We start from the raw sequence: 56998 nt of genomic DNA on the forward strand, positions 1-56998 counted from the left end.
CCATGGAGATTGCTATTTGGCAATTAGGTTTCCCTGCCGCGTTCATGGTAGTCACGCTGTTCTGCTTTAACTATGTCGGCGATGGTCTGCGCGATGCGTTAGATCCAAAAGACCGTTAATTGCTGCCTAAGCCAAATAGAATTTAAGGAAAGATAATGAGTAATTTATTAGATGTACAAGATTTAAGGGTTGAGTTTAAAACCCAAGACGGCATGGTGACTGCGGTTAACGATTTAAGTTTTTCAATCAAGCAAGGTGAAACCCTTGGCATTGTAGGTGAGTCTGGTTCTGGTAAATCCCAAACCGTCTTTGCCATCATGGGCTTGTTAGCGAAAAACGGTGTGATCAGCGGTAGTGCCAAATTTGAAGGCAAAGAAATTTTAAACTTGCCAGAACAAGAGCTTAATAAGATCCGCGCAGAACAAATTGCGATGATTTTCCAAGATCCTATGACCTCATTGAACCCATATATGAAGGTTAGCGATCAGTTAATGGAAGTATTAATGTTGCACAAAGGCATGGGAAAAACCGAAGCGTTTGAAGAATCGGTACGTATGCTTGAAGCGGTGAAAATTCCAGAAGCTCGTAAGCGTATTAATATGTACCCACATGAGTTCTCTGGTGGTATGCGTCAGCGTGTGATGATTGCAATGGCATTGCTTTGCCGCCCGAAACTCCTGATTGCCGATGAACCGACTACCGCACTAGATGTAACGGTTCAAGCGCAAATCATGGACTTGTTGAATGAGCTAAAAGACGAATTTAACACCGCGATTATTATGATCACTCATGACCTAGGTGTTGTTGCCGGCTCTTGTGACAAAGTACTGGTAATGTATGCTGGACGTACTATGGAATACGGTACGGTCGATGAAATTTTCTATAAACCAAGCCACCCTTACAGCGAAGGCTTACTACGTGCTATTCCTCGTCTTGATACTGAAGGCGAAGAATTGCCAACCATTCCAGGTAACCCACCGAATTTGCTACGTTTGCCAACGGGCTGTCCGTATCAAGAACGTTGTCACCGCGTTACCGATCGTTGTCGTCAAGAAGCACCACAACTTCTACCATTTGGTGAAGACCGTTTCCGTGCTTGTTTTTCTGAATGGGAGACTTGGAAGTCATGAGTATTACAAATGAAGTAAAAACAGAACAACCAAGTACGGTTGAACCTACAACAAAAATTAAAAAAGTAGCATTAACGGATAAAAATTTACTACTGGATATCAAAGACTTAAAAGTTCACTTTAATATTGCCTCGAAATCCGCTTGGCCATGGTCAAAACCAGCTAAATTAAAAGCAGTTGATGGCGTTAATGTTCGCTTATATGAAGGCGAGACTTTGGGTGTGGTAGGCGAGTCTGGTTGTGGTAAATCAACTTTTGCTCGCGCAATTATTGGCTTAGTCGAAGCCACCGAAGGTGAAGTGCTGTGGTTAGGCCAAGATTTAACGCGTATGCAAGCGGTACAAAAACGTGAGAAGCGCAAAGAAATTCAGATGATTTTCCAAGATCCGTTGGCGTCGCTTAATCCTCGTATGACCGTTGGTGATATTATTGCTGAGCCCCTAGTGACGTTTTATCCAAAGCTATCGAAGGCAGAAGTGAAAGCCAAAGTAAAAGCCATGATGGATAAAGTTGGTTTGTTACCGAACGTGATTAACCGTTACCCACATGAGTTTTCAGGTGGTCAATGTCAGCGTATTGGTATTGCTCGTGCGTTGATTTTAAATCCTAAGATGATCATTTGTGATGAGCCAGTATCAGCCTTGGATGTATCAATTCAGGCGCAGGTAGTGAATCTATTAAAAGAACTACAGCGTGAACTAGGCTTGAGTTTAGTGTTTATTGCTCACGATTTGTCAGTGGTAAAACACATCTCAGATCGCGTATTGGTCATGTACTTAGGTAATGCGGTAGAACTCGGTGAGGCAGATGCACTATTTGCTAACCCAAAACATCCATACACCAAAGCCTTGATGTCAGCGGTGCCGATTCCCGATCCTAAAAAAGAACGTGCCAAAGTGATTCAAATGTTGGAAGGGGATTTACCTTCACCTATCAGCCCACCATCAGGCTGTGTGTTTAGAACCCGTTGTCCAATTGCCACTGCGCAATGTGCGGAACAAAAACCTCAGATTAAAGGCACCGATGTTCACGCAGTATCGTGTTTGCTAGTGGATTAATCCGACCTGAAAATTAAGTGAATCAAAGCAGTGCTGAAAGGTGCTGCTTTTTTATTGCCTATTTCTTTTTATTACCAAGGTTTTAGGCGGTGAGCGTTAAACGATAGGTTTCTTTTCTATGCAACGGCGGCATAAACAGACATCGTAATTTTCAGTTATTTCACGCTCTTCTATTTCAAAACACCAGCAAATGTCTTTCCCAGCAGCTATATCACAAAAAGTATTGTCACCACATTCAGGGCAGGCATGCGTGCTTTTTTCACCACTGAGTTTGGCCATTACTTGCGAGTGGGCCTCATCATCCATTTTGCTCCATTGCAGAATTTCACCCATGGTGCGATGGCATCCAGAGCAGATCCCCGCGTTATTTTTACAAGCTGCAATACATGGTGTTTTCATAATGGGAAGTCAGTAATGAATGAGTCGAGGCTTTATTGTAACAGAGATTTTATCATGGCTCACTCCTTCAAATCTTTCGAACAAAACCGTCAAGTCGTTGTGGTGTGACTGAGCGCTAGGCTACTTATACTAAACAGAATACAGAACAGGAGAGTACGATGGGTAAGTTAGTCGAAGGTGTATGGCAAGATGTTTGGTACGACACTAAATCGAGCGGTGGTAAATTTGTTCGTGAAGATGCCGGTTTCCGAAATTGGATTGAAAATAAGCCAGGTGCGACGTTTCAACCAGAATCAGGTCGCTATCACTTGTATGTGTCTCTTGCTTGTCCGTGGGCGCACCGCACCTTAATTATGCGCGAGTTAAAAGGATTAACCGACCATATTGATGTCACAGTGGTTAGCCCAGATATGTTGGAAAATGGCTGGGAGTTCAGCCAGCCCGAGCCACTATTTGGCTTTACGAAGCTTCATCAAATTTATACCCAGGCTAAAAGTGATTATTCAGGCCGTGTGACGGTTCCTACGCTGTGGGATAAGAAAACCAACACCATAGTCAGTAATGAATCATCAGAAATTCTGCGCATGTTTAATTCGGAGTTTAATGATGTAACGGGTAATACTGATGACTACTACCCGCAAGAACTGAGATCTGAAATCGATCAATGGAATGAGTTTATTTATCCCAACATTAATAATGGGGTATATAAAACCGGGTTCGCTACCTCCCAACAAGCGTATGAAGAAGCGTTTGATCGTTTGTTTGAAGGGTTAGATAAAGTGGAGCAGCACCTGTCTCAGAGTAAGTATCTGGTTGGTGAGCAAATCACAGAAGCGGATTGGCGTTTGTTTACCACTTTAATTCGCTTTGATGCGGTTTACGTTGGTCATTTCAAATGCAATTTAAAACGCATTGTTGAATATCCCAACCTTTATCGCTATATGAAAGCACTGTATCAAGTGCCTGGAATCAAAAGTACTGTGAGTTTTGAACATATTAAGCGTCATTATTACTTTAGCCAGAAGAGTATAAACCCAACTCAAGTCGTGCCTAAAGGACCAGAATTAGATTTAGATAGTTAATTATTATGTGAATAATAAGTATGTGAACGATCGTTCAAAATAAACTTGAACGACTGTTCAGGTTTGTGTATGGTGAATGGGTAGTACAGAGTCACCCTATAGAACAGCTTAAATTTTGTATTAATAAGGAAGCTATAATGTCTAATTTCAAAATCCATACACTTGAATCTGCACCAGAAAAAAGTAAGGCCATATTAGAAGGTGCTGAAAAGCAAATGGGTCGTATTCCTGGATTATTTGGAGTGATGGCTGAGTCTCCAAATCTGCTACAAGCTTATACTCAACTGCATCAATTGTTCGCAGATAGCTCGTTTGATGCTGAGGAATTAACGGTTGTGTGGCAAACCATCAATGTAGAGCATGAGTGTCACTACTGTGTACCCGCGCATACTGGCATTGCCCATTCAATGAAAGTCGATCCGGCAATCACGGAAGCTTTACGCAATCAGCAACCAATGCCAACAGAGAAACTTCAAGCTCTGCATTTGTTCACATTAAGCATGGTTCGAAATCGAGGCAATGTCTCTGAGCAAGAGCTGCAAGACTTTTTTGCCGCTGGCTACACTCAACAACATGTTTTAGATGTGATCCTCGGTTTATCACAAAAAGTGATCAGTAATTATGTAAACCATGTAGCAGAAACACCAATTGATCCAATATTTGAACAATTTAAATGGACGAAGAAATAACGCTTTCAAAGATATGGCTTAAGATGTGAGTACTCATTGAAAGTCTGTACAATCATAAGAAAGTAAATAAAACCAAGTGATGTGCTGTTGCTTGGTTTTTTAGGTATAGTAATGACTAAACAAGCTAAATTTAATCGTGATCAAGTAATTGAAAAAGCGAAAAATCTTTATTGGGAAAAAGGCTATCACGCAACCTCTATGAGAAACCTACAAGAGGTTATTGATATGCGTCCGGGCAGTATTTACGCTGCATTTGGTAGTAAAGATAATCTTTTTAAAGAATCGTTATCACTTTATGCCAAACAAAATATGGCGCTACTGACGGATTGCTTGTCACAAGAAACAACTATTCTACTTGGCTTAAAACGCTTTATTACTCACATTATTATTGCAGATAAAGATCGGGCCCCTAATGGCATGTGCATGATAGTGAAAAGCATTGCGGAATTAACAGAAAGTGACTCTCCCGAGCTATTGCATGAAGCAACGACCATTTTATCGCAAATAGAAGCGACATTTTCCGAGCTTTTCCAGCAATCAATCAATAATGGTGAGTTCTCAACGGATAAAACCGCAAATGAATTAGCCCGCTTTTTTCAGGTTCAAATTATTGGCCTAAGAACTTATGCACGAACCGTCAAGCAACAAGCCGTTATAGAGAAGCTTCTTGATGATTTGTTTACTGATTTACAGACTAGTCGATGAAAATAAATACATGAAACGTTATTAATTCACTTGATATCTATAGGGTTTATTGACTAAATTAGAGACTTAAAGCAATCAAAGGTATTTGACTATGTTAAAGAGTAAACAAAAAATCATTACATTAACGATGTTAGCATCGGCTTTGGCTCTTTTTGGTTGTGCTTCAAACGATGAATTGATTGAACAGCAGAATCAACAAGCTGAGCAGCTAAGTTCTCTACGAGCTGACCTGCAAGCTCAAAAAGAGTCGAATCAGCAATTGGCAGATAAAGTTGATCAATTGTCGATGGATCAAGATGAAATCAAACAAATTATGCAAGATAAGTCTAGCATCTATGTGATCAAAGAAAATGATACCTTGTATCACATTGCCAATGAACACGATATGACGGTCGATGAGTTACAGCAACTAAACTCAGAAATTAAGAATCCAAAATCGTTATTAATTGGTCAAACGATCAGATTGAAATAATCGATTTAAACTTAAGTAGACAGTAAAGTTTAGATATATAACAAAACTCTAATAAAAAATGGCTGATTAATTGATCAGCCATTTTTGTATCTAATGTATGTGATGTTTATACCCGAAGTCATTGGGGTGAATGAACGCCGTCAACAAAGCTTCAGCTTTAGGTACATTAGGCATGTCGTACTACTAGCCTAGTAAGGTAGTCGAAATAAAGTAACCAATCACAGTCGCAGTTGATACGCCGATAATACCTGGAATAAAGAAGCTGTGGTTCAATACATACTTACCAATCGATGTCGTGCCTGAGCGGTCAAAGGTGATCGCCGCTAGGTCTGATGGGTAGAATGGGAAGAAGAAATAAGCATAACAAGCTGGAATAACCCCGATTAATATTTCCGGTGGAATACCCAGTGAGAAGCCTAATGGGAACATAATTGTCAGTACTGCGGCTTGGCTTTTCAAGAAAATCGAAGTAGCAAACATGGCAAAAGCAAAGGTCCAGGGATGAACACTAACAATATCGCTTACCATTTCAATTAGGTAAGGTTTGTGGTGTTCAATGATGGTGTCACTCATCCAGGCAATACCAAAGATGATGATCACTGCCGACATCCCCGCCGTAAACACATTACTTTTGGCAATTTCTTTTGGATCGACCTTAGTGCATAACAGAATAATCGCGCCGACGGCCAACATTAAGAATTGAATGGCAACCGACATGCCCACACCTTGAGGTAATAGGTTCAGATCCTTACCGAACATTGCGACAAAAACCACGACTGCAATACCGGCTAAGAACACACTTAAACCTGTTTTGGCCTTTTTGGCATTGGCAATATCATTATCGCCTTCGACACTTTCATCAATTAACGCAGCTTTAAAATCGGGATTTTTGCAGCGTTCGATAAAGGCTTCGTCTTGATCGAGTTCTTGACCGCGAAATAAGCTCCAAGTACAACCAGCAAGTAAGCCACAAAATGTTGCTGGAATAGTAACCATTAACACATGAACTAATGAAATATCTAAATCATTTTTGGCGGCGGTTGCCATTACAACGGCAGCGGCAGCGGCGATTGGACTCGCGGTGATCCCCATTTGTGAAGCAACTGAAGCCATCGCCATTGGACGCTCTGGACGAATACCTTTTTTAATTGAAACATCGTAGATAACGGGTAGAAGAGGATAAACACTGTGGCCAGTACCAACAAGAACGGTCAAAAGGTAAGTACAAAATGGCCCTAGGAAGACGATTTGATTCGGGTGTTTACGCAGCAATTTTTCTGCAAATTTAACCAGTAATTTTAAACCACCCGTCGCTTCTAATGTTGCAGAAGCCGCAACTACTGCAAGAATAATCAACATCACGCTGATCGGCGGAGACCCCGGTGCAATACCAAAGACAAACGCTAAAACGGAAACGCCTAAGCCACCTAGTAAGCCAAAGGCAATACCGCCAAACCGAATTCCTGTGAAAATGACTGCTAACAACAGCAACATATGAATATAAAACATACCTGTTACCTCTAAAGTATTATGAATATAGAGAAGCTAACATTGTCGGTAGTGATTCATCTTGATCTAGTGCAACTTCAATTGGGTCTAGTGAAATACAGAAGAGATATTGTGATGTTGATAAAAGTAGTGTGATATTGACAAAAAATAGTGTGATGTCGGTAAGATAAATAAGCGGTATAAGAGAAGAGCCCTGATTTGCCTAAGGTAAGGATATTCAGGGCTCAATGATAAAGCTATTTATATCTATTAACGTATTACATCTATCAACGAAGCTTCATGGCTTTTTCAGCAAGGCGTTTCGCTGCGGCTTGATGTTGAGTTAACAAGTTTTCCAAGTCATGTCCAATAACATGGCCATCGTGAACTCGCCATTCACCGTTAATCATCACGCGGTCAGCTTGTTGTGCGCCACACATAATTAGTGCCGCTAGTGGGTCATGTGAGCCAGAGAAACGAATCTCATCTAGAGTAAACATGGAAATATCCGCTTGCTTACCGGCTTCCAAAGTACCGATGTCAGTGCGTCCCATTGCTGTCGCTGATCCTTTGGTCGCCCAACGTAGTGCATCAAGGTGCGACACATTGGCTGAGCCATAGCGCAAGCGTTGCAAGTACATCGCCATGCGCACTTCACCAATCATGTTAGAACCATCGTTAGACGCTGAACCATCTACGCCTAGGCCGACTTTTACACCTGCTGCTTCTAATTCGTTATTACGACAAATACCAGAAGCGAGCATCATATTCGATGTTGGGCAATGGCTGATACCTACACCAGCATTACCAAGGCGTTTGATCTCTTCATCATTAAAGTGAATGCCATGCGCCAGCCAAGTTTTATCATTTAGCCAACCGACGCTCTCAAGGTAATCTACCGGACGATGACCAAAGCGTTGCAAGCAGAATTCTTCTTCATCAATGGTTTCACACAGGTGAGTATGCATCATCACATTTTCTTGATGGGCAATACGTGAGGTTTCTTTCATTAAATCGGTAGTGACAGAAAATGGCGAGCAAGGTGCTAAGGCAATTTGCATCATCGCACCGTCTTCACGCTGGTGGTATTGATTAATTAACCTTAAGCTATCATCAATGATGGTTTGTTCGGTTTGAATAGTATGACGAGGAGGTAGGCCTCCATCATCTTCACCTAAGCTCATCGAACCGCGAGTCAGGATAGCGCGAACGCCGAGTTTTTTGGCCGTTTCAACTTGAATATCAATCGCATGTTCTAAGCCAACTGGAATTAAGTAGTGGTGATCTGAAGCGGTTGTACAACCAGACATCATCATTTCAACTAGCGCAACTTCAGTTGAAAGGGCATGCATTTCTTCATCAAGGCCGGCCCATACCGGGTAGAGGGTTTTAAGCCAATTGAATAGTTCTTTGTCTAACGCATCTGGGTAGGCACGAGTAAGCGTTTGATAAAAGTGGTGATGAGCATTGATTAAGCCCGGTGTGACAACATGATTTTTAGCATCAATCACAATGTCAATCTTGTGGCTTGGTTCAGTATTTAGAGCGACCAGCTCAAGAATGGTGTTTCCACGAACTACCACCCCGCCACGTGCATCTTGCGAGACGCCAGTATAGATATCGAGTGGATTTTTAATCCAAGTGGTGGTTAGGTTTTGATTCTCTAAATGTAGAGTATTAAGCGTTTGAGACATTCATAATTTTCCTTAGCCATCTCAGCCATTTCAGGGGAGAGGGTCTTATTTTTAGGTTTGTTAATGATTATTGGTGTGACTACTTTTAGTTGTAAAAGACAAAACACAAAAGGCAAAAGCCGAACATGCCGACTTTTACCTTGGTATAGATTTTATTTCATCGCGGTACTCGGGGTGAACCGAGATTGTGATTCGGATGAGGAAGCCTGTTGATCCGATAAATTATCATCTTCAGATTGTGCCTCAAGTAGGGTTTGGTTCCGTACCATTTCACGTTCAGCAGCTATAGTGGCGATTGCTTTTGAAATAGTTGCTTTTGATTCCATGACTTTAAATGCAGGTGAATGACATTCTTCATCTTTCGCCATTTCAACCACTTCTTGTTTTTTCATGGCTAATTCTTCTCGGCGGTTTTGCGGTAAAACCTGATGCAAGATAATCGCAACCAAAGTCCCGGTAGTAATGCCAGAGTGGAAGAATTCCGCCATCGCATGAGGTAAATGCTGTATTAAGCGAGGTTCAACCGTCACCGCTAAACCTGAAGCTAGGCTGACACAAATGATTAAAGCATTACGTTTGGTATCGGCCGCTTTGATTAGCATACGAATACCAGCATAAGCAATCATGCCGAACATAATGAACCCCACACCGCCTAGAACGGGTTTTGGAATGGTGACTGCAATTGCTGCCAATTTTGGAAATAAACCGCCAAGAATTAAGAGGCCACCTGTTGTGGCAACAACATAACGACTTGCTACACCAGTAATCCCTACAATACCCACATTTTGACTAAATGAAGCTAATGGCATACCTGTCATCAATGCAGAAAGCGTGCTACCTAGGCCATCACCTAAAACACCACGTTTTAAATCTTTACCCGTTACTTCTTTTTGGCAGTTCGCCCCTAATGCCATAAAGTCACCAGTAGCTTCTGCAACAACGATGATATAAGCCAAGCTCATACTTAAAATCGATCCCCAAGAAAAAGTCATACCATATTTAAGAGGGGTCGGGCTGCCTACCCAAGAAGCTTCAGTGACTTGGTTTAAGTCGACCATGCCCATAGTTAAAGCGGCAATGTAGCCACCGACCAATCCAATTACAATGGCAGAGGCTGCGATCATACCTTTGCAATATACTGAGACTAAGATAACGATGCCCAGTGAGATTAAAGCAAGAAATAATTTTGGTAAGGTCGCGAATTCTTCACTACCTTTTGGCGCATCGCCAATCCAGCTCATCGCTACCGGTAGAATAGTTAAGCCGATTAATGTGATCACAACGCCACTCACCACATCAGGGAAGAGTTTTTTAATTTGCGTCATAAAGAAGCTGGCAAAAATCACTAAGAATGAGCCAACAAAAGCAGCACCCATAATGCCACTCATGCCATCTGCTTTACCGATAGAAATTGCCACGCCGAGAAAAGCAAAGCTTGAGCCCATTACAACTGGCAATCGGATCCCCACAGGGCCAAGGCCGACACATTGAATAATAGTGGCAATACCACCAACGAGTAACGCAGCGTTAATCAGGTCTGCAATTTCAGCAGCGGGTAATCCGACAGATGCCCCAACAATAAGAGGTACCGCAACGATTCCCCCTATCGATGCCAGCATGTGTTGTAAGGCCAGTAGTAATGTTGTTCCAACAGGTGGGCGTTGGTTAAGCGTATATGTAAGCTTCATGACATTTCCTTAGTGTCTATTCCACTAGATTCTTATAGGTAGTATGGGTCTACCTTCCTAAGTTCGAATTAGCAGTTTTTGTTATATACCCAAATCATGTGGGTAGTTATATTTCTGCATCCATGTATGTATAGGTGTGCTTTAACATTAATGCAACAATATTGAATACAATCTATTTTGTAAATTAGCGTTGTTAATTTCTGCAAGCTAGGTCTAACTGGCAAGTTTTGTGCCAAAAAAGAAGTGAAATGTATTAAGAGAGGTTTCAGTTGATTTTGGTGAATAAGTAATTGTAATTAAAGGAAGGGTGGATCATGAAAGTGCAGGTTCCGTTATAAGGTGGTGCAAATTTGTTTGAGGAAAATTGCATACAATATGTGTGTAATATTGTTTTCAATATGGTGATTTTTGTGTTTTTTCTATGGCTAGAATGTGAAGTGAGGCAGATTTTAGGCGAAAAAAAACCAACTGCGAGAGTTGGTTTTTTATGTCTTTTTATAATAAAAAGAAAAATAATGGTGGAGGGGGACGGATTCGAACCATCGAAGGCGGAGCCGGCAGATTTACAGTCTGCTCCCTTTGGCCACTCGGGAACCCCTCCACAAGTGTGGAGCGCATAATAGCAAACTGTTTTAGGCTGTAAAGAAGTTTTTTTAAATAATTGATTAAGTGTTGAGTTTTCGAACTGTTCAGGCTTTGAGTGGTATTTTATTGAGCAAGTTGAGTAAGATTTAGTTGAAATTAGCTAACTTGAGAGCAAGCATTGTCTTTTTAAAAGATAAGTATATTTACATTGTTTTACGTTCAACCTATCTTTCTGCTGATAGAATAAAGCTTGTATCTTGAGCCTATTTAGGCATTTAAATGGAACTACTCATGGATAAAAAGTCACTTTCTTCATTTGGTATCGCCTGTTCTTTATTGATTGCCACTCCTTATATTGCGAATGCTAATGATAAACCAACAAGGATCCCTGTTGGCGCTCAAATTGTTCAAGAACACGATGTTCAACAAACACTCACCTTAGTTGCCAAATTATCGGCGCAAGAATCGGTCACCATTAGGCCGGAAGTCTCGGGCAAGGTAGAGAAGATCTTGGTGAATTCAAACCAAGAAGTAAAAGTGAATCAGCCACTTCTTATACTCGATGAGAAAAAAGCGCGCGCAACACTTAATGAAGCACGAGCTTATTATAATGATGAAAAACGTAAAGAAAGAGAGTTCGCCAGTTTGGTGAAGAAGAATGCCATTACTCAAACTGAATTAGATGCTCAACGTGCCAGTGTTGATATCGCCAAAGCTCGTATGGATGTCGCGTTAGCTGAATTGTCTTATCTTAATATCAATGCACCGTTTTCCGGTACCGTTGGCTTTATTGATTTCAGTAAAGGTAAAACCGTTAGCGCTAATGAAGAGTTATTTACATTAGATAATTTAGACAACATGCGTTTGGATTTGCAGGTGCCAGAAAAGTACCTTTCAAAAATCTCTTTGGGTATGCAGGTGAATACCGAAAGCCGAGCGTGGAGTGACCAAATTTTTCCTGGCAAGGTCACGCATATCAACACCCGTGTAAATAGCGCCACTTTGAGTGTGCCGGTGCGTGTTGATATTGCAAACCCTAATCATAAATTAAAGCCGGGTATGCTGATGTCTGCTACCTTAACTTTCCCTAAAATTCATAAACCTATCATTCCGGTACAGGCGCTCGAATACTCGGGGACTAAGCGTTACGTGTATGTAATTGAAAATGACAAAGTCACCCGTACCGAAATTATTTTAGGTGCGCGTATAGAAGATAAAATTGTAGTGGAATCTGGCCTTGAGGTTGGTAAGAAAATCGTCACCAAAGGTCTGGTTAATATGAGAGATGGCTTAAATGTCAAAGTCGTCGAGCAAGATTCACTCACAATGCCAAAGTCAGATAACCAAGGAGCGGAATAATGTGGTTATCTGATGTGTCGGTAAAGCGGCCAACGGTTGCAATTGTTTTAAGTCTATTGTTGTGCGTGTTTGGTTATGTGTCTTTTACCAAGCTAGCCGTTCGTGAAATGCCTGATATTTCGAATCCTGTCGTCACGGTATCGACCAGTTATGACGGTGCTTCTGCTAGCATAATGGAAAGCCAGATTACTACCATATTAGAAGATCAGCTTTCTGGTATCAGTGGCGTCGATGACATCCAGTCAGTTTCTCGAAATGGCAGTTCACGTATTACTATTACCTTTGATTTAGGTTATGACCTTACGACAGGGGTGAGTGATGTCCGTGATGCGATTGCTCGCGCGCAACGTTCTTTGCCAGATGAATCTGACGATCCTATTGTGTCAAAAGATAATGGTTCTGGTGATGCGGCGGTGCATATCAATCTTACCTCTACCAAGATGGATCGTACTCAATTAACCGACTACATCAACCGAGTTCTGATTGATCGTTTTAGTTTGATATCTGGCGTCAGTTCAATTGATATCAGTGGTGGCCTAGACAAAGTTATGTACGTAAAACTTGATCCCACTGCGATGGCTGGACTAGGGGTCACGACGACCGATATTCGCGATGCGCTAGAACGTGAAAACGTCGAGAATCCAAGTGGTGAAGTGCGTAATGACACCACATCGATGACGGTTCGCACGACCCGAAATTACTTAACCGAAGAGGACTTTAAATATCTAGTCGTTAGTAAAAGTCGTGATGGACATCCTCTTTATCTACAAGATGTTGCGAAGATTTACTTAGGTGCAAAAAACGAAAGTTCGATGTACAAGAGCGATGGTGAAGTCGGTGTGAGTATGGGAATTATTACTCAAACTGATGCCAATCCACTTGACGTTGCTCAGCGAGTACGAACAGAAGTCGATAACGTACAGAAGTTTTTACCAGATGGTACCTCATTAAAAATAGAGTATGACGCAACGATTTTTATCGATCAGTCGATTAATGAGGTCTATAACACGCTATTTATCACTGGTGGTTTAGTGGTGTTAGTGCTGTATATTTTCCTTGGTCAAATGCGTGCAACGTTAATTCCTGCGGTGACGGTTCCAGTGTCACTGATTTCTGCCTTTATGGCGGCCTATTATTTTGGTTTCTCGGTTAACCTAATCACCTTGTTGGCACTGATCCTTGCGATTGGTTTAGTGGTCGATGATGCGATTGTGGTCGTTGAAAATATCTTCCATCACCTTGAACGAGGTGAACCACCATTACTTGCCGCGTATAAAGGAACACGAGAAGTAGGTTTTGCCGTTATGGCGACCACTTTGGTACTGGTGATGGTTTTTCTACCTATTTCCTTTATGGATGGCATGGTAGGGCTGCTATTTACCGAGTTCTCCGTATTACTTGCCATGTCGGTGCTTTTCTCATCGTTAGTCGCGTTAACTTTAACGCCAGTATTAGGCAGCAAATTACTCAAAGCTAACGTACAGCCAAATCGTTTTAATCTTTGTATTGATAAATTCTTTGCCCGTATTGAAACGGCTTATCGCAATGGGCTCGTACGTGCGATTCGTTTTCGTTGGTCAGCACCGGTGAGCATTATTGCTTGTATTGCGGTGAGTGGATGGTTAATGACCATGATCCCTAGTCAATTAGCACCCAAAGAAGATAAAGGTGTGCTATTTGCGTTTGTAAAAGGGGCGGATGCCACTAGTTTTAACCGTATGAGTGCCAATATGGATGAAGTGGAAAAGCGACTTATTCCATTGCTTGGTAAAGGTGTATTAAAATCGTTTAGCGTGGACGCACCAGCCTTTGGTGGCCGAGCAGGTGATGAAACCGGCTTTGTGATCATGGTGCTAGAAGATTGGGATAAGCGTAGCGTAAACGCACAGCAAGCCTTGGGTATGATCAGCAAAATGCTATCTGGCATTCCTGATGTTCGAGTACGCGCGATGATGCCGGGTTTCCGTGGCGGCTCTGATAACCCCGTGCAATTTGTGCTCGCTGGTTCAGACTACCAAGAGCTTTCGAAATGGGCTGAATTCTTGCAACACAGAGGCGAAGCTGATGGTGTGATCACTGGTGGGGATTTAGATTATTCTGAAAAAACACCAGAGCTTGTCGTGACGGTTGATAAGCAACGCGCAGCCGATTTAGGCATCAGTGTCAGTGATATTTCCGACACATTAGAAGCTATGCTTGGTGGCGTGACGGAAACGACCTATTTAGAGCGCGGTGAAGAATACGATGTGTATTTACGTGGTGATGAAAATAGCTTTAATAATGCTGCCGATCTTAGCAAAATTTATTTACGTACTGATGGCGGAGAGCTAATCACACTCGACACAGTAACCCAGCTAGAAGAGATTGCTTCAGCCAACCGTTTGTCACATACCAATAAACAAAAATCGATTACCTTGAGTGCGAACTTAACGCCTGATTACACATTAGGTGAAGTGCTCGACTATCTTGACCAACAAGCGGTTGATAACTTGCCGAGTGATATTAGCATTTCATACAGCGGTGAATCGAAAGACTTTAAAGAAAACCAATCAAGTGTGATGGTGGTTTTTGCCTTGGCGTTATTGGTGGCTTATCTTGTTTTGGCTGCGCAATTTGAAAGCTTTATTAACCCACTCGTTGTGATGTTTACCGTGCCAATGGGGGTGTTAGGGGGCTTTATCGGCCTATATTTGATGGGGCAAGGACTCAACATCTATAGCCAAATCGGAATGATCTTGCTGATTGGTATGGTAACTAAAAACGGTATATTGATTGTTGAGTTTGCGAACCAACTACGTGATCGTGGCATTGAATTTGAAAAAGCGATTATTGATGCTGCAGTACGTCGTCTTCGTCCAATCTTAATGACAGCATTTACTACCATTGCTGGATCATTACCACTAATGTTATCTACCGGTGCTGGTTATGAAAGCCGAGTAGCAGTCGGTACAGTCGTGTTATTTGGGATGAGTTTTGCCACATTGGTGACCTTATTTGTAATTCCACAAATGTATCGTTTAATTTCGTTGAAGACACATTCTCCTGGGCATATAGAAACCTTGTTAGAAAAAGAATTGGAGAGGGATGCAACCACTCGTCCGGGGCATGGTTAAAACGTTACTCGTATACGCTTCGCTACGTATCTCGTGACTTAGATCTGTTGCTGTAACCTATCCGAGCCACGAGACGTGAAACGCCCGAGCTCCCGATAAACGTGAAATCCCATAATCTTCGCCTGAAAATATGTTGGAATGTTTATAAGTGGGTGATGGCTTTTAACGTTTCTTTAAACGGGGTGAGATCGGAAATATTTTTTTCCAACCACTCAGAATTATAGTGGCAGTTTAAATAACGATCACCACTGTCGCAAATTAAGGTGACAATTGAACCCGTTTCGCCTCGCTGAATCATTTCATGGGCGATATTTAATGCGCCATATAAATTGGTCCCCGTCGATGGACCCACTTTGCGCCCAAGAATGTTCTCTAACCATTGAATCGTAGCAACACTGGCAGCATCTGGAACAGTGCGCATTTCATCGATCACACCAGGAATAAAGCTCGGCTCTACGCGTGGGCGGCCAATCCCTTCAATCTTACTGCTTGAATCAATCGTTATAGAGGAATCACCATGTTTGAAATAATCATGGAAAACGGAATTTTCGGGGTCAACCACACACAGTTGAGTTGGGTGCTTTTTATAACGTAAAAAGCGGCCAATGGTTGCTGATGTACCACCTGTTCCTGCACTCATGACGATCCAAGAAGGAATTGGGTGAACTTCACGACTCATTTGGCAAAAGATGCTGTCGGCAATATTGTTGTTTCCACGCCAGTCGGTCGCACGCTCAGCGTAGGTAAATTGATCCATGTAATGGCCATTTAATTCTTCTGCTAAACGACGAGATTCTGCATAGATTTGATCTGAACGTTCCACTAGGTGAGCTTCACCACCATAAAATTGGATTTGTTCGATTTTTTTAGTCGCGGTTGATTTTGGCATCACGGCAATAAAACGTAAGCCTAGCAGACGAGCAAAGTAGGCTTCAGATACCGCAGTACTACCAGAAGACGATTCAATCACAGTCGTTTCAGGGCCAATCCAACCATTCGATAAAGCATATAAGAATAATGAACGTGCCAAACGATGCTTGAGAGAGCCTGTCGGGTGGGTACTTTCATCTTTAAGATAAATATCAATGCCGGATAAATACGGCAGATCCAATTTAATTAAATGCGTATCGGCTGAGCGTTGAAAGTCCGCTTCGATTTTATTGATCGCTTGGTTAATCCATTGTCTGTCTATGCACATAATATTAATCCTAATTCTTACTCGGTATCTAATGTAGGTAATTTACCTCTTAAATAAGGGAAAAAGATTGCTTTATTGGTTGTTAATTTCTTATATTGGAGAAATAAATTCCCCTATAGGTAGGTTTTAGAAAATGAAACAGTTGATGTTGGATAAAGTGGATAAAACATTACTTAATATGTTGCAACAGGACACCACAACATCTCTACAAGAATTGGCTGATACGGTCAATTTGACTACAACGCCTTGCTGGAAGCGCCTCAAGCGATTAGAAGAACAGGGCATGATTGATAAAAAGGTCGCGCTACTCAACCCTGAGAGACTAGGCTTATCTTTTGTCGCCTTTGCCCTAATCAAAACCAATAACCATTCGAATGAGTGGTATCAAGCTTTTGTCGATACGGTCAGTGAGTTTCCTGAAGTAATGGAGTTTTATCGCATGGCAGGGGAGTTTGACTATATGATGAAAGTCCTGGTCTCGGATATGAAAGCGTATGATGAATTTTATAAGAAGTTAGTCAATAGTGTTGAAGGGATTTCGAATGTGACTTCCACTTTTGCAATGGAGTCAATTAAATATACAACGGCATTACCAATTCGATAATCATGATGTTAATGAGCCACTTAATCTGATTTAGTATAAATTTAAGTCGCTCATTAAGTTTGTGGCTTTATATGTGCTGAGAAAGTGTGCTAGAAACTATTTTTGAGTAAAGCGCATCACACCTTCTTGTATCGCGCTTGCCACTAGATTTCCTTGTCGGTCAAAAATCTCACCACGTACTAAGCCTCGGCCATTACTGCTGGTTGGACTATCTATCACATATAACAACCATTCATCCATTTTAAATGGACGATGAAACCACATTGAATGATCAATAGTGGCGACTTGGAAGTTAGGTGTAAACAGCGAAACTTTATGTGGGAATAGCGCCGTGACTAGGAACCCCCAATCGGAAGCGTAACCGAGCAAGTATTGATGCAATATAGGATCATAAGGTAGTTCGCCATTGGCTTTAATCCATAAATATTGTTTAGCGGGTAGAGCGTCTGGTTTGAATGGGTTGTTGACGACGACAGGACGTACTTCAATTGGCTTCTCATGACAAAATGCACGTTGCATCGCAGGAGATAGTGCCTCTTTCATCGATTGAGAGATTTCTGTTTCTGAAGGAATCCCTTCAGGCCCTTGAATATTCGGCATTTTCGATTCTTGATGACCTAACCCTTCAAATTGGCCCTGGTAAGACGCTGTTAGATAGAAAATAGGTCGACCATGTTGAATTGCTTTGACGCGACGCGTGGATAAACTTTTACCATCCCGCAGTTTTTCGACATCATAAATAATAGGTTGATTGATATCGCCCGGGTGTAAAAAGTAGCTATGAAAAGAATGGACCGTTCTATCTGATTCAACGGTATAACCTGCGGCAGATAAAGCTTGTCCAATTACTTGCCCACCATAAACTTGCGGTAAGCCTAAATGCTCACATTCCCCACGGAATAAGCCAACTTCTAAACGTTCGAGTTGGTGTAAATTGAGTAATTCTTGTAATTGTTTGCTCATCAGACCTCCATATTGTATTGTCTAATTATTAACATGCGAGTTTGATATTACAAGACTGCATGATATTCACATCACAATAATTTATTAAGGAAACGCATGAAAAAGTCATTATTGTTAATTTCATCAATAATTATGGGAGTGGCAATGACAGGTTGCACAACAAATACCGATAAGACTTCACCAGTATCACAAAGCTCTAGCGAAGCGGTTAGCCTTGCAAGTGTTACGGGTAGCGTGTTCTATCTTGAACGTATTGCACTACCTGACAATGCGGTAGTGACTGTGACATTAGAAGATGTCTCTCTAGCGGATAAAGCGGCTGAAATCTTAGCGACAGATTCATTTGTTACAGGTGGCAAGCAAATGCCATTTAAATTCAAACTTGATTATGATACGAATAAAATTGTACCGAACCATCGTTACAATGTTCGTGCTAAAATTGAGCTCGATGGCAAACTACGCTTCGCAACAGATACTGTTACTCCAGTGATTACTGATGAGAATAAAACTCAAATGGTTCAACTGCGTGTGATCGGCAGTCGTTAATTCGTATATTAATTGTTGTAATATCTGTGTGTAGCCTAGCCGTTTAATAGTTATGAATCAGCTAAATAGCTTAAGGTTGCCACAGGTATTTTTTTAAATTGACCTTTCCGGTTGCACTAACCTCAATACCATCTTGTTCCAAACAGCATTTCTGCCTCTCTAAATCTGCTCCTTTTAATGATATTTGTCCTTGACTATTGAGAACCCTAAACCAAGGTAACTGACTCTCTTTTGGAAGTTTAGCCAATAACTTACCAACATGACGTGAATAACCAGGATAGCCTGCGTATTCAGCGATACGTCCGTAACTACTGACTTTCCCAATTGGGATCTGTCTTAATATATAAAAGACTTGTTGATTAAATTGGATCATTTTTTGATCGTTTTTCGCGGAATTCTCGATAGACATATCATTAAACCAGTGTAGAATGCAAGGCCAAATTATTGCTCGAAAAACACTCACAATACAAATGGGGTTTGCGATTTTTTGTGTTCTTATTATGTATTGGAGTTTGTGTTGTTCCTTCTATTATTTATTGCCCTTTCTCTGCTTACTATCTCACTTCCTACTTATGCAGAAGAAGTGCCAACCACGTCAATACCAATGCCGACCTATACTGTCGCCACACGTCTGGATGATATCGGTAATATTATTATCTTTGATGAACTATCTCAGCATTTCAACTTTAAGGTTCAATATCTCTATTTTGATCAGTTTGCACCGGTTCTAAAGGCAGTGAAAAATAAAACAGCTGACTTTTCTGCTAATGTGACCTACTCAGAAGAAAGAGCAAAATATATCGATATCTCTGAACCGACGAATGTCGAGTATACCTACTTGTTTACTAATTATAACAGTCATAGCCCGCATTCCATTAAGGAGATACATACTATTGCGGCTGCGAATGACTTAATTTTTAAAGATTTATTTCAACGTATTTATCCAAATATTAAAGTGGTTGAGTTAGATGATTTCGAACACGCCAAACAAATGATCCGTAGTGGAGAAGTGGATGGTGTTGTCGATAATATTTCTAAATTAAAGCTCTTTTTGAGTTATGGCTTTGATGCTCATGCACTAAATGGCAAAGTGCCAATTCAATCAGTAGGAATCGCAACCGCAAAAGGTTACCACACTAAATTAGTGAAAGAGATGGTGGCGTATTTACATAGCCCAGAAATGCAGAAAAAACTTCGCCAACGTATGGATAATTATCAATATGAAGTACGTAAAAAAGCATTGAGAAAACGCGTAGTAGAAGCCGGGTTTGATAACAGCAAACCACTTAAAGTGAAATTTGAGAATGTCATTTTATTATCTGAATATGATAAAAATCACAATGTCTTTGGTTTAATTGCCGACATATTTAATCAAAGCTGTGAAGTGTTAGGTCTAACCTGCGATGTGGTAAGTGACCCAGATGAATCATGGACAGGTATGTATAACGACTTACTCGATAATAAGATCGACATTCTTGGTCCGGTGACAATGTCGAGCCGTCGATTAGATAAGATGTATTTCAGTCGAGCCTACTTTACGTCAGAAGCCATTATTGTAAAACGATCGGGTTACAAAGAGGACGTTTATAAAACCATTTCTGAAATGATCATAGAGCGAATCAGTGTCGTAAAAGGAGATTACTACGATACTTTGCTGACCAATATGCTACCCGGACAAAAATTGTTCCGATATGCCGACCGTGTACAACAGATGCAAGCACTGGTCAATGGCGATGTAGACTACGTGGTACTGAACCGACAAAACTATTATAAAATGCTACAAGACAATGTTGCTGATTTCTCAACAGAAGAAGATTTGAGTATTGGCGTGTTTCATAAATCATCGATGACAGTGGCATTCCCCAAAACCGATCGAGGCTATAAGTTAGCCCAATTGTTTAGTTCCGCCCATCAGTTGATAGATACTCAATCGATTATTAGTCAATATGATATCAAACCCGACTGGCAAGTAATCTTAAAAAAAGAGAAGGCTGCATCGCGTTATATCTATACGATTTTCACATTTTGTACCTTATTTATGGTGCTAGCCATTTGGTTTATGTATAAGCAGGCTATTACCGATAACCTGACAAAACTAAAAAATCGCCGAGCTTTATACCAAAAATATTCTCGAGGTATTCCGCCTCGAACAACCTTAGTCTATATCGATGTTAACAAATTTAAAGCTATTAATGATACCTACGGACACAGCGTAGGTGATGCCGCGTTAAAGCGCTTAGCTTATCTCATTTTACGCCATTGGCCTGAAGGAGCATTTCGTCTCGGTGGTGATGAATTTGTATTAGTTGGTAATGTATCTAAAGAGAAGCTAGAGTCGGTATTAGAACAAATACAAAGCTTCACCATTGATATTGATGCTGAGCACTCAATCGATGTTCATACTTCATGCGGTATCTCTCATTATCGAGAAAACCTAATGGAAATTGATGCGGTATTACACTTGGCCGATGAAAAAATGTACGCCGCGAAAGCTTATTCAAGAACGCAAAGTGACGAAATGTTAGTCAAACGATCATAGAATAAAACATTCACCTTGCATTGCTTCTCATCATTCGACATAATCACTGCACTCTTGAGTTGCACAGCAAACAAGATACAAAATCTATGGAGGCCCTGGTCCTCCCGCAATACTAGTTCGTGAACTTGGTCAGGCCTGGAAGGGAGCAGCCACAGCGAATGACGTGTGTGCCGGGATGTGGCTGGGGCTTCCACCTACCTAGCGTTTGAAAAAATCCTGAAAAATTTCAAAACCTAAATCTTCCACATCAAAATCACTTCGTTCGATCTAACTACTTCACCTAATAATAGTTGTCATATTCCAAAAAAGAAAATGCTTATCCAATTTGGTAAGTGTGGCTTATTATGCCTTAAAGTAGTTTGGTGTAACCAACGCCATCTCCGCTTCCCCTTATATTGCTTCTGCCAAGTGACATCATCTCCCAAGGGGAAAAGCTAGTCTTTGTCGCTTGTAGTTGCAGTATCTACCCGAGATTCACCGCACATTATTAGCGCGTCATTCCAGCCGAGCCTAAGCGAGAGCAGGAATCTACTTATCACGCGCTGAATATTTGAAATGTATTTCTTCAGGCGAATACCATTATGCAACAAGCGTTCGCAAATAACTTCCTCCCTTTACCAATGAAAAATACTTGGCATCAAGATATACAGCTAAGGGAGGGTTGATGCGAATAATGTGTGTTTGCCTATGAAACAATAGTGTCAATTAAATAGAGACTAGTGCTTATATTTAAAGGTATTACTATCATCAATAATCTCAATTTTGACCGGTATGGTTCCTTTTTTAACGTTGCTGATTTGTGTAAATGCTTGGTAAGAAAGGTCGATAACACGGCCTTTTACATAGGGGCCTCTGTCGTTAATTTTCACATCGACGAACTTGTTATTGGTGGTATTTGTTACCCTCACGATAGTTCCAAATGGCAGGGTTTTATGAGCCGAAGTGTAAGCATTCATATTATATGCCTCACCACTTGCGGTCAGTTTTCCATGAAACCTGTTGCCATACCAAGAGGCTTGGCCAATAAGAGCATGGGAGTTGGCTGAATTCTTTGTTTTTGAGCCGCCGATTGCTGCGGTTGAGGTACACCCGGCTATCAACATAAGAAGAAGAGAGGGAAAAATCATATTTAGCTTTTTCAAGTGATTTAGATAATCTATTCCCTTCCACTTTCTCGGTTTTTGTCGTGGTTGACTCGGCAATATCGAGCTAAGCATAGTAAGTCCTTAGTCAAAGTTATCCTCTAGCATGATGTCTCAATGTTTTATTCTTACTGAAACTCACACCTTGAAGTTACTTGTGTATCTATGAGTCACATAGATTATAAAAATTGAGCAATTTCAGCTTCATTAGGTACAGAGCCGGTATGAACGACTTGACCATCGACTGAAACTCCGGGTGTACTCATTACACCTGCATTCATAATTTCCATTAAATTCGTTTCTTTTTTCACGTTAATACTGATGCCTTGAGCCGCAGCAAACGCTTTGATTTTCTCTTCAGTAACAGTACAGTTTTTACAACCAGAGCCATAAACAATAACTTGTTTCATCATTCTTATCCTATAAAGTTAAACGCATTAAAGAACCAACCGAGAAGCGACATTGCAATCAGAAGGTAACCAAAAATCAGTCCAAGTAAGCGATAGGTCATTACTTGTTTCAACATAGTGAATTCAGGAATGCTTGCAGCAACTGAACTCATGCAGAAAGTGAGGGTAGTGCCTAATGGTAATCCTTTCACTAATAGACTACCCATGATCGGAATAATAGCCGTAGCATTGGTGTACATAGGAATGCCAACCAAAGCTGCAATCGGTACTGTCCACCATTGGCCTTCACTTAAATATTGAGCGAACCATTCTGCTGGGATCATTCCATGAATCAACGCGCCAATGCCCACACCAATAAAAATCCACTTCCAAATACGTTCTAAAATATTCAGTACTTCTTCTTTAGCAAACTCATGTCTTTGTTTTAAGTTGAGTTTCGCCTGTGGTTCTGATGAGTTATTGCGAGGTTTGCTATCTTCAGCATACATTTTAGCCAATTGTGGGATAAGCCAACGATCCGCTTTAAATAGGTCAATCACAATGCCGCCAACAATTCCTAGCGTCATCCCTAAAATGATATAGATAATGGTAAACTTCAGCCCAAGTAGACTACCTAACATTACAATGGCAACTTCATTAATTAGTGGTGAAGTTAATAAAAATGCCATCGTAATACCAAGCGGAATACGAGCAGAAACAAAACCTAAAAATAAAGGGATGGAGCTACAAGAGCAAAAAGGTGTTACTGCACCGAAGATCGAGCCAAACACATAACCAATGCCTTTATTTTTTCCTTGGAGGTAATCTCTAACGTATTCAGCATTTAAGCCGGCACGAATAATGGCAATAAAGTAAATCAGGATAAATAATAGGGCAAAAATTTTGCTGGTATCTTCGATAAAAAAGTGAATACTTTCTGCAATATGCGTCTGTGGATCTAAACCAAGTATTTGATAAGTTAGCCAATCGGCTAAATAAGTAAATATAACAAACATCATCAACCTACCTTATTTGATTATCAATGCAATGAAGGAAGGACAACACACAGCCCATTTCTAATTTATAAAAGACTCGTTTTCCTTCTCTACGTGAAGAAACAATGTTGCTGTCATTTAATAGTTTTAAATGTCGAGAAATCACTGACATATCCAAATTTAATTCATGCTCAAAATCACAAACACATCGCTCACCATCTTCTAACAACAACAAGATTTTTAATCTCATCGGGTTAGAGATTGCTTTAAATACGGTTGTGTATTTTTCTAAGTTTTGATCATTCATTGATTCTCTCACTTTTATTTTCATCAATACTTGCATGTTATAACAATTGTTTTTTATTGCAAGTGTTGTTGTGGGAATATTTATAAAGATAAAAGGTAAGGAGGCTCTACTTTTGATTAAGTGATTTAACTCACTAACACAACTTGACATTCGAAGTTTCATATATATGATAATTCATATGTTTGTTGGTTGGGAAAATACCGATGTTTGAACCCCTATATTTTTATAAAGCCCTTTCAGAAGAAACTCGCTTGAAATCTTTGTTACTTATGCAAAGTAAAGGTGAGTTATGTGTGTGTGATTTAATGAGCGCACTCAACTTAAGTCAGCCTAAAGTCTCTCGTCATCTTGCTGAGCTAAGAAAGCATAATCTGGTGATTGATGACCGTCGTGGTAAATGGGTGCATTACAGAGTCAATCCAGAGCTACCGACATGGGCTTTACAAGTACTAGAGCTAACATTAAATAATAATCAAGCAATGATTGAACAAGAATTACAGGTTATTGAAGCCGAAAAAGCTTAATAACAGCTTAGAATCAATCAGCTAAGTAATTTATTCCCAAAGACAAAACTCACCGAAATAAATCTCAGATAAATCTGCATAGTAAGGATTTGAAATGACAAACGTAACAGCTTGTAGTGACGAAAGTGCTGCAAAGAAAATGAGTTTCCTTGATCGTTATTTAACGATTTGGATTTTCCTAGCGATGGCGATTGGTGTGGCGATCGGGGTGGTTTATCCTGAGGTTGCACAGTGGAATGAAAATATGTCGGCAGGTTCAACCAATATCCCATTGGCGATTGGTCTTATCTTAATGATGTACCCACCGCTAGCAAAAGTGGATTACAGTCTACTTGGTGAAGTAACACGTGATAAAAAAGCCATTACGTTGTCATTAGTGATGAACTGGATTGTCGGTCCAATCTTAATGTTTGCCTTAGCCATTATCTTTTTACGTGACTACCCAGGTTACATGGCAGGCTTGATCTTAATTGGTCTCGCGCGTTGTATTGCGATGGTTCTGGTATGGAATGACATTAGTGGTGGTAACAAAGAATACGGCGCAACACTTGTGGCATTAAACAGTGCTTTCCAAATCGTGACTTATAGCTTCATGGCTTGGTTATTCATTACAATACTGCCTCCTTACTTTGGTTTAGAAAGCTTTGCTATTCATATCACTATCGCGGACATTGCAGAAAGTGTTCTGATCTACCTTGGTATTCCGTTTTTAGCGGGCTACTTAAGCCGTAAAATCTTAGTCGCGTTGAAAGGGTTGCAATGGTACAACGAAGTCTTTATTCCTCGTATTTCTCCAATCACTCTAGTTGCATTACTGGCGACTATTGTTCTTATGTTTAGCCTAAAAGGTGAAATGATTGTCGAACTGCCAATGGATGTATTACGCGTTGCCGTACCGCTTATCATCTACTTCTTAGTGATGTTCTTTGTGAGCTTCTACCTCGGTAAAAAGTTAGGTATTCCTTACGATCGTAATGCTTCCATTGCTTTTACTTCTTCAGGTAATAATTTCGAATTAGCGATTGCCGTGGCGATTGCCGTATTTGGCATTAATTCAGACCAAGCCTTTGTTGGCGTAATCGGGCCTTTAGTTGAAGTGCCAGTATTGATTGCGCTAGTTAATGTCGCATTGAGAATGAAGAAGAATTACTAAATCTCTCGCCACACCTTAAACCGTGTGGCGTTTTACTATCGAATTTTTTCTTTTCATTTAACCTCTTCCCTGATCAATTACTATCCTACTAACTCAGATTCTTACTTTCATTATTTCGATGTTTATGGAAATAGTGCTTGATTAATATCTTCCCAATTACTATATTTCTAGAATGTTAGAAATATTAAAGGGTAAGACTGTGAATAATGAATTTATTGACATGGCGCATGATGCTTTAGATATGTTTGTCTTTTTAGCCGCTGAGCTAATCGTGCTCTTTTTAGCTATCAGCTATTTGGTTGGTGTGCTGCAAGCGTTTCTGACGCCTGAAAAAATTCAAGCGATATTGAGCTCTCGTAAAGGGAAGGGGTATTTCATTGCAGCATTGCTTGGTTCTATTACGCCATTTTGTTCTTGTTCGACGATCCCATTTTTAAAAGGTTTGCTACGTGCTCGTGCTGGTTTTGGGCCAATGATGGTATTTCTATTTGCTAGCCCATTGCTAAACCCTGTGATTATCGGGTTGTTTTTTATTACCTTTGGTTGGCAAGTGGCCGTATTTTATTTTGCTGTTGCGATGACGGTATCGATAGCTTCGGGTTACTTATTGGAAAAATTGGGCTTTGAGCGTTATATCAAACCAGAGGCGTATCAACCCCATGAAACGTCAGGATGTGCGACTAACACAAATAATCAACAAAGCAGCTGTTCATCTGTTGAAGCAAGTTCGAAAACATCATGTTGCTCACAGCCTGAGCCAGTTACCAAGGTAGAAGAAGCGAGCTGTTGCAGTAAAGTTGAAACAGCAAATATTGAAGAAGCAAGTATTAAGCCTCAACCCAAAGTTGCAGTTGCATCGAATAGTAGCTCTTGTTGTTCTGCCAATAATGCAGAAACCTTACCCGAGGCTAAGCCGCTTAGCCGTTGGATGAGAATATGGTTATCAACCTGGAAAGATTTTAAGCAAGTGTTGCCATATTTAATTTTGGGGATCGCGATTGGTTCATTTATCTATGGCTTTATTCCAACTGAATTTATCGTGGAGTATGCGGGTGCCAATAAATGGTATGCCATTCCTGTTGCGGCTGTGATAGGCATTCCTCTGTATATTCGTGCGGAAGCAGTGATTCCATTAAGTGCGGCATTAGTGAAAAAGGGAATGGCGTTAGGTTCTGTGATGGCCTTGATTATTGGTAGTGCAGGCGCGAGTCTAACGGAAGTTATTTTGCTTAAATCTATCTTTAAAAATCAGATGATAGCGGCATTTTTAACAGTAATATTAAGCATGGCGATTGGTGCTGGGTTACTTTATAACTTTATTTTTGGTTAATATACCCTTCGTATGTGCGTATATAGATTTTGACTATTTAAACATTTAATTTATGGCGAAGAAGTGATGGAAATTGAAGCGATTGCAAAAACGTTGAAAGAACTCGGGCATGCCACACGGTTAATGATTTATAACACGGTAGTAAAGGCGGGTTATCAAGGCATTGCGGTAGGGAAAATTCAAGAAAAGTTAGAGGTTCCAAACTCAACGCTTTCTCATCATATCTCTGCGCTAATTTCAGCCGGCTTAATTACTCAAAGACGTGAAGGCACCGTTTTATATTGTGTCGCGGAATATGAAGTTCTACAAAGTGTGATTGGTTATTTGCAAGATGAATGTTGTGTCGATGAACGAGGGTCGGCAGATTAAACTTTTCAATATCTAAGTTTCGTCATCGCCTGATTTAATTAGTAGATAGAATAAGGGGTCACTTTGATGAGTAACCCCTTAATATTTAGAGCTTTGGCACTTGAAGTGACCACTCCAATTACTTTGTTTATTTACCTTTTACCATAAACTGGACATCTTTTGCGATATCACTAATATGGTCACCAGCACGTTCTAAGCCTTTGGCGATAAATAACAATTCAACTTGTTGTTTTGGTGCGGTATTGCTATTGCCAAGCTCTTCTAATAAAGATGTATAAAGCGCTTTATATTGGCTATCTAACTCATCATCACCTTTCCAAACAACGTCGGCTTGTGAATAATTTTTATCATTGTAGGCTTGAATAACGTTGTTCAACATATCCATGAGTTGAGTATGCATGTTATGAAATTCTTCATTACGTTGAGAGCTGATGGCATGTTTAAAACGGCTCGATTTGATTGCCATTGATTTGGCATAATCACCGATACGCTCTAAACGAGGTGCCATGCGCATAGAGCACAGAATAAAACGCAAATCATCTGCGACAACATGCTGACGAGACAGTACTTTCTCACCGTAAAATTCAATAGAAGCTAAGCACTGGTTGGCAAATTTATCTTGCTCTATCACTTCATTCGCAAGATCTTTATCAGGAATGTCAAAGACCTGAAGTGCTTGCTCGAACTCTTGAAGAACACTATTCGCCAATTGATTGACGGTTTCTTGTATTTCAGCTAAATCTTGATCAAACTTTTTAAATATATGGGCACTCATAATGTATTCCTAACCAAATCGTCCTGTAATGTAATCGCGTGTTTTCTCTTTTTGTGGTGAGCGGAATAAATTGTCGGTTGGAGCAAACTCAACCATTTCACCCATATGCATATAAGCAGTGTAATGAGAAATACGTGCGGCCTGTTGCATGTTATGTGTCACGATAACGACCGTGGTTTCTTTGTGTAAATCGCTGAGCAAATCTTCAATTTTTGCTGTCGCGATTGGATCCAGTGCCGAGGTCGGTTCATCAAGTAATAACAAATCAGGCTTAGGGGCTAGGGCACGGGCAATACATAAGCGTTGTTGTTGTCCACCTGATAAGCCATAAGCCGAAGTATGTAAGCGATCTTTCACTTCATCCCAAAGCGCTGCACCACGTAAAGAGGACTCCACTCGTTCATCCAGTTCCGATTTTTTAGTGATGCCTCGAATGCGAAGACCTGCGACAACATTTTCGTAAATACTTTTCGGGAATGGGTTAGGTTTTTGGAAAACCATACCAACGGTTAAGCGCACTAAACCGGGATCCATTTCAATTAAGTTTTTACCGCTTGGATGCAGCAAGATTTCACCTTGATACTTATGACCTGGGTATAAGTCATGCATACGGTTAAAGCTGCGCAATAACGTACTTTTACCACAACCAGAAGGGCCGATAAGTGCAGTGATCTTTTTATCGGCAACCGGTAGGTTGATGCTGTTTAACGCTTGAACTTTACCGCCATACCAGAAGTTTAAGTCTTTTACTTCAGCGCGTAATGTGTCTGAAAGAGTGTGTGTTGATTTGGTTTTACTCTCTACAGTGGCTTCTTTGGGTTGAACTAAGTCGCCTGTTGGCGCTGTCATCGTTTGTGTGGTCATAATATTTTTCCTATCACTTCAAGTTACGACGTAGTCGATAGCGGATATAAATAGCAATTCCGTTCATTGCGACGGTCATTGCAATCAGTACCACACCTGTGGTGGCTGCATTGACATGGAATTCTGCTTGCGGGCGAGATAGCCAGTTGAATAGCTGAATCGGCATTAAGGTAAATGGGCTCGATAACCAATCAAAATTAATGAAAGGGAATTGGCTTTGCACTGGAGGGGTCGGTAAGAAAGCAATAAAGGTTAATGCACCAATGGTAATAACCGGTGCAGCTTCACCAATCGCACGCGCTAAGCCAACAATCGTACCAGTTAATATGCCTGGGCGAGCAGCAGGAATGATGTACATTCTTACTGTCTGCCATTGATCGGCACCTAAGCCATAAGCGGCTTCACGTAGTTCTTGTGGGATACTGCGAATAGATTCACGAGTCGAAACGATAATTACTGGCAAAATCAATAAAGCCAACACTAGGCCCGCCGTTAAAATACTTTCACCTAAGCCAAAGCCATAAATGAACAAACCTAAAGCGAGTAGGCCGTAAATGATAGACGGCACGCCAGCCAAGTTACTGACATTGATTTCGATAATATTGGTTAGCCAGTTTTTAGGTGCATATTCTTCCAAATAGATACCAGCAGAAACCCCTAAAGGAATCGAGATGCAAGCGGTGACTAACATGACTAAGCTAGTACCGACCCATGCCGATAAAATACCTGCACGCTCTGGATGACGTGAAGGAAAGTTGGTGTAAAAACTTGGATCAAACAAACGCGGGAAACCAGTGTGGAGTAGGTCAATAAAAACACTGAGCAACAAAGACATGGCGACAACGAGGATAAATATTCCAATGGATGCGATGACTAAATCGTCTCGTTTGTTTTTACTGACAATTGTCTCAAGTGGAAGCGATGAAGTGGCCATTAGTAAACCTCTCTAAATCTGCGACGCAGATAGAAACCAATGATGTTGAAGATTAAGGTGATGAGAAATAGCACCAAACCAGCAGCGAATACGGATTGGTAGGCGATCGTGCCATGAGGTAAATCACCCATTGCCATCTGTACAATGAAAGAGGTAATGGTTGCCGCCCCTTCTGTTGGGTCGAAACCAAATCTTGGGTTTTGTCCGGCAGCAATTGCGACCACCATGGTTTCACCTACTGCGCGAGACATACCAAGAATACAAGCGGCGGTAATACCTGATAATGCGGCTGGAATTACGATGTGCATCGCGACTTTAAAGCGAGAATAGCCCAGCGCGTAGCCAGCCTCTCTTAAATGCATAGGAACGGAGCGCATCGCATCTTCACTTACTGAGGCGGTGTAAGGCAGGATCATAATTCCCATGACAATCCCCGGTGCTAGTAAGTTAAAACCTGATAATCCAGGAATGATGGCTTGTAAAAGAGGCGTCACAAATAGCAAAGCAAAGAAGCCGTAAACAACCGTTGGAATGCCTTCAAGCAACTCTAAAAAGGGTTTAACCGTTTCTCTTACTTGGTTACTAGCGTATTCACTTAAGTAAATGGCTAAACCAATGCCAGCTGGAATTGCCACTAATAATGCAATACCTGCGACGGTTAAGGTTGCAGAAACTAATGTCATCACACCAAAGTGAGCATTAGCAAACATTGGGGTCCATTGGGTGTCGGTTAAGAAATCAGAAAGTGCGACGTGTTCAAAAAAAGGTAAGGATTCTGAGATCAATACATAGACAATGCCGACTGTGACTAGGATAGAAGTCAACGCCGCTACCATTAATAAATATCGGCTGACGATATTCCAAAAAGCACGACGCTTCAGAAACGCTTCTGAAATCATCATGCTATCTGGGCTTAAGTTTGTTTTATTCATATAGATAGTACCTAATCGATACAACAAAGAGGGCAGAAAACTGCCCTTATACCCAAGTGACCTTCAAGATGCAGAATTCAGAGCTATCATCCAGACCTTTAGGCAAGGAAGATTGGCGAAGGAATGTAAGCCACCTTTCAAACCAATCTGACGCAGTATAAAGGTCTGGATGAAGCTCCCTATGGGCAAGTTAAAACAAGCTTTATCCTGCGTTAAATTGAATAGAGATAGAATAACTATGATCGTATTCAATTTGCCTTGCCTAAAGCTTGTTTTATTCTTGCTGAAACTCACATCTTGAAGTTACTTGGGTATATACGATTTTTATTACGAATTATTTTGGTGTGCGAGCTAGCAACTCTTCGATACCAACTCCAACCTCTGCACCGTGAAATACACTACCCGTGCGGCGTTTTTTGAAGTTCTCTTGAGCTAGTTTGTAAGCTTTTTCTGGAAGTGGGACATAACCTACTTCGCTTACTAGCTTAGACGCTTCTTTTTCATCCATGTAGAACTCAACAAAACGCTCGACGTGCTTTTTCTCATCAGCCGATTTTTTGCTTACGTAGATGAAGATTGGGCGAGATAGTGGTTGGTAAGTGGCATTTTTTGCATTCTCAACACTTGGTTCAACTGCTGCGCCACCTTTCCAGCTAATAGGAGCAGCTTTTAGCTTGTCTTTGTTTTCTTCAAAGTAAGCTAAACCAAAGAAACCTAATGCTTCTACATCGTTAGCGACACCTTGAACAATGATGTTGTCATCTTCAGTCGCAGTGAAATCACCACGGCTTGATTTGCCTTCCACAACCGCTTCAAGGAAGTAGTCATAAGTACCTGAGTCAGTACCTGGACCAAAAAGTTTTAATGGGCGGTCTGGGAAGTTTGGATTCATTTGTTTCCAAGAAGTAATCTTACCTTGAGCAGCGGGTTCCCATGCTTTTTTAAGGTCTTCAACATTCAGTTGTTTTACCCAGTCATTTTCAGGGTTAATCACAACAGTTAACGCATCAAGAGCGGCTGGAAGTTCGATAAATTCAACGCCATTTTCTTCACAAAGTTTACGTTCAGAATCTTTAATTGGGCGTGAAGCATTAGAAATATCCGTTTCACCACGACAAAACTTTTTAAAACCACCGCCAGTACCAGAGATACCGACAGTCACCATTGTTTTACCTTTTTCAGCAACTTGGAATTCTTCTGCCATTGCTTCAGTGATAGGGAAAACGGTACTTGAACCATCGATTTTAACTAGGTCACGAGCATTGACAGTATGGCTTACTGTTAATAGTGAGGATAAAACTAAAGTTGTTGATAACGTGTGTTTCATGACTGTCTCCATTTGTTAGTCATTTATGTTTCGATTGTTACCCTACCGATTATTTATGACAGTTTTATGTCATTTCATTTAAATATCTGCATGTGCATATGTATGGATGATTTTTTGTGCTATATATCTTTACGGATAGATATTCACAAAGAGGGAAGTATGGATAAGCGAAGTGTGCATTTTATTAGTTACCCAGATTCAAGCTTGGCCCGAATTGCTGCACATCTTTTACATCAACAATCGGCGAGTTTGTATGATATTTCGTTTGAAGTGTCAGACGATGAATTGGAATCTGAAGGGGGGGAATTAGAGCGCTTCGGTTACTTCGGTTACTCATTTCTTGATCCAATTAGCGAACTTGAACCGGCTTATGATTATGTGGTTGATATTAATTATGCAATGTACCGCTGCCAGAAAAGGCGGGAAGCTTATTTTAAGAATATTTACTGGGAAGTCAGTTGCAATAAAAGTGCAACAAAAGCACTGCAAGATAATGTCAATTTTTTTGTCTCTCGTTTTAACATTGTTGCATGACTTTTCAATGTGTTTGAATTAGTTGTTGACTTCTATATCATATTTAATAGTATATACGCATATTCATATATAAGGGTGTAACAATGTTGCCTCATCAGTTTTTTAAATTACTTTCAGACGAAACTCGTGTGAGATGTTTATTGATTATTGCTCGTGAAAAACAAGTGTGCGTAGGGGAATTAACGCTCGCTCTTAATGAAAGCCAGCCGAAAATATCTCGTCACTTAGCATTATTACGTTCAAGTGGAGTGGTGATTGATGTTCGCCAAGGCCAATGGGTTTTTTACCGATTGTCGAACGAGTTACCAGGTTGGATGAGAAAACAAATTCAAGGATTAACAGAATCTAACTGTCTAAAAAAAGCATACCAACAAGATATTTTGCGCTTATCTGAGATGGAATCACGTCCAGAGTGCTGTGTTTAGAGGAAAATAAGATGTCTATAAAAGTAGGAATAAATGGATTTGGTCGTATTGGACGTTTAGCGTTAAGAGCATCGTTTGATTGGCCTGAAATTGAATTTGTACAAATTAATGATGTGGCAGGAGATGCAGCAACACTTGCGCATTTACTGGAATTTGATTCAGTTCAAGGCCGTTGGCACCATGAAGTAACTAGCGAAGGCAATACGATTGTCATCAATGGTAAGACAATTCAAACTACAAAAGAAAAAGCTATTGATTCGGTTGATTGGTCTGGCTGTGATGTGGTGATTGAAGCGACTGGTGTTCACCGTAAAACAGAATTTCTTAATCAATATTTAGCTCAAGGTGTTAAGCGTGTTGTGGTTTCAGCTCCTGTAAAAGAAGACGGTATTGCGAATATTGTTGTTGGTGTGAATGATCATATTTTTGATCCAGCAACCCATAAAATCGTAACGGCAGCGTCTTGTACCACTAACTGTATCGCGCCTGTAGTAAAAGTGATCCATGAAAAACTGGGCATCGCTCAATCCTCTTTCACGACGATTCATGATTTAACCAATACTCAAACTATTTTGGACGCACCACATAAAGACCTTCGTCGTGCTCGCGCCTGTGGTATGAGCTTGATCCCAACCACTACTGGCTCGGCAAAAGCCATCGTTGAAATCTTCCCTGATTTAGCAGGAAAAATTGACGGCCATGCGGTTCGCGTTCCATTGGCTAACGCATCACTAACCGACATTATTTTTGATGTTGAGCGTGATACCACAGTTGAAGAAGTCAATGAACTACTGAAACAAGCCTCTGAAAATGAACTAGAAGGTATTCTAGGTTTTGAAGCGCGTCCACTGGTTTCTATTGATTATAAAGGCGACCAACGTTCAACGATTGTTGATGCCTTGTCTACTATGGTTGTCGGCAAACGCATGGTAAAAATCTACGCTTGGTATGACAATGAAATGGGGTACGCAACACGTACTGCAGAATTGGTTCGTAAAGTCGGCCTAGCATAAGGAAAAGTTTGTTATGACACATCCAACATGGTTACTACCACTTGAAGTGGATAATGCGGGACTAGTATTAACGCCTTGCCCAGGAACAAAAGGTGTTGAGCTTGCTGAGAGTATTGCGCAGCTTAAATCTCAAGGAGTTAGCGTTGTGGTTACCGCTTTAAATATCAAAGAGATGCAAGAAGCGGGCGTTGAACCGTTACCGGAAGAAGTCGAAAAAGCCGGCCTGCAATGGTTTAACGCGCCAATTGAAGATGATCGCGCACCAGATGAAGCCTTTCATGCTCGTTGGAAGCACCTTGCTCCTTCTTTGCATAAAGCGATAAATAACGGCGAAAAAGTCGCGCTTCATTGCATGGGTGGTTCGGGCCGTACTGGCTTATTAGCGGCTCACCTGCTATTAGAAAAAGATTGGGAATTACCTGAAATTATTTCTCAAGTTCAAGCATTAAGACCGGGCGCTTTTACCAAACAAATTCAAATTGACTATATCAATCAGTTTGCAAAATCTGTTGCTTAATTTAACGCTGGTTTGATCAATTAATTTTTATAATTAATAAAACCAAAAGAGCTGCCTTCTTTAGGGGCTCTTTTTTTTAAAGAGAATGATTATGCTGTCTCAAATTAATCAAAATATCCGTCAGTATATGTTGGTGACCTTTAATTACTGGAACTTCACCATTACCGATGGCGCATTGCGTATGTTGGTTGTGTTGTATTTCTATAATTTAGGGTATTCCACATTAGAGATTGCTTCTTTATTTTTGTTTTATGAATTCTTTGGTGTTATCACTAACCTTATCGGTGGTTGGTTAGGGGCAAGACTGGGTTTAAATCGAACCATGAATATTGGTCTCGGCATGCAGATAGTCGCCTTGGCTATGTTGGCGGTACCGAGTGTATGGCTAACTATTCCTTGGGTGATGGCCGCGCAAGCCTTATCGGGTATTGCCAAAGACTTGAACAAAATGAGTGCCAAAAGTTCTATCAAGACCTTAGTGCCTGAAAATGCACAGGGGGCGTTATATAAGTGGATCGCTATTCTTACTGGTTCTAAAAATGCCTTAAAAGGTGTCGGTTTTTTTATCGGTGGTGCCTTACTGTCTTTGATCGGTTTCCAATATGCAGTTGCCGCTATGGCCGGCGTGTTGCTTTTCGTTTTTATTATGAGCTTGATCTTTTTAAAAGCCGATTTAGGTAAAGCGAAAACCAAACCTAAATTTTCGGAAATTTTTTCTAAATCTAACAGCGTTAACGTATTGTCCGCAGCACGTATGTTTTTATTCGGTGCACGTGACGTTTGGTTTGTTATCGCGCTGCCGATTTACTTAGGAAGTGTGTTTGGCTGGGATTATAGTTCTGTTGGCGGATTTCTAGCGCTGTGGGTGATAGGTTATGGTTTTGTTCAAGGCTTCGCACCTAAGATCACTGGAGCAAAATCAGGCCAAGTTCCAGATGGAAAATCAGCGATTGTATGGGCTTTGGTCCTTTCCGCAATAACAGGCGTGATTGCTTATAGTGTACAAATGCAATGGAACCCTGAGCTGGTGATTGTGATTGGTTTGATGATATTTGGCACAGTATTCGCCATAAACTCGTCGCTACATTCTTATTTAATTGTCAGTTATGCCAAAGGAGATGGCGTTTCTTTAGACGTTGGTTTCTACTACATGGCCAATGCGATGGGGCGCTTAATCGGGACCATCCTATCTGGCTGGGTATTCCAAACTTGGGGGTTTGCCGCTTGCTTGTGGGTATCATTCACTTTCTTAGCGTTAACGACTCTCATTTCATTTTGGTTGCCGAGTAGTGCCAATCAAAGACTCACACAGTAAGAATGTTATAATAAGGCAGGTTTTTTGAGCCTGTTTCATTCTTTTGACTAAAAGCTATTCATTAAATCGTTATTGTCTAACAAATATCCGTTCTATTTTTTGCTTAGTTGTCGTTGTGCTAGCACAATACACAAGCCTACTTGAGTGGGCTTGTGTATGTAATGGGAATCTCTTAGCGAATGAGTTAAGGGAGGATATCAACAATGTTAATGCGATACTTATAAGATAAGAAAAAATTATATTCTTCGAATCGTGAATGACCACTTTGAGTGACAGGGCTAAAGTTGTAAATCGAGAGAATATGATTTTTTTTACTTGCTTCTAGGTAGACACCGACTGAAAGCCCTATCTTATCCATACTTGCTTCTTTTTTCTGTCCGTAATCGGGATGTTTTATATCCGTGATCTGGTAATCCCCTTTGAGCTTTAAGTACCCAAGCCCCAACCCTGTCCCTAGCTTTACATTCCATTCATTACGGTTGTGTCGGTTAAAGTGGTAAAAGATAAGTGGTACACTCGATAGGGCGTAGCCCGATATCGATGTTCCTAAATCAAGATCGGTATCATTTCCGCTAACTTCTTGCTTATCAGCTTTGAATATACTCCAATCAAATTGTAATTGAATGCCAACGTTCGAGTCTTTGTAAAAGTAGTACGCGTCCGACAAGATCGATACTGTTGGATAATACATTATGTCGCTGGTCATGCGGGCAATGGTTTTTTCACTATCTGTTGGATTTTGAATATCAATACTATTTATTGTGGCTTGTATGCCGATAGCAATTTCAGTGGCCAAGAGTTTGGGAGACGATAAGGTGATGACAATGAAAATAATTGACAGAACTGCTTTCAAAAGGAAAAACCGTATTCAAGAATAATGGAAAGAAAGTAACAGCTAGAACTGTAGTGTTCAAGCGACTTTTCACCCTCTTTATCGAGTGATAGGTTTACAGCGAAATTGTTATAAATAAGTCGTTATTTTACATGCTACTTTCCGGTACATTATTGTTCTTAGCCTTATATCCCATTATTCAAAAAAACTGCGTGAGAAGTTTCACGGTGACAGTACCAAGTTGGAAGCGTTAGAGGATTAGCTTTTCTTAACTGACGAAGAGGAACCGGTAGTGTTGAGCTCAGATTTTTTATTTTTATACTCAAGTTACTTAGTTATGAATTTCGCGTACAATCCCCACATTGCCTCCAATTAAGATCTGAATGACTATTCCAATCAAAGATATCACTACTCCTGAAGTCACCTGTTCAAACTGCCAAGCTTGTTGTTGTCGCTTAGAAGTGATGATCATTAGTGAAACCGGTGTTCCAGACGAGTATATTTCGTATGATCAGTGGGGCGGAGAAACTATGCTCCGTTTGGATGATGGTTGGTGTTCGGCACTAGATCGCGAAACCTATATGTGTACCATTTATGAAAACCGCCCGTGGATTTGTCGAGAGTTTGAAATGGCATCGTATGAATGCAAAGATCAACGAATCGCAGTGATGGGGGAATAAGGGACTATTGGTTCCTGGTTCCTAGGTTTAGTCATTTTTGTATTTATGTAATAAGTTCCACGGTATATGGCATAAGTGATGATCTTCTGGATGTAGGCTGAGCCTATGTTGGTGCTCTTCATCACTGGCGACGTAGTTAGTTAAAGGCAATACTTCGACTACGATTTTGTCGCTGTCAGCACGCTGTTGGATATATTCAATCGTTGCATCTAAATGATGAGATTCCTTGCTATAAATGCCGGTGCGATACTTTTCTCCCACATCTTGGCCTTGCTTATTTAAGCTGTACGGGTCAATGATTTCAAATAACCCCTCTAAGATCTGTTCAATGCTCACTACACTAGGATCAAAAGTTGTGCGAACGCATTCTGCATAGCCATCGTAGTCTGATTGAGTCGTGTTGCTACTGCCATTGGCACGGCCTGCTTCGGTTGCGATCACACCTGGCAAGTATTGAATAAACTCTTGTACTCCCCATAGGCAACCGCCTGCGAGATAAATGTCTTCCTGATAGATATTGTTCGACATATTGATTTCTATTCTTCCATGCTTGATTAAAGCCAGTTTAATATTACCTATTATTTCAATTCGAGGTTATTTCAGCGTCTCAAGCGGTACCTATTAAGCTTGATGGGTGACAATCTCTTGGTGAGAGTCTCTTGTTGAGAATAACTTAATGACTGTAGTAACTAAAAAGCGATGATGGGTTCATCGCTTTTTGGTTTTTTGTGCGTTAATTAATGCGATATAACCAACTTAGTTAATCGACTAAATGCGGTTATTCGTTAATTGCCTCAACCCACATAATACCGACTTCCATTTTTACCACTTTAACCTTCTGTCCTTCCATCAAAGGTTGCTCGCTGCGAACTTTCCATTGAATGCCAGAATAAGCGTGAGTGACATCATCGGTATTAGCATCGACATTACCTTTTAGTACAAAAGTTTGTTGAGCAAAATCAGATTGGTAGTTTTGCTTGGTTTGCCTATTTTGCAATTGCTTAAATGGCTTCCATAACACAACGGCAAATACGATGGTTAAGATTATATTGGTCCAAATTGCATAATGAATGGTGGCATCAATCCAGCCGATATACATGCAAAAACCGCTAATAACCAACGAGAGACCAATAAAGAAAAAGATGAAAGTGGCAAAGCCTAACACTACCACTTCAACAATCAGCGCAATCACGCCAACCGCCATTAATACTTGTGGTAAGTAGCTCACAATCCAATCCATAGTTAAGCCTTATTTTGTTTGTTCAGTGAATGAATAATAGACATTCCTTGCGCAACCAGTGAACTTGCATCGGTGCCGCTGTCTGGGAGTAGTACAACCGAAGACTCTTTGGCAATTGCATGTTTTGCTTCAATCGCTTTCGTTGCCAAATCTAGCTGAATGGCTTTTTGACCTTCTTCGGTATTAGCGGCATCACCTACGGTTTTCAGCGCTTCGGCTTGCGCGTTTGCCACGGCAATAATGGCTTTGGCTTCACCTTCGGCTTTTAAAATTTGTTCAGTTTTATCTGCTTCTGCTGCCAGTACTTGCGCTTGTTTTTTACCTTCTGCAACGTTGATTGCCGCTTGGCGATCGCCTTCCGATTCTAGAATTTGTGCACGTTTAACACGTTCGGCTTTCATCTGAGCTTCCATCGATTCCATGATAGATTGTGGCGGCACAATATCTTTAATTTCATAACGTAGAACTTGAATACCCCAAGGTTCTGCTGCAACGTTAATTGCCGAAACAATGTTGGTATTGAGTACGTCACGCTCTTCAAAGGTTTTGTCTAATTCCATTTTACCGAGTTCAGAGCGCATCGTCGTTTGAGCTAGCTGAGTTACCGCAAAAGCATAGTCATCCACACCATAAGTGGCTTTATAAGCATCAAGCACACGGAAATACAGTACGCCATCAACCACTAACGAAATGTTATCGCGAGTAATGGCTGATTGAGAAGGCACGTCTTGAGCTTGTTCTTTCAAGCTGCGAACTGCTGAGATACGATCAATAAAAGGGATAATGAAGTTAATACCGGCGACTTTTGTGGATTGGAATTTACCAAATCGCTCAACCACCCAAGCCTGGTTTTGTGGCACAAATTTAATGCTGCTTTTTAATATGACAACAACAAGAATAAACAGGACAACAGGGACGATGTTATCGAATATCAGATCAAGAGGATAGTTCATGGCATATTCCTTTAATAATTATGCGTATATCTAAGTAATTTGGATATAAATCTAGTCTACGGTTATTTACGGTAATTAGCTTGTTTGTTTTGAAATTTTGAGTGAGAAAAGGGAGGTTTTTCGAAATTAGAATGTAAGGATGTAATATATACCCAAGTAAAAATGATATCAGGGTAACTGATGCTACCCTGTAAAAATTATAATGGTCGTTAGACTTAACGCAGGTTTTCCAATTGCTGAATGGTCGCTAAAATTTCTGGTGTTAAATTGACTTTTTGATTGGTTTTAAAATCAAACATCATTATGGTAGCGCTGCCTAGAGTGGTCACTTTATTGAACTTCTTACTGACTATCTGATATTTCATGGTGAAACGGTCATCTTGTAAATCCGTGATTTTTGTTCCGACTAATAGAGTATCTGGAAAAGTAACGGGTATTTTATAGCGACAATTGGTCTCTGCTACCACGGGACCGACTTGAGTAATGGCGATATTTTCCATTAAATCGATGTGCTTAAAATAATCAATTCGCGCAGTTTCAAAATAGCGAAAATACGTCACATTATTAACGTGTTGTAGTGCATCCATTTCTCCCCAAGCCACAGTGATTTCGGTTACTACTGGGAAGCCATCAAGTAAGTGATTCATTACTCTTATCCTTAAAAGTCAAACATGTGTTTAAGATAAGTTCACGCTTTTATTTATGCAATCTTATTGTATTAAAAGCGTGAAATCATACTTTCATTTGTGCTTTGGCTGCTTGAATACCCATTTGATAACCACTATCCAGCTTTGCTTTCTTTTTAGTTAAGCGACCAACTGGGAAATCATCTGGTGGCGCAAGGACATGAATGGTGCAATCTTTTGGTGGAAACTGAATAAATTTGATGCTTTTATTGTAGTTTTCGGCACGTTTTAATGCCGCTTCAGCAAGTTTTGGGTTTTGAGCTAAAAATTTACGGGTTAACCAAGGCATTTGGGATGGCTTTTTTTGATATCCAAGTGGCCGAGATAAAATCACTGTGATTTCTTTTGCGCCCATCTTGTAAGCTTGTTCAACGGGAATGGAATCGGCAACCCCACCATCGGTCATTGGAATACCATTTATTACGGGATAGTTGCGATAAGCAACCGGGACGGAACAAGAGGCTTTCAATAGCTCGATAACATTGTCTGGCGTTGATTGAATGTAGTGTGCTTGACCAGTATAAATATCGGTCGTGACGACATACAATGGAGTTGGTTGCTGGTGGAGCAGATCAATATCAATGGGAATTTCATTAATCGTGATGTCCCATAACCAATCAAGATCAAGCCAATGCCCACCACGAACAAAACGTTTAAAATTAATGAATTCTGGGCGACAAGAATAATCAGTAATGACTTTATAGGTTCGATTTTTTTGTTGCGCAAGCCATGAAGCTAAACTAGTTGAACCAGCAGATACCCCAATACAAAAATCAAAGGGGTTATAATTATCATCAATATATTGATCTAAAATTCCAGCGGAAAAGATACCACGCATCGCGCCACCTTCAACCACTAATGCCTTCTGCATAAAATGTTCCTCAAAGCTCAATCGCTATCAATGTAACCAAATATCCCCCTAATATAAACTTTATAAAGAATAATGATATGTTGTTTTTGATTGTAGAATGTAGAAAATTTCTCATGTCTTTGGGTAACAATGATGCGACTTTACTCAAGGAAGAAAAAACTTGGATGAAACCACTAGCAATGGAGGTTGTTCGCCCGTTTTATATTTCATTATTATAACTTTCAGTTGAGCCAGTAAATGTTCAACTAGAGGAATATGATTTTCGTTTAGGCGATCAAGTTATAGAAAGAACACGGAACTGACAGCGTTATCATGAAACAAGAAGCATATACAACAGGTCAACATCAAGTAAGAATTGAAGTTACTAAAACTATAGAAACAATATAAATCTTCTAGTGTTATTAATTCGAAGCCAGAGTAAGTGAGTTACTCTGGCTTTTTTCGATTTAGTACGAACGTTTATTGCGATTAGTGTTATCTATCTTGAACTTTTAATATGGTTACAAAAGCGAGAGCAGTGAGGATCAGAGATGCCCAAAATACGGCTTGGAAACTGTAAAGGTCAGCAATTGTTCCGGCAAAAACACCCCCTAATACCCCTCCTGTTTTAATCGCATTTGAATAAAGTGTTGTGATTTGTCCCATTTTCTTTGGTTTCAAATCTTGGAAATATGAAATGCCCAATGCTGCGGTAACACCAATAAAAATTCCGTTTAGAAGTTGCAAGAAAACAAAACCGATAAAGCTAGTGTTCAAAATAATTCCAATATAAAACAAGCTACCTGCTAATACGGCTACGGAAATGATTCGCTTCTTACCAAAGCGCAGGGCATAACGACCAGATAACAGCATGATTGGGATTTCAATGAATGCAGCCGTTCCCATCATAATGCCGGCAGCCGATGAGTCTAAGTTCATTTCATGAGTGATATATAGCGGCATACTAATGATGTACATATTGTTAGCACAGTACATAAACACGAATGACAGAGCCAATAGCAAAATATTTTTATCACGCCAAATTGAATCATTAGGATCAAATTGGTTCTGTTTCGGTGTCGGTTCAATTTGTGGCAGCGTAAAATGCGTAACTAAACATAAAACGATAAACATACTAGCGGCAAGCAAGAACAATTGGGTAAAACCGATGCCCGTTGCAATGAAAAATGCAATCGGTGGGCCTATTACCCAACCAAGAGAGATTTGCGCCCTGAGCAGTGAGCTAAAGGTTTCGGACGTGTGCGTTCTTCGATCTAGAATTTCTCTAGCAAGTGCAAAAACTTGAGGGATAGAAGCCGATGTTGTGCTGATAAAAATAGCCGATGTAGCGAGTAAAACCCAGTAGTTACGGTTAAATGCAAAAACGATAAAACCTATCGCTCCCATCATATTACAAATTAGAATGAGCTTTTTACGATCTACCCCTTGATCGGACCACCAACCAATTACTTGGCTTACCAATACTCCTGAAACCGTCATCACCATAAAAAACACCCCAATGAGAAAAGGGCGAGCGCCAACTTCTTCGGAGATAAACAAACTCATAGTAGGCATGGTAAATGCCCCTGCAATACCTACAAAAAAGCAGGTAAACAACAAAGATACTGACGTTTGATCAGGTTGATTCCCCGGAAAAAGGGAATAGAGCATTTTTTTCATAAGGTTTTAAAGGAAGGCTTGGGAAATTAGATAAGTGCATGATAGCAAAGCAATGATTGAATAATAACCATAATTTGCAAGATTGTTGAAAATTAATGCTGTTTGGTGTGCCTATCGTAACGAACGTGAATAACACGACTAGAATAGTATTAATATATACCCAAGTAACTTCAAGATGCAGTATAGGGCTTGTTTTATTCTTGCTGAAACTCGCATCTTGAAGTTACTTGGGTATAAGTCGCATAATGGAATTAATAATTTGATTGGAGAAAAAAATTTATGGATGAAAATAATACACCGTTGTTAAATTTACGAACTCTTACTCCTGACGATTATCAAGAACTGGCAGCCTTGATGGATCTCGTCTTCCCTGATGTGGGTGGGGCTTGGCCAGAGTCGACCATTATGGATTTGGTGACTCAATTTCCAGATGGGCAAATCTGTATTGAAGACAGCGGAAAAATGATTGGCGCGGCGTTGACGATGAAGGTGGATTATAGTCGCTTTAGTTTGCCACATAAGAATAGCGATTTGGTTAATGCCAATGATGTTGTTCAGCATAACCCGAAAGGGGATGCGATATACGGGTTAGATGTCTTTGTGCATCCTGATTATCGAGGCTTACGTTTAGGTCGTCGTTTATATGAAGCGCGTAAAGAAATGTGCCGAGCGAATAACTTAAAAGCGATTTTGACCGGTGGCCGAATTCCAGGTTTTAAGCAATATTCCGATCAAATGAGAGTTAGTGAATATATCGATAAGGTCAAGCGCCAAGAAATTCATGATCCAATCTTGTCTTTCCAGCTTTCTAATGATTTTGATATTAAGCGTCTAATGCGTGGCTACTTACCCGAAGACGACAAATCACAAGGTTATGGTACGTTACTTGAGTGGGATAATATTTTTTATGAAGAAGAGGTTGACTCGATTCATGGAACAGAAAAAAGCATTGTCCGTATTGGGGTTGTGCAGTGGCAAATGCGCCATGTGATGTCGCTAGATGATCTGGTCAATCAAGCGGAATTCTTTATTACTTCTCTTGCAAACTACCAGTCTGACTTTGCGTTATTCCCAGAATTTTTCAGTGCTCCGCTAATGGGCCTTGCTTCCGATCTACGTTCTGTAGAAGCGATGCGTTACTTGAGCGAATACTCGGATGAAATTATTCAGCGTTTTTCTCACTTAGCGGTGACGTATAACATCAATATCATTGCTGGTAGTCTGCCTATTCAGCAAAACGGAAAGATGTACAATGTTGCATACATGTTACACCGTGACGGAAGCATCGAAGAGCAATACAAAATACACATTACCCCACATGAAGAATGGGATTGGGTTATTGAAGGCGGCAATACAGTTAAAGTGATTGAAACCGATGCCGGTAAAGTGGGTATTTTGATTTGTTATGATGTGGAGTTCCCAGAACTAGGTCGTATGCTCGCTGAGCAAGGCGTACAAATTCTGTTTGTTCCATTCTGGACTGATACTAAAAATGGTTATTTACGAGTGCGTATTTGTGCTCAGGCGCGAGCGATTGAAAATGAATGTTATGTCGCGATCAGTGGTAGCGTCGGTAACTTACCTCGTGTGGATAACGTGGACATTCAATATGCCCAATCTGCAGTATTTTCACCATCCGACGTTTATTTTCCACATGATGCAATCATTGCAGAAGCCGATCCAAATACCGAGATGATGATCTATGCCGATGTCGATTTATCGAAACTGAAACTTTTGCATAGTGAAGGTTCTGTGACTAACCTGAAGCATCGTCGCCCAGAGCTTTATCAATTCTCACCAGTAAATGAGACGAGAAAAAAGTAAATGAGCAGTAAATGAATAGGGTTTATGCCAAAGGAATCCGAGAGCCGGATCACCGATTGGCATAATCTATTAATAAAATTGTTTAAATCCATTTAGTAAAATCAAGAAATTAGGCGACACTTAGAGGTATATTATAACAATCTCAAGGAGTACTTTATGCCATCATTAAAAGTTCGAGATTACATGCGCCCTAGAGCGGTAACCTTTACTATTGATATGTCGTTGTCTACAGCATTGGATAAAGTATTGAATGCGATTAATATCGGCGGCCCAGTTGTTAACGATAGAAATGAAGTGGTAGGCTTTTTGTCTGAACAAGACTTGCTTAACCGATTAGTTCAAGTCAGTTACCATTGCCAAGATACTCATGTGGTTGGTGATTGTATGCGGACCGAACCTTTGACTATTAGCCCTGAGATGTCAGTGATTGAATTGGCTAATATGATGCAAGAAGGCAAGCCCAAAGTGTATCCTGTCGTAGAAAATAAAAAACTGGTGGGTATTATTTCTCGTCGTGAAGTACTAAAAGCAGTGAGTGATAATTTAGATAATTGCTTTAAGCATCCAGTCTGATTTTCAAAATCATAGATAGTTTGAGTGGATAGAATAGTTAACGAGGTCGCATGTAAAGTGCGGCCTTTTTCATCGTTACACCTTGATTTTTTGTGATGCCAATCGTTTTTCTGTGATTAATTAAATTTATGTTTCATTATTGGTGTGATTGGCGTCACTTATTTGTAAGATGTTCTCGATTAGAGTGGCGACAATGATTTTTTAGAGAAGAATGACTATTCTTATTCGGTTGTTCGTCTCCCAGTTATTCACTTTCTAGTAAAAGTAAGGAGCACATCGTGGCACCAACAGATACTCAAAATGTTTTTCACTTAGGTGTAAATAAACAAGACCTTAACGGCGCAACTTTAGCCATTATTCCAGGTGACCCCGCTCGCGTTGAAAAAATTGCAAATTTAATGGATGAGCCTGAGTTCTTAGCCAGCCACCGTGAATATACCGTGTTTCGCGCCAAACTAGAGGGTAAGCCTGTGGTGGTGTGTTCTACTGGTATTGGTGGCCCTTCAACTTCGATTGCAGTGGAAGAGTTAGCTCAATTAGGCGTTCGTACTTTCTTACGTGTCGGTACTACTGGAGCAATTCAGCCGCATCTTAATGTTGGTGACATGATTGTAACGACAGGTTCGGTTCGTCTTGATGGTGCTAGTCTACACTTTGCGCCGATGGAGTTCCCTGCCGTTGCTGACTTTGATGTGGCAACCGCAATGAAACAAGCCGCGATTGATTCAGGCTGTACGGTTCATACTGGCGTTACTGCATCAAGTGATACTTTCTATCCAGGCCAAGAGCGTTACGATACATTCACAGGGCGCGTGGTTTCTCGTTTCCAAGGTTCAATGAAAGAATGGCAGGAAATGGGTGTATTAAACTTCGAAATGGAATCGGCCACTTTATTAACCATGTGTGCGAGCTCAGGTCTGAAAGCCGGTTGTGTTGCGGGGGTTATTGTAAACCGTAGCCAAGATGAAATTCCAGATCATGAGAAATTAAAACAAACGGAAATTAACTCGATTAAAGTGGTCGTGGAAGCGGCGAGAAAAATGCTTTAAATCGTGTTCTGATTTGTGAGCCAAAACTAACCCAGGGTCCAGATAGACAAGTATTAAATAAGTCTATCTGGGCTTTTTTATATCCAAATTATTTACTTCGTTATAACTTTTCTATTTGTCCGCCGGCTTCATTAAACCAAGCGGTTAGGTGGGTTTTTAAATCTTTTAATTCTTCTGGGCCAATTAACGCTAAACCTAAGTCTTGGGCCCGAGAAATATCGTTATGGCGTAATGGACGAAAACTCACCAACATCGCGCGCGCTTGTAAGCCGCCAAGCAAGTCTCGTAATGATTCCAATTTATAAAGCGTGTCATCACCATCATCACGCATGCCTTTGGTTTTACATTCAATGATATGTAGTTTGTTATTAACCACGGTGGCGACATCCAATTCATTACGGACTTCTCGAGCACCACTTTCACGATAAACTTGCACGTTTAATGAATGATCTTGAATGGTAGGGAGTTCATCTTGAATTTTTCGTACCGTATTGTGCACAAGGTTTTCTAACCACTCACCATTGGAAAAACGCCTCGCATCTTCACTAAAAAACTCAAGAACCCCATTTTGATAGGTGGCGAGTTGAATATCGACTAAATCAGAAATGAGCCAATCAAGCTCTTTGTAGCCTTGTTGTTTTTCGGTCAGTGCTACATCGAGTTTCTGTTCTTTACGGCAAGTGGTTGCTAAATAGTTTAAAGTGGCAAGACCAGGACCCAATTCTAATGCGTTACTCGCCCAGCGTTGGCCTAATTCATGCAGTTTTGCATCGAGAGGGGCAGGGATTTCATGGGTTGGGAATTCACTACGAGCACCAAAAATAGTGAGATAATCGCTAATACGAATATGGTCTTGAACTTGTTGTTCTGGTTTATCATTTGGGTAAAGCCAACATTGACTATCACTGAAAGGCTCGACGACGAAAATAGGCCAATTGTAGCTACGGATGACTTCATAAACTGATAATAAACGGTGCCTTAAACCGCAGCTAGCATTGAGGTAGATCTGCTCATTACGTGTGATGAGTTGTTCAGCAAGCTCTTTAACTTTTGTTTTGATCTCGGAAGTATTGACAGCACTAGGGATTTCAAAAAATTCAGAGCTAATTTTTCGAGACTCAAGCACTTGTTGTAGCCTTTGATACATGCCTCGTTGGGCATCATCACCAATGAATACCATGTGTGTGCATTCAGAACGGTTATCTAAAAGTGGGGTAATTAAACGAACAGGGTCTTGATCTATGATTCCAATATGAACCGCCATGGTTATTCCTTTGTAGCGTATGTCGCTAATCTTTGTTGCTAATGAAATCAACGACTAACCTTTGGTGTGGCTTTCTGAACATGACACAAGAAAGGTAAGTCGTCGAAACGTTTATAGGCCCATATAATCACATTGTGTAGATATAAATGTTTGAAAATTGAAAAGTTCAGTGATTTAGGCTCTACCTTTAATATGTAGCTACATTTTTACAATAACAAGTATTAACCCTATTTATTGCTGTATTAACTAGACTACAAAAAAGAGTAGAGGTTCCAAAATAAAATGAGAGTGAGTTGATTTTCACTTGAAATATCAGTTGCCTAAATCTTTCTGTAAGTAGATAAAATATTGTTATCTCACGATGCTTAGCGCATACTTAGATACTCAAGTCACTTCAAGATGGTAGCGATGAATTCTCGATCTTGAGGATATTCAAATAAACTCATTAAACACGATGGCAGTTGGAGATTAAAATGGCTGAAGAAACAATATTTACTAAGATCATTAATAAAGAAATTCCTTCCGATATGTTGTATCAAGATGACCTAGTTACTGCCTTTCGTGATATCAACCCAAGAGCACCAAGCCATATTTTAATTATACCGAATAAGCTGATCCCAACGACTAACGATGTTGAAGAAGAAGATGAATTGGTGATGGGCCGTTTGTTTACTGTTGCGAAGAAGCTTGCCAAGCAAGAAGGCATTGCTGAAAATGGTTACCGTTTAATTGTGAATTGTAATGCCCATGGTGGGCAAGAGGTTTATCACATCCACATGCATTTAGTTGGTGGTGAGCCTCTAGGGCCAATGCTAGTTAACTAAATACCCTTTATACTTGAAGTTGCAGCTTTGTTGGCGGGTTCATTTGCCCCCTATCGTTTTATTCAAGAAAGTCATAGGTTATCTATGCTTATGGGCCCCCAGTTCATTTGTCGCCTCATCGCAACTCCAATTATTTTGGGTATGGTTTTTAGGCTTTTAAGCGAACTGAATAACCGTAAACGTGATTAAATTAATGCAAATTCTAATCTTAAAAAACATGGATGTGATGCCTTGGCATAAAGTGGTTAAAGCCAGTTTGGCTGTATTTTTTAGCATGACATTGAGTGCCTGTGCCAATCTTTCGGTGGGGGGCTTATTTAGTCATTACTCGGCACAAAATGAAGACGTCTATAAAGATGTTGAAAGTGGCGATTATAAAAGTGCGGAATCGGAACTGGTGGAATCTGAGGTTGGTGGGCCAGTTTTAAGTAATATGGAAAAGGGTCGAGTGTCTTTTCTTGCTGAAAACTATCCGAGTAGCTTTACCGCTTTTCAGCTAAGTGACAAAGCGGTAAGAGTGTTAAACGATCGTGCTACGGTTTCACTTTCAGAAAGTGCGAATCAAGCGGGCTCTTTGGCGACTAATGATAATTTAACCACTTATGAACCTGCTGATTATGAATTAGGCTATTTGCATTTATACTTAGGGTTAAACTACTTACAGAAAAACGATTTGCAAGGCGCATTGGTTGAAATGCGCCAAGCAAATCAGGTTCAGGAAAAAGCTAAAAAGCGTCGAGAAGATGAGCTGAAAAAGGCTCAACAAAATATGAAAAATAATGGAGTACAGCCAAACTTAGGCAGTATTCTTTCGCAATATCCAGATGCAGGTAAAACCTTGCAGGCTGTCCAAAATGGTTATTTGCTGTATTTGTCAGCGGTGCTCTATGAGGCTGACAATCAACTAAATGATGCTTATATTGACTATAAACGTGCATTAGCGGTCAATCCTAATAACCGAGAAATTATTGATGCAACCATTCGAGTAGCTAAGCGGTTAGGGATGCGTCAAGACCTTAATTCTCTACTCAAGCAATATGATGAACCTAAATCGGTACCGCAAGGTTATGGGCAGGTTATAATTGTAGATGAGCGAGGAATTGTGGCTCAGCGTGGAAATTGGCGTTTATCTTTGCCGATATGGGATAGCTCAGGTAAAACCAAGTTTTATAGTGTAGCGTTGCCAGTTTATAAAAACGTCAAAGTACAGAACTTCTCACCGGCAACCTTAGATGGTGATCCATTAAAATCGAGTATTTTAGCCGATACAAACTTGATGGCACAAAATGATTTGAGTGAACGTATTCCAGCGATGGTTCTTAAACAAGGTTTAAGGTTATATACTAAAGATCAGTTAAGATACCAAGCGGCGAAAGCCGATGATTCAGGTATATCTAGTACTTTAGTGAATATCTGGAATGTTGTGACAGAGCAACCGGATACTCGCAGTTGGCAAACATTACCTGCTCAGGTGTTTAGTAGTAGTGCATATTTGACAGCAGGACAACATACTATCTCTGTGGGTGGTGAACAATATGCAATTGATATCAAAAAGAATCAACGTACCTTTGTCTGGCTTTCACGCCAAGGGAATGCAATGACAATTTGGCACAAACAATTAGGAGCAATTCGATGAAAAAATGGTTAGTAGCAGGCTTAGGCCTAGTGGCATTAGCTGGATGTTCAAGTAGCAATACTGCAGGATTGCGCATCGATAGTGCCAGCCAACAAGTTTTATACAGTGATTCTGCGTTAGATGATGACCTGACGATTGATAATATCGACACTCAGGAAAATAATGGTAATACTCGCGGTTTGGTGAAAATTACCAATAACTCTCAAGATACACAAAATCTTCAATACCGCTTTTATTGGTATGATGACCAAGGTCTGGAAGTGAATGCAAAGCAAGGTGCTTGGCGTCAATTTATTCTACGCGGATATGAATCAATGACTTTAAGTGAAGTGTCTGTGAACCCGAATGCGACTGATTTTCGTATTCAAATTCGCCCACAAGATTAATCAAAGGAAGTAACACATGAAGAAAACGGCAATTGCATTAATAGGTTTAGCAGTCATTCTGGGTGGTTGTTCTAACAAGGTTCAGTATGGTGATGCTAACGCTGCTGAAACAACAACCGTAGATTTTGGTTCAACAGATTTACAAAAAATCGCTAATGAGATGGTAGATAGTATGCTTTCTTCTGGCTCAGTTGCCGCGATTAAAGGCCGTCCGATTGCTTACGTGGATAGTATTCGAAACAAAACCAGCGAGCATATCGATACAGAATCAATCACTGACTCAGTGAGCACCAAGATGTTGAATTCTGGTAAGTTTCGTTTTGTTGATATGACCAAAGTAGAAGATGTTCGTAAGCAACTTAACTTCCAAAATAACGATGAATTAGTTGATCAAACAAGTGCAATTAAGTTTGGTCAAATGATGGGTGCTCAATACATGTTATATGGCAACTTATCTAGCATTGTTAAAGAAGCAGGTAATAATAAAGATGTTTACTACAAAATGACAATGCGTTTAATGGATTTAAAAACGGGTCTGATCGAATGGGCTGATGAAACTGAAATCCGTAAGCAAAAGTCGAAAAGTCTATTTGGTCTGTAATATTGTTTATACTTAAGTAATGTCAGGATCATGGGTTTGAAAGAACACTACATTAAGCAAGATTCAAGCTTAATCGATCTACAAGCTCAGTGGCCTGAAAGTATTTCAAATATTCAACCATTACAAGGTGGATTAACCAACCAGTGTTGGAAAATCACTACCTCATGTGGTCGTCAGTATGTATGGCGGCCACATTCTATTTCTACTCAATTCTTTTCTATAAACCGTTCCAATGAATTCGAAATTCTCAATGCACTTGAAAGCTTTGATTTATCACCAAATGCTAAAGCCTTATTACCACAAGGCTTATTGGTCGAGTGGGTAGATGGCGTGACTTTAATGGAGCAACATAATGCACCATTGTCATTGCTTGTGATGAAGTGCCTCGTTTCTCTTCATCAATATCCGATTCTTCAAGTTCATTCCTTGCCTATTTTCGATTATCAATGTTGTATTGCAAACTATTGGCAGGCATTACCGAGTCAACAACAAACACAGCGTTATCAGCAGTGGTTTGAGCTTTTTTATCAGCAATATAATGAGTTAAAAAATCGTACAGAATCAATTTTAGCGCCTTGTCTCTGCCATTTTGATCTAGGTCGCTATAATATTATCCAAAAGCCTGATTTAGGGTTAGTGGTGATTGACTGGGAATATGCAGCAATTGCTAGCCCTGTGGTCGATTTAGCGACGACGATTTTAGCTGAACAACTTAATGTTGAAGACAGTGTTGAATGTTATTTGGCGCTTAGTCGTTTAGATATCGATAAGACCCAATTCATTGTTATTGTAGAAGAATGGTTACCATATTTACGCTTTATGGCGTTGCTGTGGCATCAAGTAAACTTTTCTATACATCAGCGAGCATCAGATAAGCAAGCGATCGAAGTGTTAACTCAGCAGTTAGAATTGTCTGAATCGTAGTATTCTGGTCGGAAGAGCGAACATAGGTCACTTTTCTTAATATCTTCATTAATAAACCATACTATTCATGGTAGATTAAATTATCGAACGAGAACTGAGGATGGTTCAATGATTATTTATTTACATGGCTTTGATAGCACAAGCCCAGGGAATCATGAAAAAGTATTACAGCTTCAATTCATCGATGAAGATGTTCGCTTTATCAATTACAGTACACTTCACCCGAAACATGATATGCAGCACTTGTTAAAAGAAGTGACTAAAGTGGTTGAGCAAACTGATGACTCATCACCGCTTATCTGTGGCGTTGGCCTAGGCGGTTACTGGTCAGAACGCATCGGCTTCCTATGTGGCATTAAACAAGCTATTTTCAATCCTAATCTCAACCCAGAAGATAATATGCAAGGTCGTATAGATCGCCCTGAAGAATATTCTGATATCGCGACTAAATGCATTAAAGATTATCGCGAGAAAAATAAAGATAACTGCTTAGTATTTTTATCTCGCAATGATGAAATCAGAGATAATCAAGATAGCTATGAGGCATTATCGCCATACTACAAGGTGATATGGGATGACGCTGAAAAACATAAATTTAAGAAAATCTCTCAACACTTGCAAATGATTAAAGCCTTCAAACAATCTTAATTTATCTATTCAACTGACTGGGTATACCCTAATTACAAATTGTTACTATAAAGAAGAGCTAATAATTGGCTCTTTTTTATTAATCGTCACTTTCTATTGATCCTACTTTAGGTCTGGATATAATGAGCTAGATCAAATTTTACCAATAAATAGAATGAAAAATAACCGTTACGTCACAATTTGATCTCACCGATACATACAACTTTTTCATCATCTCAAAGGTGACCTTTTTAGGTTTAGTCTACACGCTAAACCTCATCGTATCGAAAAACATGAAGAATTTATCAGTTGAGTTTAGTAGAGACTGGGCTGAATCAATTTTATCTTTATATATTTAGGAGTGTCTGATGACGCGAATCGTTGTAGTAGGTGGTGGTGCTGGTGGTTTAGAGCTTGCCACAAAATTAGGTCGAACATTAGGTCGTAAGAGACGCGCGAGTATTACTTTAGTAGACCGTAACGGAAGTCACTTATGGAAGCCATTATTACATGAAGTGGCAACCGGTTCTCTGGATGAAGGTGTGGATGCATTAAGTTATCGTGCTCATGCCAAAAATCATCATTTTGATTTTCAAATGGGTAGTCTAGATGGTATTGACCGTGAGCGTAAAGTTATCTCACTAAGTGAAATCAAGGATGAGAATAATGATCTGCTGATCCCGAGCCGTGAAATTGAATACGATATTCTGGTATTAGCGATTGGCTCTAAATCAAATGATTTTAATACTCCTGGCGTAAAAGAAAACTGCATCTTTTTAGATAGCCCAGAGCAAGCACACCGTTTCCGTAAAGAAATGAATAACTTGTTCTTAAAGCTTCATGCGAAACATGGTGATGGCAAAGTGGATATCGCGATTGTTGGTGGTGGGGCAACCGGCGTAGAGCTGTCTGCTGAACTGCATAATGCAATTAAAGAGCTGCACACATACGGCTTTGAAGATTTAGATTCAAGTAAATTGAACGTGAACCTAGTTGAAGCGGGGGAGCGTATTTTACCTGCGTTACCACCACGAATTTCATCAGCAGCACACAGTGAGTTAACAAAGTTAGGCGTAAATGTTCGTACTGCGACTATGGTGACGAAAGCGGATGAACAAGGCTTAATTACCAAAGACGGTGAGCGTATTCCTGCTCAACTAATGGTATGGGCGGCAGGTATTAAAGCGCCTGATTTTATGAAAGATATCGCAGGTTTAGAAACCAATCGGATCAATCAGTTGATCGTGAAAGATACACTACAATCAACACGTGATGATGATATTTATGTGATTGGTGATTTAGCCTCTTGCCAGCAAAAGAATGGATCTTTTGTACCTCCTCGTGCTCAAGCTGCACACCAAATGGCAAGTTTGGCTTATCGCAATATTGTGGCACAAATTAATGGTCATGCATTGAAAGCGTATACTTATAAAGATCATGGTTCACTTGTGTCATTAAGCCGCTTTTCTACCGTGGGTAGCTTAATGGGCAACTTAACAAAAGGTTCTATGATGATTGAAGGTCGTATTGCGCGAGTCGTATACATATCACTCTACCGTATGCACCTAATGGCTTTACACGGCTGCTTTAAAACTGGCTTGATGATGTTAGTAGGGCGAATTAACCGAGTGTTACGTCCAAATCTTAAGCTGCACTAAGAGTCATCGCGATTTAATTATCTAAAATGAAAGCCCATCATTATAATGGGCTTTTTTGTATTTGTTTCGTTATACAAATCTCGCTAATTATATGATCATTCTTACTTATACAGTGAACATTAATCTGGAATAAAAGAAAATACGATTCCATCTTTCGGCTTTCCTTCGAATAAATAGCGATTACGAGCCAGCCCTTCTTTTTCTGCTCCGCAATTTAACGCGACATGATGACTGGCAATATTGTCAGGGTCACAGATACACTCAAGACGAGTAAGACGTAATTCGGTGAAGCAAAAATTAATGAGGGCTAACAGAGCTTCTTTGGCATAACCGTTTGATTGGTGTTGGTCGCATATCCAATAACCAATCGTTCCCATATTGAAGCTAAGTGATAGATCAGTTAATGCCACCATACCAATAAAATCATCGGTTTGTTGATGGTAGATACCAAATCCGTAGGCATTATTTTTCAACCAGTTTAAGCGGGTATGCATCAGAAAATCTGTTGCTTCTTCAACGGTGAATGCTAAATGACACCAATCAAGCCATGGGTAGAGAGAAGGGGAGAATTTAATCGCATCAGCAAAGCGTTGATTTTCATCAGCATGGATCATGCGTAATCTTAACCGAGCGGTCAGTAAGGTATGATCTGGGGTCATCGTTCACCTGCCATGATGCAATTAAAAAGAGGCCATGGGGGCCTCTTGATTCGAAGTTACTTTATTACCCTTTGTACTTGAATCCGCAGCTTTGTTGACAGCACTCATTCAATCCAATCATTTAGGTAGGCTAAACTCATGGGGTCTCATTCACTTGTCGCTTCACTGAAACTCCAATTACTTTGGGTACAAACTAGTATTACAGCTTACGAATATTGATAATCACGCCTAGGAATGGATTATCTAAGTAGTGTACTTCACCACTTCTAATTTTTCGTTTTTGCTGCATACGGTAACTATTTAAAAAGTCTTGGACTTCGACTTTTGGTTTAACTGGCTCTAGGTTTCCTACTTGAACATTTTCATCGCTATCTTCAGTCGATGGGTCGATCACTGAGTCTTGTAATACGACTTCATTTTGTCCAGGAATGCGTAAGTCTAGGTTAGTTTTCAAGTATAGGTAGTGTTGTACATAAACCTGGACTGTACCATCTAGCTCATATAATGGCTTTTTTTCAATGGATGTCGGAGTACCATCTTTGGCAATCTCTTTAAGAGAGCGACCATCCGGTGCGAATCTATCCGAAAAATCCTCACCCGCTTGGATGTGTAAAACTGGTGATGTGCTTTCACCTCGGTCATTTTGATACCAAGTTATATGAACTAATGGCTTAAATCCTGCGTGACGGTCTAATGCTTGGTATTGTCTATTCAGCTTGTAATAACCACTCGAAAGTAGGCCTGCTTTATGCTGCGACATTAAGTTGCTATCACGGTATGAAAATGCGCGTTCAAAATTAATCGGCTCAAGGTTTTGTGGCCAAAACTCGTTAACTTGTGATGGCTCCACATTACGCTTAAAGATGATCATTTCGATAGCAAAAGATCGTGCAAATGTTGGTAATGAAACAAAAACCAATAGGAATATAATCAGTTTTTTCATTGGTACTCCGTAATCAAAGATACTTCTATTCTAGATTTCTAATGTAGATAGTACCTTAGCTAATATAATAAATGATGTACTTATTGCTAAGTTACATAGCGTTTAGCCAATTTTTGGTAAACGATTTTGTTGAAAGTTGGCCAGTAAATCGTTAATGAAACTGATTCGTTCCCGTCTATCTGTTAATGGTACAGTAAACTTGAACTTAGTGGGGCCTTCCATTGCAAATTTTTTCGGCGATGATTGGAGTAATTGTACCAAGAATGCTGGGTTAATGTTTGCATTTGGTGAAAACTCAATAAAACCACCTTTGTCATGTGCTTCAATTTTTTTCGCTTGTATTCTAGCAGCTTGAAGCTTTATTTCACTGATCACTAATAAGTTTTTCGCCGCATCCGGTAAGCTGCCAAAGCGATCAATCAGTTCCACTTTCATTTCTGCTAGTTCCGACTCACTATTCACACTGGCAATACGCTTGTACATAGATAAACGAGTATTGATGTCGGGAATGTAGTCATCTGGCAGTAATGCTGGTAAGCGTAATTCTACTTCAGTTTGTTCACGTAAAAGTTCGTCTAATGACAATTCTTTGCCTTCTTTTAACGCATTGACCGCTTGTTCTAGCATTTCCATGTATAACGAGAAGCCGACCGATTGAATTTGTCCGCTTTGATCGTCACCTAATAACTCACCTGCGCCACGAATTTCTAAATCGTGAGTGGCTAGTGTAAAGCCTGCACCTAGGTCTTCTAATGAGGCAATCGCATCCAAACGTTTCACTGCATCTTTGCTTAACGCTTTTGGATGTGGCGTTAATAAATAAGCATACGCTTGGTGGTGCGAACGACCAACACGACCACGTAATTGATGAAGCTGTGCTAAACCGAGTTTATCCGCGCGATCCATAATGATGGTATTGGCGGTTGGCACATCGATACCGGTTTCGATAATG

The 56998-nt window shown here is 40.3% G+C and carries 59 protein-coding genes, 1 tRNA gene and 1 other RNA gene (2 of these 61 only partly in view); 33 read left to right on the forward strand and 28 right to left on the reverse strand.

Annotated features, from left to right (window positions below):
- The 3 genes in view from oppC to oppF are tightly spaced (at most 36 nt apart) and all read left to right on the forward strand, a layout consistent with a single transcriptional unit that may run on beyond the window.
- Positions 1-119 carry the 3' end of an oligopeptide ABC transporter permease OppC gene (gene oppC / locus ACN0T8_RS00260; RefSeq protein WP_417878695.1) on the forward strand. Its footprint begins 784 nt before the window's first position, so the window shows 119 of its 903 coding nt (coding positions 785-903); the start codon falls outside the window, past its left edge; the stop codon is at positions 117-119.
- A 36-nt stretch (positions 120-155) separates the two neighbouring features.
- Complete coding sequence (locus ACN0T8_RS00265; protein WP_417878696.1) at positions 156-1130, forward strand: ABC transporter ATP-binding protein; 975 nt, start codon at positions 156-158, stop codon at positions 1128-1130.
- Complete coding sequence (oppF, locus tag ACN0T8_RS00270; protein WP_417878697.1) at positions 1127-2188, forward strand: murein tripeptide/oligopeptide ABC transporter ATP binding protein OppF; 1062 nt, start codon at positions 1127-1129, stop codon at positions 2186-2188. Before ACN0T8_RS00265 ends, oppF begins: the two co-directional genes overlap by 4 nt.
- 96 nt (positions 2189-2284) lie before the next feature.
- Here oppF and ACN0T8_RS00275 read toward each other — a convergent pair whose 3' ends face one another.
- Positions 2285-2587, reverse strand: coding sequence for a cysteine-rich CWC family protein (locus tag ACN0T8_RS00275; RefSeq protein ID WP_417878698.1), 303 nt, complete (start codon positions 2585-2587; stop codon positions 2285-2287).
- Between the two features lie 158 nt (positions 2588-2745).
- On the opposite strand from ACN0T8_RS00275, the gene ACN0T8_RS00280 reads away from it, so the two are divergent.
- From ACN0T8_RS00280 to ACN0T8_RS00295, 4 genes are all read left to right on the forward strand, one after another.
- Complete coding sequence (locus ACN0T8_RS00280; protein WP_417878699.1) at positions 2746-3669, forward strand: glutathione S-transferase family protein; 924 nt, start codon at positions 2746-2748, stop codon at positions 3667-3669.
- Positions 3670-3806: 137 nt separating this feature from the next.
- Positions 3807-4358: a carboxymuconolactone decarboxylase family protein gene (locus tag ACN0T8_RS00285; RefSeq protein WP_417878700.1), complete on the forward strand. Its 552-nt coding sequence runs from the start codon at positions 3807-3809 to the stop codon at positions 4356-4358.
- A 111-nt stretch (positions 4359-4469) separates the two neighbouring features.
- The gene (locus tag ACN0T8_RS00290; protein ID WP_417878701.1) at positions 4470-5063 is read left to right on the forward strand and encodes a TetR/AcrR family transcriptional regulator; all 594 of its coding nucleotides are present in this window, start codon (positions 4470-4472) and stop codon (positions 5061-5063) included.
- Between the two features lie 91 nt (positions 5064-5154).
- Complete coding sequence (locus tag ACN0T8_RS00295; RefSeq protein ID WP_417878702.1) at positions 5155-5535, forward strand: LysM peptidoglycan-binding domain-containing protein; 381 nt, start codon at positions 5155-5157, stop codon at positions 5533-5535.
- Between the two features lie 183 nt (positions 5536-5718).
- On the opposite strand, the gene ACN0T8_RS00300 is transcribed toward ACN0T8_RS00295, so the two are convergent.
- The 4 genes from ACN0T8_RS00300 to ACN0T8_RS00315 all read right to left on the reverse strand — a co-directional run bounded on the left by ACN0T8_RS00300 (position 5719) and on the right by ACN0T8_RS00315 (position 11006).
- On the reverse strand, positions 5719-7044 hold the full coding sequence (locus ACN0T8_RS00300) for an anaerobic C4-dicarboxylate transporter (RefSeq protein WP_417878703.1): 1326 nt from the start codon (positions 7042-7044) through the stop codon (positions 5719-5721).
- Positions 7045-7310: 266 nt separating this feature from the next.
- A complete protein-coding gene (locus tag ACN0T8_RS00305; RefSeq protein WP_417878704.1) occupies positions 7311-8717 on the reverse strand; it encodes an 8-oxoguanine deaminase in 1407 nt (468 codons plus the stop codon).
- 152 nt (positions 8718-8869) lie between these two features.
- Positions 8870-10405, reverse strand: coding sequence for a nucleobase:cation symporter-2 family protein (locus ACN0T8_RS00310; RefSeq protein WP_417878705.1), 1536 nt, complete (start codon positions 10403-10405; stop codon positions 8870-8872).
- Positions 10406-10921: 516 nt separating this feature from the next.
- Positions 10922-11006: transfer RNA gene (locus ACN0T8_RS00315), tRNA-Tyr, on the reverse strand.
- Positions 11007-11281: 275 nt separating this feature from the next.
- Here ACN0T8_RS00315 and ACN0T8_RS00320 point away from each other — a divergent pair.
- On the forward strand, positions 11282-12349 hold the full coding sequence (locus ACN0T8_RS00320) for an efflux RND transporter periplasmic adaptor subunit (RefSeq protein ID WP_417878706.1): 1068 nt from the start codon (positions 11282-11284) through the stop codon (positions 12347-12349).
- Positions 12349-15462: a multidrug efflux RND transporter permease subunit gene (locus ACN0T8_RS00325; protein WP_417878707.1), complete on the forward strand. Its 3114-nt coding sequence runs from the start codon at positions 12349-12351 to the stop codon at positions 15460-15462. The genes ACN0T8_RS00320 and ACN0T8_RS00325 overlap by 1 nt, the downstream gene beginning before the upstream one ends.
- A gap of 142 nt (positions 15463-15604) precedes the next feature.
- Here ACN0T8_RS00325 and ACN0T8_RS00330 read toward each other — a convergent pair whose 3' ends face one another.
- Positions 15605-16660 (reverse strand): PLP-dependent cysteine synthase family protein, encoded by a 1056-nt coding sequence (locus ACN0T8_RS00330; RefSeq protein WP_417878708.1) that lies wholly within the window; start codon positions 16658-16660, stop codon positions 15605-15607.
- A gap of 145 nt (positions 16661-16805) precedes the next feature.
- Between ACN0T8_RS00330 and ACN0T8_RS00335 the strand changes: the two genes are divergently transcribed.
- Complete coding sequence (locus tag ACN0T8_RS00335; RefSeq protein WP_417879461.1) at positions 16806-17264, forward strand: Lrp/AsnC family transcriptional regulator; 459 nt, start codon at positions 16806-16808, stop codon at positions 17262-17264.
- A gap of 96 nt (positions 17265-17360) precedes the next feature.
- On the opposite strand, the gene tesB is transcribed toward ACN0T8_RS00335, so the two are convergent.
- Positions 17361-18227 carry an acyl-CoA thioesterase II gene (gene tesB, locus ACN0T8_RS00340; protein WP_417878709.1) on the reverse strand — a complete coding sequence of 289 codons (867 nt, stop codon included), beginning with the start codon at positions 18225-18227 and terminating at the stop codon, positions 17361-17363.
- A 96-nt stretch (positions 18228-18323) separates the two neighbouring features.
- Between tesB and ACN0T8_RS00345 the strand changes: the two genes are divergently transcribed.
- Positions 18324-18773, forward strand: coding sequence for a YbaY family lipoprotein (locus ACN0T8_RS00345; RefSeq protein WP_417878710.1), 450 nt, complete (start codon positions 18324-18326; stop codon positions 18771-18773).
- A 70-nt stretch (positions 18774-18843) separates the two neighbouring features.
- Here the strand turns inward: ACN0T8_RS00345 and ACN0T8_RS00350 are convergent, their stop codons facing one another.
- Positions 18844-19146: an MGMT family protein gene (locus ACN0T8_RS00350; protein ID WP_417879462.1), complete on the reverse strand. Its 303-nt coding sequence runs from the start codon at positions 19144-19146 to the stop codon at positions 18844-18846.
- 144 nt (positions 19147-19290) lie between these two features.
- On the opposite strand from ACN0T8_RS00350, the gene ACN0T8_RS00355 reads away from it, so the two are divergent.
- Together ACN0T8_RS00355 and ffs are read left to right on the forward strand one after the other, a co-directional pair.
- Positions 19291-21312 carry a diguanylate cyclase domain-containing protein gene (locus ACN0T8_RS00355; protein WP_417878711.1) on the forward strand — a complete coding sequence of 674 codons (2022 nt, stop codon included), beginning with the start codon at positions 19291-19293 and terminating at the stop codon, positions 21310-21312.
- A 93-nt stretch (positions 21313-21405) separates the two neighbouring features.
- Positions 21406-21502: signal recognition particle sRNA small type (gene ffs, locus ACN0T8_RS00360), an RNA gene on the forward strand.
- A 526-nt stretch (positions 21503-22028) separates the two neighbouring features.
- Here ffs and ACN0T8_RS00365 read toward each other — a convergent pair.
- The 4 genes from ACN0T8_RS00365 to ACN0T8_RS00380 all read right to left on the reverse strand — a co-directional run bounded on the left by ACN0T8_RS00365 (position 22029) and on the right by ACN0T8_RS00380 (position 24307).
- Positions 22029-22439, reverse strand: coding sequence for a septal ring lytic transglycosylase RlpA family protein (locus ACN0T8_RS00365; RefSeq protein ID WP_417879463.1), 411 nt, complete (start codon positions 22437-22439; stop codon positions 22029-22031).
- 194 nt (positions 22440-22633) lie between these two features.
- Entirely contained in the window at positions 22634-22867 is a 234-nt protein-coding gene (locus ACN0T8_RS00370; RefSeq protein ID WP_417878712.1) for a thioredoxin family protein, read from the reverse strand.
- Positions 22868-22869: 2 nt separating this feature from the next.
- A complete protein-coding gene (locus ACN0T8_RS00375) occupies positions 22870-23859 on the reverse strand; it encodes a permease (protein ID WP_417879464.1) in 990 nt (329 codons plus the stop codon).
- 7 nt (positions 23860-23866) lie between these two features.
- On the reverse strand, positions 23867-24307 hold the full coding sequence (locus tag ACN0T8_RS00380; RefSeq protein ID WP_417878713.1) for an ArsR/SmtB family transcription factor: 441 nt from the start codon (positions 24305-24307) through the stop codon (positions 23867-23869).
- A 41-nt stretch (positions 24308-24348) separates the two neighbouring features.
- On the opposite strand from ACN0T8_RS00380, the gene ACN0T8_RS00385 reads away from it, so the two are divergent.
- From ACN0T8_RS00385 to ACN0T8_RS00400, 4 genes are all read left to right on the forward strand, one after another.
- The gene (locus tag ACN0T8_RS00385) at positions 24349-24669 is read left to right on the forward strand and encodes a metalloregulator ArsR/SmtB family transcription factor (protein WP_417878714.1); all 321 of its coding nucleotides are present in this window, start codon (positions 24349-24351) and stop codon (positions 24667-24669) included.
- Positions 24670-24763: 94 nt separating this feature from the next.
- A complete protein-coding gene (arsB, locus tag ACN0T8_RS00390) occupies positions 24764-25822 on the forward strand; it encodes an ACR3 family arsenite efflux transporter (RefSeq protein ID WP_417878715.1) in 1059 nt (352 codons plus the stop codon).
- Between the two features lie 199 nt (positions 25823-26021).
- A complete protein-coding gene (locus tag ACN0T8_RS00395) occupies positions 26022-27152 on the forward strand; it encodes a permease (RefSeq protein WP_417878716.1) in 1131 nt (376 codons plus the stop codon).
- A gap of 66 nt (positions 27153-27218) precedes the next feature.
- Complete coding sequence (locus ACN0T8_RS00400; RefSeq protein WP_417879465.1) at positions 27219-27521, forward strand: ArsR/SmtB family transcription factor; 303 nt, start codon at positions 27219-27221, stop codon at positions 27519-27521.
- Positions 27522-27648: 127 nt separating this feature from the next.
- Here ACN0T8_RS00400 and phoU read toward each other — a convergent pair whose 3' ends face one another.
- From phoU to ACN0T8_RS00425, 5 genes are all read right to left on the reverse strand, one after another.
- A complete protein-coding gene (phoU, locus tag ACN0T8_RS00405) occupies positions 27649-28296 on the reverse strand; it encodes a phosphate signaling complex protein PhoU (protein WP_417878717.1) in 648 nt (215 codons plus the stop codon).
- A 9-nt stretch (positions 28297-28305) separates the two neighbouring features.
- Positions 28306-29160 (reverse strand): phosphate ABC transporter ATP-binding protein PstB, encoded by an 855-nt coding sequence (gene pstB / locus ACN0T8_RS00410; RefSeq protein ID WP_417878718.1) that lies wholly within the window; start codon positions 29158-29160, stop codon positions 28306-28308.
- A 13-nt stretch (positions 29161-29173) separates the two neighbouring features.
- Entirely contained in the window at positions 29174-30094 is a 921-nt protein-coding gene (pstA, locus tag ACN0T8_RS00415; protein ID WP_417878719.1) for a phosphate ABC transporter permease PstA, read from the reverse strand.
- Positions 30094-31026 (reverse strand): phosphate ABC transporter permease subunit PstC, encoded by a 933-nt coding sequence (gene pstC / locus ACN0T8_RS00420; protein WP_417878720.1) that lies wholly within the window; start codon positions 31024-31026, stop codon positions 30094-30096. Before pstC ends, pstA begins: the two co-directional genes overlap by 1 nt.
- A gap of 334 nt (positions 31027-31360) precedes the next feature.
- Complete coding sequence (locus tag ACN0T8_RS00425) at positions 31361-32353, reverse strand: PstS family phosphate ABC transporter substrate-binding protein (RefSeq protein ID WP_417878721.1); 993 nt, start codon at positions 32351-32353, stop codon at positions 31361-31363.
- A 159-nt stretch (positions 32354-32512) separates the two neighbouring features.
- Here ACN0T8_RS00425 and ACN0T8_RS00430 point away from each other — a divergent pair, with 159 nt between their 5' ends.
- From ACN0T8_RS00430 to arsJ, 5 genes are all read left to right on the forward strand, one after another.
- Positions 32513-32887, forward strand: a complete 375-nt coding sequence (locus ACN0T8_RS00430; protein WP_417878722.1) for a hypothetical protein — start codon at positions 32513-32515, stop codon at positions 32885-32887.
- Positions 32888-32970: 83 nt separating this feature from the next.
- Positions 32971-33312: a metalloregulator ArsR/SmtB family transcription factor gene (locus ACN0T8_RS00435; RefSeq protein WP_417878723.1), complete on the forward strand. Its 342-nt coding sequence runs from the start codon at positions 32971-32973 to the stop codon at positions 33310-33312.
- A gap of 11 nt (positions 33313-33323) precedes the next feature.
- Complete coding sequence (locus ACN0T8_RS00440) at positions 33324-34325, forward strand: ArsJ-associated glyceraldehyde-3-phosphate dehydrogenase (protein WP_417878724.1); 1002 nt, start codon at positions 33324-33326, stop codon at positions 34323-34325.
- A gap of 13 nt (positions 34326-34338) precedes the next feature.
- Positions 34339-34842 carry a cyclin-dependent kinase inhibitor 3 family protein gene (locus tag ACN0T8_RS00445; RefSeq protein ID WP_417878725.1) on the forward strand — a complete coding sequence of 168 codons (504 nt, stop codon included), beginning with the start codon at positions 34339-34341 and terminating at the stop codon, positions 34840-34842.
- 85 nt (positions 34843-34927) lie between these two features.
- Positions 34928-36157: an organoarsenical effux MFS transporter ArsJ gene (gene arsJ, locus ACN0T8_RS00450; RefSeq protein WP_417878726.1), complete on the forward strand. Its 1230-nt coding sequence runs from the start codon at positions 34928-34930 to the stop codon at positions 36155-36157.
- 184 nt (positions 36158-36341) lie between these two features.
- On the opposite strand, the gene ACN0T8_RS00455 is transcribed toward arsJ, so the two are convergent.
- The gene (locus ACN0T8_RS00455; protein ID WP_417878727.1) at positions 36342-37010 is read right to left on the reverse strand and encodes a hypothetical protein; all 669 of its coding nucleotides are present in this window, start codon (positions 37008-37010) and stop codon (positions 36342-36344) included.
- Positions 37011-37372: 362 nt separating this feature from the next.
- Between ACN0T8_RS00455 and ACN0T8_RS00460 the strand changes: the two genes are divergently transcribed.
- Entirely contained in the window at positions 37373-37669 is a 297-nt protein-coding gene (locus tag ACN0T8_RS00460) for a YkgJ family cysteine cluster protein (RefSeq protein WP_417878728.1), read from the forward strand.
- Positions 37670-37696: 27 nt separating this feature from the next.
- On the opposite strand, the gene ACN0T8_RS00465 is transcribed toward ACN0T8_RS00460, so the two are convergent.
- The 6 genes from ACN0T8_RS00465 to ACN0T8_RS00490 all read right to left on the reverse strand — a co-directional run bounded on the left by ACN0T8_RS00465 (position 37697) and on the right by ACN0T8_RS00490 (position 43069).
- The gene (locus tag ACN0T8_RS00465; protein ID WP_417878729.1) at positions 37697-38197 is read right to left on the reverse strand and encodes a peptide-methionine (S)-S-oxide reductase; all 501 of its coding nucleotides are present in this window, start codon (positions 38195-38197) and stop codon (positions 37697-37699) included.
- A gap of 250 nt (positions 38198-38447) precedes the next feature.
- Positions 38448-38909 (reverse strand): NfeD family protein, encoded by a 462-nt coding sequence (locus ACN0T8_RS00470; RefSeq protein WP_237295472.1) that lies wholly within the window; start codon positions 38907-38909, stop codon positions 38448-38450.
- A 2-nt stretch (positions 38910-38911) separates the two neighbouring features.
- A complete protein-coding gene (locus ACN0T8_RS00475; protein ID WP_417878730.1) occupies positions 38912-39862 on the reverse strand; it encodes an SPFH domain-containing protein in 951 nt (316 codons plus the stop codon).
- A gap of 215 nt (positions 39863-40077) precedes the next feature.
- Positions 40078-40509, reverse strand: a complete 432-nt coding sequence (locus ACN0T8_RS00480) for an acyl-CoA thioesterase (protein ID WP_417878731.1) — start codon at positions 40507-40509, stop codon at positions 40078-40080.
- Positions 40510-40594: 85 nt separating this feature from the next.
- On the reverse strand, positions 40595-41419 hold the full coding sequence (locus ACN0T8_RS00485; RefSeq protein ID WP_417878732.1) for a patatin-like phospholipase family protein: 825 nt from the start codon (positions 41417-41419) through the stop codon (positions 40595-40597).
- Positions 41420-41893: 474 nt separating this feature from the next.
- On the reverse strand, positions 41894-43069 hold the full coding sequence (locus tag ACN0T8_RS00490) for a sugar efflux transporter (RefSeq protein WP_417878733.1): 1176 nt from the start codon (positions 43067-43069) through the stop codon (positions 41894-41896).
- Positions 43070-43357: 288 nt separating this feature from the next.
- On the opposite strand from ACN0T8_RS00490, the gene ACN0T8_RS00495 reads away from it, so the two are divergent.
- The 3 genes from ACN0T8_RS00495 (at position 43358) to udp (ending at position 46524) form a co-directional block, all read left to right on the forward strand.
- Positions 43358-44902: a GNAT family N-acetyltransferase gene (locus tag ACN0T8_RS00495; protein WP_417878734.1), complete on the forward strand. Its 1545-nt coding sequence runs from the start codon at positions 43358-43360 to the stop codon at positions 44900-44902.
- A 156-nt stretch (positions 44903-45058) separates the two neighbouring features.
- A complete protein-coding gene (locus tag ACN0T8_RS00500; RefSeq protein WP_417878735.1) occupies positions 45059-45475 on the forward strand; it encodes a CBS domain-containing protein in 417 nt (138 codons plus the stop codon).
- 278 nt (positions 45476-45753) lie between these two features.
- Positions 45754-46524 carry a uridine phosphorylase gene (gene udp, locus ACN0T8_RS00505; protein WP_417878736.1) on the forward strand — a complete coding sequence of 257 codons (771 nt, stop codon included), beginning with the start codon at positions 45754-45756 and terminating at the stop codon, positions 46522-46524.
- A 100-nt stretch (positions 46525-46624) separates the two neighbouring features.
- On the opposite strand, the gene ACN0T8_RS00510 is transcribed toward udp, so the two are convergent.
- A complete protein-coding gene (locus ACN0T8_RS00510; RefSeq protein ID WP_417878737.1) occupies positions 46625-47788 on the reverse strand; it encodes a Card1-like endonuclease domain-containing protein in 1164 nt (387 codons plus the stop codon).
- A 473-nt stretch (positions 47789-48261) separates the two neighbouring features.
- On the opposite strand from ACN0T8_RS00510, the gene hinT reads away from it, so the two are divergent.
- From hinT to ACN0T8_RS00545, 7 genes are all read left to right on the forward strand, one after another.
- Positions 48262-48612 carry a purine nucleoside phosphoramidase gene (gene hinT, locus ACN0T8_RS00515; RefSeq protein ID WP_417878738.1) on the forward strand — a complete coding sequence of 117 codons (351 nt, stop codon included), beginning with the start codon at positions 48262-48264 and terminating at the stop codon, positions 48610-48612.
- A 193-nt stretch (positions 48613-48805) separates the two neighbouring features.
- On the forward strand, positions 48806-50248 hold the full coding sequence (locus ACN0T8_RS00520; RefSeq protein ID WP_417878739.1) for a COG3014 family protein: 1443 nt from the start codon (positions 48806-48808) through the stop codon (positions 50246-50248).
- A complete protein-coding gene (locus ACN0T8_RS00525) occupies positions 50245-50634 on the forward strand; it encodes a YcfL family protein (protein ID WP_237295482.1) in 390 nt (129 codons plus the stop codon). Before ACN0T8_RS00520 ends, ACN0T8_RS00525 begins: the two co-directional genes overlap by 4 nt.
- A 16-nt stretch (positions 50635-50650) precedes the next feature.
- The gene (gene lpoB, locus ACN0T8_RS00530; RefSeq protein WP_417878740.1) at positions 50651-51235 is read left to right on the forward strand and encodes a penicillin-binding protein activator LpoB; all 585 of its coding nucleotides are present in this window, start codon (positions 50651-50653) and stop codon (positions 51233-51235) included.
- A 30-nt stretch (positions 51236-51265) separates the two neighbouring features.
- Positions 51266-52159, forward strand: a complete 894-nt coding sequence (locus tag ACN0T8_RS00535; protein WP_417878741.1) for a phosphotransferase — start codon at positions 51266-51268, stop codon at positions 52157-52159.
- A gap of 108 nt (positions 52160-52267) precedes the next feature.
- Complete coding sequence (gene ycfP / locus ACN0T8_RS00540) at positions 52268-52807, forward strand: alpha/beta hydrolase YcfP (protein WP_417878742.1); 540 nt, start codon at positions 52268-52270, stop codon at positions 52805-52807.
- A 347-nt stretch (positions 52808-53154) separates the two neighbouring features.
- Positions 53155-54444, forward strand: a complete 1290-nt coding sequence (locus ACN0T8_RS00545; RefSeq protein WP_417878743.1) for an NAD(P)/FAD-dependent oxidoreductase — start codon at positions 53155-53157, stop codon at positions 54442-54444.
- A gap of 119 nt (positions 54445-54563) precedes the next feature.
- On the opposite strand, the gene ACN0T8_RS00550 is transcribed toward ACN0T8_RS00545, so the two are convergent.
- From ACN0T8_RS00550 to mfd, 3 genes are all read right to left on the reverse strand, one after another.
- Complete coding sequence (locus ACN0T8_RS00550; protein ID WP_417878744.1) at positions 54564-55103, reverse strand: GNAT family N-acetyltransferase; 540 nt, start codon at positions 55101-55103, stop codon at positions 54564-54566.
- Between the two features lie 199 nt (positions 55104-55302).
- Positions 55303-56046 carry a peptidoglycan binding protein CsiV gene (locus tag ACN0T8_RS00555; protein WP_417878745.1) on the reverse strand — a complete coding sequence of 248 codons (744 nt, stop codon included), beginning with the start codon at positions 56044-56046 and terminating at the stop codon, positions 55303-55305.
- Between the two features lie 102 nt (positions 56047-56148).
- Positions 56149-56998 carry the end of a transcription-repair coupling factor gene (gene mfd, locus ACN0T8_RS00560; RefSeq protein ID WP_417878746.1) on the reverse strand. It continues 2648 nt past the right edge of the window, so only the last 850 of its 3498 coding nucleotides appear in the window; its start codon lies beyond the right edge, outside the window; it ends in the stop codon at positions 56149-56151.

The organism is Vibrio sp., assembly GCF_048266485.1.
Classification (GTDB): Bacteria; Pseudomonadota; Gammaproteobacteria; order Enterobacterales; family Vibrionaceae; genus Vibrio.

What these genes read in the sequence shown, in the direction of transcription:
- ACN0T8_RS00440 (WP_417878724.1), top strand. Translation starts at nt 33,324, where the DNA reads ATGTCTATAAAAGTAGGAATAAATGGATTTGGTCGTATTGGACGTTTA.
- ACN0T8_RS00500 (WP_417878735.1), top strand. Translation starts at nt 45,059, where the DNA reads ATGCCATCATTAAAAGTTCGAGATTACATGCGCCCTAGAGCGGTAACC.
- ACN0T8_RS00365 (WP_417879463.1), bottom strand. Translation starts at nt 22,439, where the DNA reads ATGATTTTTCCCTCTCTTCTTCTTATGTTGATAGCCGGGTGTACCTCA.
- ACN0T8_RS00525 (WP_237295482.1), top strand. Translation starts at nt 50,245, where the DNA reads ATGAAAAAATGGTTAGTAGCAGGCTTAGGCCTAGTGGCATTAGCTGGA.
- ACN0T8_RS00550 (WP_417878744.1), bottom strand. Translation starts at nt 55,103, where the DNA reads ATGACCCCAGATCATACCTTACTGACCGCTCGGTTAAGATTACGCATG.
- ACN0T8_RS00290 (WP_417878701.1), top strand. Translation starts at nt 4,470, where the DNA reads ATGACTAAACAAGCTAAATTTAATCGTGATCAAGTAATTGAAAAAGCG.
- ACN0T8_RS00485 (WP_417878732.1), bottom strand. Translation starts at nt 41,419, where the DNA reads ATGCAGAAGGCATTAGTGGTTGAAGGTGGCGCGATGCGTGGTATCTTT.
- ACN0T8_RS00380 (WP_417878713.1), bottom strand. Translation starts at nt 24,307, where the DNA reads ATGAAACTTCGAATGTCAAGTTGTGTTAGTGAGTTAAATCACTTAATC.
- ACN0T8_RS00265 (WP_417878696.1), top strand. Translation starts at nt 156, where the DNA reads ATGAGTAATTTATTAGATGTACAAGATTTAAGGGTTGAGTTTAAAACC.
- ACN0T8_RS00345 (WP_417878710.1), top strand. Translation starts at nt 18,324, where the DNA reads ATGAAAAAGTCATTATTGTTAATTTCATCAATAATTATGGGAGTGGCA.
- ACN0T8_RS00280 (WP_417878699.1), top strand. Translation starts at nt 2,746, where the DNA reads ATGGGTAAGTTAGTCGAAGGTGTATGGCAAGATGTTTGGTACGACACT.
- ACN0T8_RS00285 (WP_417878700.1), top strand. Translation starts at nt 3,807, where the DNA reads ATGTCTAATTTCAAAATCCATACACTTGAATCTGCACCAGAAAAAAGT.
- ACN0T8_RS00475 (WP_417878730.1), bottom strand. Translation starts at nt 39,862, where the DNA reads ATGAACTATCCTCTTGATCTGATATTCGATAACATCGTCCCTGTTGTC.
- ACN0T8_RS00470 (WP_237295472.1), bottom strand. Translation starts at nt 38,909, where the DNA reads ATGGATTGGATTGTGAGCTACTTACCACAAGTATTAATGGCGGTTGGC.
- pstB (WP_417878718.1), bottom strand. Translation starts at nt 29,160, where the DNA reads ATGACCACACAAACGATGACAGCGCCAACAGGCGACTTAGTTCAACCC.
- ACN0T8_RS00320 (WP_417878706.1), top strand. Translation starts at nt 11,282, where the DNA reads ATGGATAAAAAGTCACTTTCTTCATTTGGTATCGCCTGTTCTTTATTG.
- ACN0T8_RS00460 (WP_417878728.1), top strand. Translation starts at nt 37,373, where the DNA reads ATGACTATTCCAATCAAAGATATCACTACTCCTGAAGTCACCTGTTCA.
- ACN0T8_RS00535 (WP_417878741.1), top strand. Translation starts at nt 51,266, where the DNA reads ATGGGTTTGAAAGAACACTACATTAAGCAAGATTCAAGCTTAATCGAT.
- ACN0T8_RS00375 (WP_417879464.1), bottom strand. Translation starts at nt 23,859, where the DNA reads ATGTTTGTTATATTTACTTATTTAGCCGATTGGCTAACTTATCAAATA.
- ycfP (WP_417878742.1), top strand. Translation starts at nt 52,268, where the DNA reads ATGATTATTTATTTACATGGCTTTGATAGCACAAGCCCAGGGAATCAT.
- ACN0T8_RS00435 (WP_417878723.1), top strand. Translation starts at nt 32,971, where the DNA reads ATGTTGCCTCATCAGTTTTTTAAATTACTTTCAGACGAAACTCGTGTG.
- hinT (WP_417878738.1), top strand. Translation starts at nt 48,262, where the DNA reads ATGGCTGAAGAAACAATATTTACTAAGATCATTAATAAAGAAATTCCT.
- ACN0T8_RS00310 (WP_417878705.1), bottom strand. Translation starts at nt 10,405, where the DNA reads ATGAAGCTTACATATACGCTTAACCAACGCCCACCTGTTGGAACAACA.
- pstA (WP_417878719.1), bottom strand. Translation starts at nt 30,094, where the DNA reads ATGGCCACTTCATCGCTTCCACTTGAGACAATTGTCAGTAAAAACAAA.
- ACN0T8_RS00495 (WP_417878734.1), top strand. Translation starts at nt 43,358, where the DNA reads ATGGATGAAAATAATACACCGTTGTTAAATTTACGAACTCTTACTCCT.
- ACN0T8_RS00400 (WP_417879465.1), top strand. Translation starts at nt 27,219, where the DNA reads ATGGAAATTGAAGCGATTGCAAAAACGTTGAAAGAACTCGGGCATGCC.
- oppF (WP_417878697.1), top strand. Translation starts at nt 1,127, where the DNA reads ATGAGTATTACAAATGAAGTAAAAACAGAACAACCAAGTACGGTTGAA.
- ACN0T8_RS00335 (WP_417879461.1), top strand. Translation starts at nt 16,806, where the DNA reads ATGTTGGATAAAGTGGATAAAACATTACTTAATATGTTGCAACAGGAC.
- ACN0T8_RS00480 (WP_417878731.1), bottom strand. Translation starts at nt 40,509, where the DNA reads ATGAATCACTTACTTGATGGCTTCCCAGTAGTAACCGAAATCACTGTG.
- ACN0T8_RS00305 (WP_417878704.1), bottom strand. Translation starts at nt 8,717, where the DNA reads ATGTCTCAAACGCTTAATACTCTACATTTAGAGAATCAAAACCTAACC.
- ACN0T8_RS00295 (WP_417878702.1), top strand. Translation starts at nt 5,155, where the DNA reads ATGTTAAAGAGTAAACAAAAAATCATTACATTAACGATGTTAGCATCG.
- ACN0T8_RS00385 (WP_417878714.1), top strand. Translation starts at nt 24,349, where the DNA reads ATGTTTGAACCCCTATATTTTTATAAAGCCCTTTCAGAAGAAACTCGC.
- phoU (WP_417878717.1), bottom strand. Translation starts at nt 28,296, where the DNA reads ATGAGTGCCCATATATTTAAAAAGTTTGATCAAGATTTAGCTGAAATA.
- ACN0T8_RS00445 (WP_417878725.1), top strand. Translation starts at nt 34,339, where the DNA reads ATGACACATCCAACATGGTTACTACCACTTGAAGTGGATAATGCGGGA.
- pstC (WP_417878720.1), bottom strand. Translation starts at nt 31,026, where the DNA reads ATGAATAAAACAAACTTAAGCCCAGATAGCATGATGATTTCAGAAGCG.
- ACN0T8_RS00510 (WP_417878737.1), bottom strand. Translation starts at nt 47,788, where the DNA reads ATGGCGGTTCATATTGGAATCATAGATCAAGACCCTGTTCGTTTAATT.
- ACN0T8_RS00430 (WP_417878722.1), top strand. Translation starts at nt 32,513, where the DNA reads ATGGATAAGCGAAGTGTGCATTTTATTAGTTACCCAGATTCAAGCTTG.
- ACN0T8_RS00490 (WP_417878733.1), bottom strand. Translation starts at nt 43,069, where the DNA reads ATGCTCTATTCCCTTTTTCCGGGGAATCAACCTGATCAAACGTCAGTA.
- tesB (WP_417878709.1), bottom strand. Translation starts at nt 18,227, where the DNA reads ATGAGCAAACAATTACAAGAATTACTCAATTTACACCAACTCGAACGT.
- arsJ (WP_417878726.1), top strand. Translation starts at nt 34,928, where the DNA reads ATGATTATGCTGTCTCAAATTAATCAAAATATCCGTCAGTATATGTTG.
- ACN0T8_RS00555 (WP_417878745.1), bottom strand. Translation starts at nt 56,046, where the DNA reads ATGAAAAAACTGATTATATTCCTATTGGTTTTTGTTTCATTACCAACA.
- arsB (WP_417878715.1), top strand. Translation starts at nt 24,764, where the DNA reads ATGACAAACGTAACAGCTTGTAGTGACGAAAGTGCTGCAAAGAAAATG.
- ACN0T8_RS00350 (WP_417879462.1), bottom strand. Translation starts at nt 19,146, where the DNA reads ATGATCCAATTTAATCAACAAGTCTTTTATATATTAAGACAGATCCCA.
- ACN0T8_RS00520 (WP_417878739.1), top strand. Translation starts at nt 48,806, where the DNA reads ATGCAAATTCTAATCTTAAAAAACATGGATGTGATGCCTTGGCATAAA.
- ACN0T8_RS00275 (WP_417878698.1), bottom strand. Translation starts at nt 2,587, where the DNA reads ATGAAAACACCATGTATTGCAGCTTGTAAAAATAACGCGGGGATCTGC.
- ACN0T8_RS00370 (WP_417878712.1), bottom strand. Translation starts at nt 22,867, where the DNA reads ATGATGAAACAAGTTATTGTTTATGGCTCTGGTTGTAAAAACTGTACT.
- ACN0T8_RS00325 (WP_417878707.1), top strand. Translation starts at nt 12,349, where the DNA reads ATGTGGTTATCTGATGTGTCGGTAAAGCGGCCAACGGTTGCAATTGTT.
- ACN0T8_RS00465 (WP_417878729.1), bottom strand. Translation starts at nt 38,197, where the DNA reads ATGTCGAACAATATCTATCAGGAAGACATTTATCTCGCAGGCGGTTGC.
- ACN0T8_RS00425 (WP_417878721.1), bottom strand. Translation starts at nt 32,353, where the DNA reads ATGAAACACACGTTATCAACAACTTTAGTTTTATCCTCACTATTAACA.
- lpoB (WP_417878740.1), top strand. Translation starts at nt 50,651, where the DNA reads ATGAAGAAAACGGCAATTGCATTAATAGGTTTAGCAGTCATTCTGGGT.
- ACN0T8_RS00545 (WP_417878743.1), top strand. Translation starts at nt 53,155, where the DNA reads ATGACGCGAATCGTTGTAGTAGGTGGTGGTGCTGGTGGTTTAGAGCTT.
- ACN0T8_RS00330 (WP_417878708.1), bottom strand. Translation starts at nt 16,660, where the DNA reads ATGTGCATAGACAGACAATGGATTAACCAAGCGATCAATAAAATCGAA.
- ACN0T8_RS00300 (WP_417878703.1), bottom strand. Translation starts at nt 7,044, where the DNA reads ATGTTTTATATTCATATGTTGCTGTTGTTAGCAGTCATTTTCACAGGA.